This window comes from Mucilaginibacter sp., from assembly GCF_028287845.1.
Taxonomy (GTDB): domain Bacteria; phylum Bacteroidota; class Bacteroidia; order Sphingobacteriales; family Sphingobacteriaceae; genus Mucilaginibacter.
The window spans coordinates 1-57,671 of the sequence record NZ_JAQBOW010000071.1; the positions used below are offsets into that span (position 1 = coordinate 1).

Genomic DNA, 57,671 nt, shown 5'->3' on the forward strand with positions numbered 1-57,671 from the left:
TCAACTTGTTTCCAAAGCAGTTTTGCCTGCTCAAAAGTTTCGGCACCTTTTAAAGCCAAAAATGGAGATACCTCTAAACTAACATATCCGTCACCTTTAGCACTTTCATTATATAAACCTGCAAACAAATCGCATGCGTTTTGAATATCTTTTATAGCCAGACCAAAGAAAATTTCCTCATTGGTTTTATCACCTTCTGATAGTGTTGCAATATCATTATCATACATATCGCTGCTGCTTATGGCTTTTTCAAAAATGGCCGGGTTAGAGGTTACGCCTCTTATGCCATCGTCGTCTATTAAAGCTTTAAGTTTGCCATTGCTTATAAAAGCCCGATCAATAAAATCAAGCCAGATGCTTTGACCGAAACTGTGTATTTGTTTTACTTTATTGGTTTCCATTATATTAATTTTTTTTAAAAGATCTATTTTATTAATTGTGATTGTTTTGCTGTGTGCGACAATAAGTGTACCATATATGCAGCCTATTGTCATATAATAATCCTATTAACCGCTGTTTGAGGCTACTAAAACTTCTACATTATAGTTGATAAACAAACCGCTTTCAATTACACCAACTATTGCTTTTATTTTAAATTCCAGATCATTGCTTATTTCATCGAAACGGACATCTAACAGCAGGTTACCATTCTCGGTTATAACTGGTCCATCCTTACCGGTTGCTAATCTTAAAACCAGGCTATTTGCTCCCAGCTCTTTCAACTTTTCCTCTACGTGCGGTAATGCTGCCGGAAAAACCTCTATAGGTACAGGAAATTTCGTTCCTAATTTATCTACCAGTTTGGTGTCATCAATTATAATATAATTTACCGGGCTAGTGCTTATCAGTAACTTTTCTTTAAATAATGCACCGCCACGGCCCTTTATTAAACAATGATTGGGGTCAACCTCATCGGCACCATCAAACAACCAGTCGGGCCGGTTCTCATACAGCGTGGTTAGCGGTATGCCTAAATTGGTACAAGCCAGTGCAATTTCAATAGAAGTTGGTATCGCTGTAATGCTCAACTGTTCGGCTTTTATTTTATCGGCTATTGCAAATAAAGCTAAGTAAGCGGTCGAGCCCGAGCCAATCCCTATTACATCACCATCCTTTACCTTTTCGGCAATTTTATCAGCCAGCTTTTGTTTGCCGGCGCTATTGGTGATAGTGCCCGCCCAGCTTAGATTTTTGATGATGTCGCTATTCCAGTTCATTGTTTTAGATATGAGACGTGAGATATGAGATGTGAGATGTGAGACAAAACCCAAGGGTCAAATCTCACATCTCCATACTCAAATCTATTTTAAAAGCGCTTTCGCTTTCTTAACTACATTATCAACCGTAAAGCCAAAGAACTTATAAAGGTCTTCTGCCGGGGCCGATTCGCCGAAAGTTGTCATACATAAAGTATCGCCTTCGTCTGTAATATATTTATGCCAGCCAAGCGGCGAAGCCATTTCTACAGCTAAACGCTTTTTAATTGCTTTAGGGAACACTTTCTCTTTGTAAGCAGCGTCTTGTTTTTCAAATAGCTCCCATGATGGCATACTTACCACGCGGGCAGCAATACCTTCTTCTTTCAGTTTGGCTTGCGCGTCCATAATTAACGCAACTTCGCTTCCGGTAGCCATTAATATAACGTCTGGAGTGCCGTCAGAGTCTGACAAGATATAGGCGCCTTGCTCTAACTGGCTTGCTTTACCATATTTATCCTGGTCAAGGATAGGTAATCCCTGGCGGGTAAATACTAAAACAGTTGGGCCGCCGGTTTTCTCAATAGCCACGCGCCATGCATGTGCGGTTTCGTTAGCATCAGCCGGACGAATAACCGTAATGTTTGGTATAGAGCGTAATGATATCAATTGCTCAACAGGCTGGTGGGTTGTACCGTCCTCGCCTAAGCCAATACTGTCATGCGTATAAACAAATATCGGGCTTATCTTCATAATGGCCGCTAAACGGATAGGCGGGCGCATGTACTCAGAGAACATTAAAAATGTTGCACCAAAAGGTTTTAGGCCCTTGGTTAATGCTATACCATTTAAAGCAGAACCCATTGCATGCTCGCGTATACCGAAGTGGAAGTTACGTCCGTTACGGTTCTCAGAAGTAAATGAATCTGATTCTTTAAGGTTAGTTTCTGTTGATGGGGAAAGATCTGCAGCGCCGCCAATTAAATTAGGGAAACTGCCGGCAATTGCATTTAATACTTTACCCGATGCCTGGCGTGTTGCCATTTTAGGGTCAGAACCTTTAAATGAAGGTAATTTATCCAACCAGCCTTTTGGTAATTCACCGCTAACGGTTAATTCATACTCGTCAGCCAGTTCAGGGAATTTTGTTTTGTAATCTGCAAACAGCTCGTTCCATTTTTTCTCAATACCGATACCTCTTTCGCCTTTGGTTTTGTAATATTCTTCAACTTCTTTTGGTACGTAGAATGATTTATCCGGATCAAAGCCAAAAAACTCTTTAACCAGTTTAATTTCGTCGGCACCAAGCGGCGAACCGTGCGAACCTGCGGTACCAGATTTATTCGGGCTGCCATAAGCAATTAGCGAACGAACCCTTATTAAGGATGGTTTTTGTGTTTCGGCTTTAGCGTTTCTTAAAGCTAATTGTAAACCATTCACATCATTAGCATCATCAACAGACTGTACATGCCAGCCATATGCCCTGAAGCGCGCGTCTACATCTTCATTAAAGGTTATATCTGTACTGCCTTCAATTGATATTTTATTGTCATCGTATATATAGATCAGGTTACCCAGCTCCAAATGGCCCGCTAACGAAGCTGCCTCTGATGTTACCCCTTCCATCATATCGCCATCACTGCAAATAGCGTAGATATGGTAATCAAATAAATTAAAACCTGGCTTGTTATAACGGCCAGCCAAATGTTTTTGCGCGATAGCAAAACCTACACCGTTTGCAAAGCCTTGTCCAAGCGGGCCGGTTGTTACATCAATGCCGGGGCACAAGCCGTACTCTGGGTGACCGGCAGTTTTGCTGTGTAATTGCCTAAAGTTTTTTATATCATCTAATGACAGGTCATAACCTACCAAATGCAAAAAGTTGTATTGCAAAATACAGGCGTGGCCGGCAGATAAGATAAATCTGTCGCGGTTTGCCCAATCAGGGTTTTTAGGGTTATAATTTAAAAACTCCGTCCAAAGTACATGGCCAACAGGTGCCAACGCCATAGCTGTACCCGGGTGGCCCGAGTTAGCTTTTTGTACAGCATCAGCCGACAAAATTCGTACGGTATTAATTCCTAATTCCTCAACGCTTTGATTTTTTGAATCCATTTCTTTTTTTAATATAAATAGTTTAGATAATTGATTTAATGGTTGATGAGGGTACAACGGGCATGGGTTCTGCATCTGTAGCCCATAACCTTGCGCCTCCTTTTATTCCGTCCTGGTTGGTTACTATTTTTACATTAGTATCCAGTTTAAAGTTAAGCTCGCGGGCGTTGCCGCCGCCTATATATAGGTAGTCATAATTGAACAGTGTTTTCAGGACTTGTAAAACATGTTCCATCCTAGTGTTCCATTTCTTTTTGCCTTCTGCTTCATAGGCGCCATCACCTACGTAATTATCATAGGTATTATGCCGGGTAATAGGGCTTTGGCCAATTTCCATATGCGGCAATAGCTTGCCATCTAATAATAACGCCGTACCAAACCCGGTGCCCAGGGTTAGTACCAATTCAAGGCCTTTTCCACTTACTACGCCAAGTCCCTGCATATCTGCATCATTCACCACTTTTGCAGGTTTACCCAATACCTCTTCCAGTTTTTTACCCAGGTTAAAATTTACCCATGAAGCATTATCAAGATTAGGCGCGGTTTTAACAATGTTATCGCGAACATACCCGGGGAAACCTACTGATATCTTATTATAATTTGGAAATGACTTTGCCAGTTCTTCTATGGCTTTAACTATATTGTCCGGATTGGCCGGCAATGGGGTTACCACTTTGTTATAATCCACCAGTAAAGCCCCGTTACTATCTAAAACGGTTGCTTTAATATGCGAACCGCCAATATCAACAGAAAGAACTTTAAGCTGTGAAGGGATGTTTTCCATAACTATTGTGGATGGCAAAAGTAATATGTATTTTGTAATTATAACAATCTTGCGGTCGAACTATAAACGGTTTTAATAGATAGTCTGCCTGAAAAGCAGGCAAATCGGTTTCTGGAGCTAAATTAGGCACTTTTTTTAAATGCGTACTGACAAAAAAATTTAAAAAAAATACTTTAATATGATGAATGTGATCTGTAATAATACTTTAAAAAAACAGTGTTTGCAATCGATAACATATGGGTTTTAATAATTTTTTCAGGGGACTTTTTTACGAATACGTTTGCGTAAAAATCAGCGCGTAAAAGCATTGTAAATTTGTATACTAAAAATGTTACGGTTTTTGCATTCCTTTTTTTTAGTTATTCCTTTTTAATTTTTTAATTTCAACCTTTGGCTATGAACTATTGATAGCACGACTAATTAACCAATTATAAAAAATCGTTCAGGAATTAACAGTTTTAAGATCGTTATTTATCTATACAACGTATTTTAAACCTTTTTTGAACAGTATAAGCTATAAACAACAACTAATTAAAACTAATAAACATGAAAGAAAATGAAGAAAAAGGAGGGGCCACTTCACGCAGAAATTTTGTGAAGCAAGGCGCTCTTGCTGCTGCTGCGTTTACCATTGTACCCCGCTTTGTGCTTGGTAAAGGCTTTAGGGCACCAAGTGATACCCTTTATATTGCCAGTGTGGGTATTGGCGGAAAAGGAGACAGCGACATTGCCGCCTTTGTTAAAAGCGGGAAAGCTAAATCGGCATTTTTATGCGATGTGGATGCAGTTAAAGCGGCTAAGGTATTTAACCAATACCCGGATGCTAAGCGTTATATCGATTGGAGAGAGATGTTTGAGAAAGAACATAAAAACTTTGACGCCGTACACATCGCTACGCCAGATCATACCCACGCGGTAGTGGGCTCGGCAGCAATGCAGTTAAAAAAACATACCTGGATACAAAAACCAATGGCGCATGATGTATACGAGGCGCGTATGCTGGCCAACATGGGTCATAAATTTAAAGTGCAAACTCAAATGGGTAACCAGGGCTCATCAGCCGACGGTGTTAGACAAATGATGGAATGGTATGAAGCAGGCGTAATTGGTGATGTAACCGAAGTATACTGCTGGACAGACCGCCCGGTTTGGCCACAGGGAGATCACCAGGCAAATACGCCAAACGGCTTGCAATGGCCTAAACAATCGGCTACCCCGCCAAGTACTTTAAACTGGGATTTATGGCAAGGCACAGCACCAGCTAAATCATTCCCGATAGGTACAGATCAACCGGGTGGCATTAACGTATTGCCATTTAACTGGCGCGGATGGTGGGATTATGGCACTGGTGTATTAGGTGATATGGGTGCACACATTTTACATGGACCAATGAAAGTATTAGGCTTACAGTATGTATCATCCGTGCAAACAAGTGTAGGTGGTGGAGGTTCTTTTGATACAGGCCCTGCTTCAAGCTACACCATTATGACTTTCCCTAAATCCGATAAAACAAAAGGACCGGTAAAAGTGCACTGGATGGATGGCGGTATAATACCTCCACGCCCGGAAGAATTAGACCCAAGTGAATTATGGGGTGGCGGACAAATGCGCGACGGTGGAATGTTGTTTATAGGCACCAAAGGTAAAATGTTGGCAGGCTGCTATGCTGCAAGAGCTCGTTTGTTACCGGTTTCACGTATGGATGAAGTAAACGTTCCGCAAAAATATGATAGGGTAAAAGGCAGTACAGACGGTCATTATGCCCAATGGGTTGAAGCGTGCTTGGCAGGTTATGGCAATATGAAAACCAGTTCTCCGTTTGAAGAGGCTGCGTTATTGACCGAAGCTATGCTGATGTGTAATTTAGCCATACGTGGTGTTAATGTTCCTAAAGCTTCTGACCCTGCTGCACCAGCAGCTAATGATAATTTTGGACGTAAACGTGTAACTTACCCTGCGCGTTACATCAATTTAAACTATGATGCAGCAAACATGAAAGTTACTAATGTTGACGAGGTGAATCAATTTGTTAAACGCCAGTACCGCGATCCGTGGAAACTTAGCGGCGTATAATTTACCGCTCTTAATATTAAAAAGGAGGCGCTTGCTACAAGTTGCCTCCTTTTTTGTTAAATGGTTGTTTTAAATTAGCAAGATGATTACCAATAATATATGGGGTGTCACCCTGAGGCCCCTAAATTTAATATTGCTTTGTATTTTACTCCTGTTTTCCTGTGGATATGGCTTTTCGCAAACCCCATCCCGCAATGACCATATTTTTCCATCATCACCCAAAGCCAAACCTTATATTGATTATGACGCCCGGGGATTTTTAATCAACGGCAAACGAATATTTATAACATCAGCCGGAATGGAATATGCCCGCGTGCCCCGCGCGCTCTGGCATGACCGTTTATTGCGCCTTAAACGCGCAGGGTTTAACGCGATAGAAATGTACACTTTCTGGAACTTTCATGAACCCAAAGAGGGCCAATTCAATTTCACAGGCGACCATGACCTTAACGCATTTTTAAAAATGATAAAGGATATGGGCATGTATGCCATTGTTCGCGTTGGCCCCTATTATTGCGGCGAATGGAACATGGGCGGTTTCCCCATTTGGTTAAAATTTAAACCCGGTTTGCGGGTGCGCGAGGATAATCCGCAGTTTTTATCAGCAGTAGACAAGTTTTTTGACCAATTAATGCCCATAGTAACCAATAACCAAATTAACAACGGCGGCTCTGTTATTATGGTGCAGTTAGAAAATGAGCACCGCGCGGCATGGGGTACGATAACCCCCAACAATTACTTTAAGCATTTAATAGCTAAAACGGTTTCCTTAGGATTAGAAGTGCCGTATTTTTTTAGCGGGCTGCATTCGGGCAATGACCCTGCCGGGGATGTTAGTAATTTGGATGACACCAGGCGACCCAATCCATGGTTCTCTACCGAGTACTGGGGCGTTTGGTATTTAAATTATGGTCCGCAGGAACAGGACTCCTCTTTGTACGACCGCCGCACCTGGAAAATAATAGCGCATGGGGGCAATGGCTATAATGTATATATGGCGCATGGCGGTACCAATTTTGATTATAATAACGACAGGGATAACGCCGCGTCGTATGATTACGGCGCATCAGTTGGCCAGGCGGGTGATCTGCGCCCGTTGTATTATAGCTTTAAGCGGGCCAATTGGTTTGCGCGGAGTTTCGGGGATATATTGGCAAATAGCACCAATACAGATGATGGCAAACCAACCATATCAGACACCGGTATTAAAGTTACCGCACGCAAAAGCTCGTTAGGGACAATAGCTTTTTTGGATAATGCTGATTCTGTTGCCCATCAATTTAAATTGCACCCGCCTACAAATAGCGCTGTTAAAACATCCGCAGAAATTAAATTGGCAGCGGGAGAGATTATGCCGGTTGTAAAAGACTATCAATTAACGCCGGAGATTAAATTGGCTTGGGCGCCAACCAGAATTTATAGCATTATTCCGCAAGGAAATACTACTGCGTTATTGCTATACGGAGGTATCGGCTCATCGGCTCAATTATATTTTAATGTGCCAAAGGGATTGACGATCATTAAAGACGCTTTCAATTTTAAAATAGCTGATGATATAATGAGCTTTAATGCTAAAATAGGTTCATCACCTTTGGAATATAGTTTTAAAGCCGGCAGTCAATATATCAGGATAATAACGGTTAGCGATGTACTGGCATCGCATACCTGGTTGGCTGAAGCTGATGGACGAACGCATATCATTATAGGCCCTGATTATGCCGCTGATCTGATCAGCAAAAACAACAAATTAAGTTTGCTGATTGAGCACCCCTGGGTAGATAAAAGTACTTTCCCAACATGGATATTTAAACCAACCGGAGCGGTTATTAAAGTAAATCAAAAACCACAAACTGCTCAACATATAGTCAAACTAAAGTTAGGTGTATGGCAAGTTAAAGACGCCTCGTCAGCAGCGCTCCCCGGCTACGATGATAGCCGTTGGAAACAAAGCGACAACCCGCTGCAAATGGGAGCCGATGGCGATATAACTGCTGATGCCTGGTATCGTACACGATTAAAGGTTGCCGAAACAGGTAATTATATACTGAAATTTAAAAATGTCCGCGACAGGGCCGCCCTGTTTTTAGATGGCAAACGCATAGATACCGGTGCGGTGTTTAATAAAACAGTTAATCTGCATTTAAAAGAAAACACCAATTATACCCTCGCGCTTTTTACCGCGCATGATGGGCGCAATAAATTGATATTCCGCGTAGGCGAAATAGACACCATTGATGCCAAAGGATTATCCGGCCCTGTAACTCTGCAAAAGGCAGATGACAGCGGAAAGGTAATAGCAGTAAATAACTGGCGTATGAAAGGTGGCGGCGATCCAGTTGTTTTAAATGGCTGGCGGGGACTTGGACAGGTTTCTTATAATACACCGCACTATTATCGCACCACATTAAACCTTCCGGCTTTAAAAGGCTCTCAGCCTATATGGCGGGTAAATACTACCAGTTTAAGCTACGGCTCGGTTTGGGTTAACGGCCATAATTTGGGCAGATATCCCGAAAAAATAAAAATAAACGGATTGTATATACCCGGGTGCTGGTTAAAACCCGGAGCTAATAAACTGGTTATTTATGATGAAAATGGGGTGTTGCCAAACAAAGTTTCTGTTGAAGCAGAGGTGGCAGCCAGCCGTAATGAGCAAACGTTACATATTTAAAACGAAACTGTTACAGGAACTTTCGGGTTTATTTAATAATTTTGTTATCGAACTAATAAGTAATACAAACCAATTTTAAAATAATGAAAAAAATATTGTTATCAGTCGTTTTATTGCTTACCGTAGTTACGGTATGTTTAGCAGCAAGTGTAGACGGCGTTTGGAAGGGACTTGTTGAAGGACAGTACAATTTAACGTTAACTCTAAAAGTTGACGGTGATAAATTAACCGGTGTTTTTGCATTGGTTGATAATAACCCAAAATCTGAAAATCCGGATGATGCAGGCTATACCCCTTTTGTGGCAGCACAAATGGGCAAAAACCCTATTACCGATGGTAAAGTAGACGGAAATAACATTTCGTTCACTACCACCTTTAATGGCAAACCTGTTATGTATAAAGGAACCATCGCTGATGATAAATTAGTGCTGACCACAACCTTTAATAACCAGCCCGTAAAAGCGACGCTTAGATTAGCTAAATAAGAAATTAAACATCGCAAATTTTGATAGCCTCTTTTAAAGAGGCTATTTTTTTGTCTTGATTTTTGGGCAGATACTCCTGGGCCACATGGCCTTTAAAGCCCGTGGCTAATATGGCTTTCATAATAGCGGGATAATACAGTTCCTGCGTTTCATCGGGCTCATGCCTGCCAGGTACACCAGCCACATGATAATGCGCTATATATTGATGATTAGCCTGTATGGTGCCTATTATATCTCCCTCATCCATCTGCATGTGGAAAATATCATACAACAATTTAAAATTTTCGGATCCCAGGCGTTTTACCAGTTCCACGCCCCACGAGGTATGGTCGCATTGATAATCTTTGTGGGTGAGCTTGCTGTTAAGCAGTTCCATGCAAATTATAACGCCATGTTTTTCGGCAAGGGGCAGTATGTTTTTTAGACCTTCAACGCAATTGGCCCAACCTGTTTCATCGTCTTTTCCATCGCGGTTGCCGCTAAAGCATATCAGGTTTTTGTACCCGGCCGCGGCTACTTTAGGTATCATGGCGGTATATTTTTCTATTAGTAACTCATGATATTGTTTATCGTTCCACCCGCGCGGGATGCTGATTTCGGCACCATTGCACATGGACGAATAGAGCCCGTACTTTTTTAAAGTCGGCCAATCCTCAGGCCCAACCAGGTCAATGCCTTTCAGCCCCATTGCCTTGGCTTCGGCGCAGAATTGTTCTAACGGAATGTCCCTGAAGCACCATCGGCAAGCTGAATGATTGATATTGCCTTTTAGTTTATAGGGTTGTTCATCCGCAGATTGAAACGCAGATAGTGTACCGGCAGCAGCTATTGCCCCGGTGCCCGCCAGTATATTCTTTATGGCCCATCTGCGACCTGACGAAGATTTCATAGGCTAAAATTACCCTATTTCGTTTACACCGTATAATTTTTTGAGCGCATTAAACATCAATAGTTTATTTTTGTCTGAAATAGAAATGGGTATGAAGAGGAAGTGTGTATTGCTATTGTTAAGTGTTGTGCTGATTGCTACTGTATGTTACGCCAATAGCGTTAGCGGCAAGTGGACCGGCACCATCGCCCTGTTGTATGATGTTACCGTGAACATGAAGGAAGATAACGGCAAAGTTAGCGGAACAGTAACCACCGAAATTGGCGATATCCCCCTAAATAACGGCGTTATAACCGGCAACGATATTATATTTAAACCATTTACCTATAACGGCCTCGCGGTATCGTCTGTAAAAGGAAAGATAGATGGGGATAAAATGGGTGTTACCGTAGTTTTCCAGGGCATGAATTTTACCGGGATTTTGAATAGGGTGAAGTAAGCCCTCCCTTGCGGGAGGGTTGGGTGTGGCTTAATCCTCAAACTTTATCGCGCTAAATAATAATAACGCATCAATAGGTTTGGCCTTATCATTCTTAAATACAAAGTACACATCGTGCATGCCGACGCTTTCTTTAATATCGGTTTTTATCCAGTTTAGGCTTTTGGGTTTTTGGTCCAGTTGCTCAAATTGAATTTGGCCCAACAAAGTTCCGGTTGGCGAATCTAATCTAACTTCTATTGTTCCGCCGGGATTGTTTTCTAAGGCGGTTGCGGTGGCTGCCAGTTCCAGTTGTTTAATACCGGTCATATCCAGTTTTTTAAAGGCGATGTAGCCATCCTTGCGGGCTACAACATTTGTGGTGCCATCCAGTCCGTTTACTTTGGTAGCGGCATTCTTCATGATAGGCGCGGTTGCCGCCCACACCTGCGGGTTATGTAAAACAATAGTCGATACCGTAGTTTGTTTCGGGATGTTTTTATTGCCTTTATCAGTATAAGCCGCGCGGATGATGTAAGAGCCGTTGCCATTATCTTCAGCAGGTACTTTAGGTGTATATGTGCCTTTTACCGGCATGGTATTAACATTGTTATTGGTAACGTTAATAATGTAGTTCACAATGGTACGCGCGTCATTTAACGTAATAGCGGGATGGGCGGGCATGGCTATCGGCCTGTTCCAATGTCCGCTGCCACCGTTGCGGATGGTATGTGCCAAACGCTCAATCTCGGCAGGGTTATCTTTGTACTTGGCTGATATATCAGTAAAGCTTGGCGCTACATTTACGGCATTAACGCTATGGCAATTTTTACAATCGGCATGGCTCATTAAGGCAATGGCCACCGCAAACTGGGTGGAGGCATCAACACTGCTCTGTTCCTGGGCTACCTGCACATAATCAAATCCCTCAGATGTATAATTAATGCTCATAGAAACCTGCGCCGGACTAATAGTACCTGACGCTAAGCTACCATCCTCTTTATCAGTTACACTTACGGTATAATTTATCGGTTTGTTATTAAAATAGAATGAGCTGTTATTATCCAGGCCGACCTTTACCACAGGCGCCTCATTACCCGCAATTATTTTTACAGTTTTACTATTGCTTGCGCCTTTCGCGTCCGTCACGGTTAAAGTAGCCATATAAACACCGGGCTTGGTTAATGTTATAGCCGGGTTTGCAGTTGGGTATATTTTAGGCTGCGCGCCTGCTGTGGTTACTTTCCAGCTATATTTTAACGCGTCGCCGTCGGCATCGTAGGTTCCGGCAGATGACAGCGTGATATTTAACGGAACAGTACCACCTTGTTTATTGGTAGATGCCATTACCGTTGGTTTACGGTTACCCGCGTTATATTCGATCCGTACCAGCTTGGCATTATCGCTTTTGCCAAACCAAACACTACCATACTCTAATACATACAGGTCGCCATCAGGGCCAAATTTCATGTCTATCGGCTCGATAGGGTGATATGATGGCAAAAACTGCTCCATTCCCTTATAGTCGCCATTAGCTTTCATGGAGATAGACATGATCCAGCCGCGGGCCAGGTCGGTGGCCAGCCATTTGCCTTCATAATAGGCAGGCCACGGGCGTTTAGCAAGCGGACGATCAGAGCGGTGATATATGGGCCCCCCAACCGAACTGCGGCTGCCGGTACCTACCAATGGAAACTCCGGCGAAGCCGAATAAGGATAATAAATAAATGGCGGTGCTACTGCGGGCAACTCTTTTAAACCGGTATTGTTAACAGAATTGTTAATGGGTTTATTGGGATCTTTTTTAGGTCCCGCCTCGCCGTTTACATAATCAAAAATAGGGAAGGCCGCGTTAGGGCCAACAAAATATGGCCAGCCAAAAAATCCCGGTTTACGGGCCTGGTTCAGCTCGTCATAGCCTTTAGGGCCAAGGTCGCTGTCCTCCGTTGCATCCGGACCAATATCGCCCCAATATAACCAGCCGGTTTTACTGTCAATAGATGGTCGCCACGGGTTACGATGACCCATTGTATAAATCTCGGGGCGGGTTTTATCCATTCCTTTCGGGAACAGGTTGCCTGCCGGGATGGTGTAGGTGCCATTCGGCTCGGGATGTATTTTTAATATTTTACCTAACAGGCTGTTGGTATTTGCGGTGCCGCGCTGATCGTCCCAGTGCAGTTTATCCGGGCGCTCATCTGTTGATGAAGATAGCAACGCGCCGGTGTTATTACCAATGGTAAGATATAGGTCATGCCTGGCATCCCAAGTCATGCCGCCGCCGGTATGGCAGCAAACTTCGCGCTGCGATTCAAACTGTAGTAATACTTTTTCAGATCCTGCAACTAAAGCATCGTTCTCAAATTTCCAGCGGGTAAGCATCCATTTTTTTTCTGTCGGATGTGAGTAAAAGGTATATATCCAATGGTTCTTATTAAAATCAGGGTCAACAGTAAGCCCCATTAATCCTTCTTCGGCTTCGGTAACTTTACCCCTTGCGCTGGTATATTTGGTATTAACGGGCAGGGTAGCAATTACCTTTATCATTTTGGTTATAGGGTCGAATAGTTTTATGGCACCTTTGCGCTCGCTTATTAAAACACGCCCATCGCTCAATACCTCGAAAGTATTAGGTTCATCCAGGTCGCCGGGTTGGGTAAGCGTTACCGGGGTAAAGCGGCTCTCATCTGGTTTTTTAGGTTCATCGCCGGTAAATGCGAACAATAACGCGGCGGTTAAAAACAATACAATAGCAGATATTTTGATAACAGGTTTGTTGCTAAACATAATGGTTAATTGGTTATTACGGGCTGTAAATATAATAAATGCGCACCAACACTTAAACGTTGAGGTATAACAGTTATTTAATGAATGCAGTTTTGTAAGGAAAATGTTATGATAACAGCGTGCTACCAGCGTTATTGCGGCGACAACTCACCCTGTCTCGCTATGCTCGACATGAGGCTGTCTCAAAATTGATATATAAAAATCAAAACAGTATTATATTTTCCGGATTTAACTCTCTGCGTTCTTTGTGTCTTCTTTGCACACTTTGCGGTAAAGATTTAAACGCAGAGACCGCAAAGGAGACGCAAAGATCACAAAGGCCAAATATTATTTTGTTGCTATTTACTGCTAATAGCTTTTGATATAACCTCCCAGGGGGTGAGTTGAGCACAGGCCCCGTAAAATATCGATTCATTCATTGTATTATTTCTCAATAAACTATTATCTTCATTATTATCTAACCCTGTCGCAGTCAAACAATCACAAATATGAAATACAAACTACTTACCCTGCTGCTGTTTATTGTTTCGGCAGGTTTTGCGCAAACAGATGCTAAACTTACTGCCAAATTGCAGGATCTTTTAAAAGGTTTTAACGGACAGGCGGGCATATATGTGCAAAACCTGAAGACGGGCAAAACGGCAGCTATTAACGCGGATACGCTGTTCCCCACGGCCAGTATGATAAAAGTGAGCATTCAATGCGGGGTGATGGATAAAATTGAAAAGGGCCAGCTGCAATACAACCAAAAACTGGTATACCGCGACTCGTTGTTATATGCAGGCAGTGATATTTTGGGGTCGTTTAAAGATAAGGATACTATTGCCCTAAGCAAAGTAGCCATGCTGATGATAACCATGAGCGATAATACGGCCAGCCTATGGCTGCAAAAGCTTGCTGGCGGCGAGTATATTAATAATTGGCTGGACCAAAATGGTTTTACGGCAACGCGGGTAAACAGTAAGGTACCGGGTCGAGAGGCTATGCGCGGGAAATATGGCTGGGGTGTAAGTTCGCCTTACGAAATGTGCCGGTTGTTCACTATGATACGCCAGGGCAAGGCTGTTAGCGCAGCAGCCAGCGAACGGATGTACCGCAACATGGGCCGCATTTATTGGGACGAACGCGCACTGTCGCAAATACCGCCTTATGTGCATGCTATAAGTAAACAGGGGATGGTGAACGCGTCGCGGTCTGAAACGGTGCTGGTAAACGCCCCGCATGGCGACTACGTTTTTTGCATCACCACCAAAAATAATCATGACCAAAGCTGGACCCCCACTAACGAAGCGGACCAGCTGATCCGCAAGGTATCTGCCCTGCTATATCATTATTATGAGCCAAAAGATAAATGGGTGCCTGTTGATGGGATTGGGAAGTATATGTTGAATTAGCAGGATAAAAAGGTGAGCACCTGATTTAGGGTGAACCCACCTGGTCTTACCTGACCCCACCTGATCCTACTTGACCCTACCCTGCTGTCCGAAGTTTGCAGTTGCAGGATATTTAGTAGTAATATACTTTTAAAGCATCATGAGTACCAAATACAAATTCAAAAACCAGGAGTTAATGAGGCACACTGCATACTCGACGCCAGATGGGGTAATATAAATTAGAAAGAAATGATTTATTCAAATTTAGAATTTACATTTTCTTGTTTTACATTTGGATATAATGGGACACCAAACATTAAAGCTTATTGAATTATTAATACCACTAATAGCATCAACTATGGTAATTATTGATTATTCAAAACAATGCATGATGCCTATAATTGAACACTTTAACAATAAAAAAAATCTTTTTTTTAAGAATTCTTAAATTTTTGTAGACGTTTTCTATATTTTCGAAATAATTCAAGACATATTCTAATTGTAGTCTTTATAATTGTAGACGAAAGTAATTCTATTGACTTTCCGCTGTCCGAAGTCTCCCTTGCTGTCCGAAGGTTGCAACTTCGGACTACTATGCCTGTAGTCTGTGACTACAGTACGCAATGATCTTTTTAACACAATAGTCTAAAGACTATTTGCATAGTCGTTCGAAGTCGGAGACATTCGAACAGCGAGAGAAGTACAAGTTGAATTAGTAGGGTAAAGAATGAACACCTGATTTAGGGTGACTCTACCTGGTCCTACCTGAACCCAATGTCATTAAGTTAAGAGAACCCCATCGGGGTTCAAGGTCGGTAGAAGAATAAATACCAACGAAATGCCGTGCCGTCAGGTACGGAACTTCGCCGATTGTTGCGTACCTGACGGCACGCCAAATGATTTTCTATGACGTTTTTCTACCGACGTTTTGCACCTACGGCGCATTTTTTTAAATAATCTTCCTTAACTTAATGACATTGTACCTGGTCCTACCCGAAGTTTGTAACTTTGGACTACTATAAATTATATTAACAGATGTTAATCTTGATCCGCAGAGGGCTAATTAATTGCCAATATTTAATATTCTGAATTAAAAGCTTATATAATCCGGAAGTCTCTTATTAAATTAGGCCAAAGAATTTTTATGAAATCACTTAAAGATCAGGTTATATGGATAACGGGCGCATCTTCGGGTATTGGCGAAGCGCTGGCCTGCGAGCTGTCGGCCCAAGGCGCTAAACTTATCCTGTCAAGCCGACGAATACCTGAATTGGAACGGGTAAAGAATAACTGCGCCCATTCTGACAATGTATATATCCTTCCACTCGACCTGACCGACAGCACAAATCTTGAAGCGAAAGTACCCACCGCCATAGCGTTATTTGGGCATATCGACATTATGGTGCATAATGGTGGTATTTCACAACGTGCGCCCGTTGCCGAAACCGATATTGCCGTTCATCGGCAAGTGATGGAGCTTAACTATTTCAGTTATATTATATTAACCAAAGCGCTTTTGAATCATTTTATCGAGCGACGTTCGGGTTATTTTGTGGTAACCAGCAGCGTAATGGGCAAAATAGGAACGCCAATGCGCGCGGCTTACGCGGCTGCCAAACATGCATTGCATGGCTATTTCGATTGTCTACGCGCCGAGGTGGACAAGTACGGCATCAAGGTAACCATACTTACACCCGGCTATGTTCATACGCCGATAGCTGTAATATCCGGCGACGGAAGTTTTATCAGCGGTAAATCTGAACAGATCAATAGCGGGTTTTCAGCCGATAAAGCTGCCGGACAAATTATAAAGGCAATCCAAAATGAAATATTCGAGCCTTATATCGGCAAATTCATTGGTGAAGAAAGACTGGCGCTTTTTGTTAAACGCTATCTGCCGGGATTGTTTGCCCGGTTGATTCCACGGTTAGGCACACCCAAATAGTTACTTCGTTTTGCTATGCAAAGCGGGCAGAATGCCGTTTTCGTTCAAGTCGGAAATCGAACAGCGGGAGATAGCCGCTTTTCGAATTGCATAATAGTCTAGCACCACTATTCACTATTTGTTTAATAATGTATCAATTATAGTAGTAGTTTTCGCTTCAAAATCATCAGAATATCCTATAAACGTATTTGCTATTTTTCCCTCTTTGTCGATCAAATAAAAAGTTGGAAAGCTATCTACGTGATATGATTTTACCACGCCTGCGGCATCAACATAACCGGGGTATTTTATACCATATTGTTTTTCAAATGCCAAAACCGTTTTTTTGCTGTCTCTGTCTGTTACGCTTGCTATTACAATATCTTTACTCTTATATTTTTCATAAAGTTTATTTAATGGTTTTATGGCATCCATACAGGGAAGACAGCCAATAAAATAAAAATCCAACAATACAACTTTTCCTTTCAGTTGTGTCAATGACACCTTTTTGCCATCTGCCGAATACATGGTCCAATCGGGAGCAACTGTCCCGGATGTTAACAAAGCAAGAGGTGGAGTAGTTTGCGGTTTAGGCAGGTGGAAACCTTTAGGTACTGTAAAAGTAGCTATACCAATGTCGGCCTGATCTAACTTATAATCAGAATAGCTATTTTCTGTATAGGAATTTGTTATTCCGTTTCCAACAAAGTTATTTCTTGATTGGCTAATTATACTTTTAGGTAAGCCGGTTTGTTTATTAACAAATAAATGCACACGTGTATAATAATGTTCTTTACTAATTACAGTGTCATAAATAGTGGTAATTATATGAGTGCAGGTAAGTGCGTTAATAATTGTGTCACCTCCATTTATAACTGGTCTCTTTTCATTAGTTTTAGATTTCATTAGTTTCAGATAAAAAAACAATGAACCTCCAATAGCCCCCGACAGCGTCTTTTTAATCTGATAAGTACTGTCCTGAGGAGTTAAATTGATAAGGTTTTGCCCATTGTATAAATTTATATCATAATTTTTACCTTCGGTATCTGATGTTTCCCTTCTGAACAGATAACCAATAAACTTGTCTTCTGGAGTTTTTAAAAAAATATCTTTACCTTTTTTTATTAATGTATCGCTTGTAAAGTCCTTTTGCTTATAAATGTATTGATAGCTAAAGTTTTTATAACTTTCAAGTTTATCAATCACATTTTGCACTAAAGAAGTTTGCGCTTTTACATCGGTGTTATACAGGAAAAATGCAATACAAATAGCCGCTTTAATAAGCATTCTGATTGTGTAAGTCATATCTGTTAATATTAGGTTAGATAATTGCGATTTGGCACTTTTTGTTTAAATGTACAGGTATTATCAAATTAGTTAATGGATGTGGATGGATTTAACATTTTTTAACCCGCTGTTCGTAGTATTTCCCTTGCTGTCCGAAGTTTGTAACTTAGGACTACTACGCCTGTAGTCTGCGACTACATTACGCAATGATCTTTCTTAAGTCTAAAGACTATTTACAAAATCGTCCGAAGTCGGAAATCGAACAGCGGCAGATGAAACAGCGCGACTGTTTCATCTGCCATATTTTTTGTTACACCAGTCAAAAATTACCCATTTCACAATAATTTGATTACCAACAAATTAACAAACATTTAAGCTTAAAAATTCTGACGTAAAAGTTGTTACATTTTGTTACATCACTTTTTGGTAATATGGTTGTTTCCAATGATTTAAGTCAAAATCTTGTTACACCTGTTACATTTTGTTACACATTTGCGTGTAACAAAACAATGCCGCCGGGGTAACTATATTGTTCGCTCTTTCCCATCTACCAGTTACTTTTCCCTTGATGGAAAAGTAACCAAAAGATCAAGTCAGCAGAGAGGCTTCTTTGCCGCACGAGGCTTTTGCGCTGCAAAGCAGATAAAACCACGGGCTGTAATATTTTGCCCATGTTGTCGCGCAGACCGGCGCTTCAGCAAAATTTACTATGCCCCTCCCGCCGCACAGTCCAGCTTGTTTTACCTCCTTTCATCCGAAGCTTATCTGCTGACGCTTTGCTCAACAGGACCCGCAATTTTCATATTAATGAGCAATGAAAAGTGGGCAAAGGCCTGCCGGAAAACGCGGGCCGGGTGTCTGGCCTTGAGCGGCGAAGGATTTTTCCGGCTTGATCTTTTGGTTACTTTTGGATCAAGCCAAAAGTAACAGCCCCCGCGGCAATTGAGCGGGCGGATGCTCAATTTGTGTAACAAAGGAAGTTAGCACCCAAACACGCCACTTTTACTTATGCGTCGCCGCCATATAGAAAGTTATCTCGCCACCTTTCATAATATCAGCATGTTTTAAAAACAGTGTGTTTAATGGTTTGCCGTTTAGCACTATCTTTTGCACATACACGTTCCGGGCGCTTTGGTTATTTACGTGGATAGTAAATGTTTTACCACCAGCCAATTGTATAACCGCTCCATCAACCGCCGGACTGCCAATTGCATATTGGTCCGATCCCGGCGCAACAGGGTAAAACCCTAACGAGCTGAAGATGTACCAGGCGCTCATCTGGCCGGTATCGTCATTTCCACCCAAACCATCCGGGGTTGGCTTGTACATCTTTGGCAGTATCATGCGCACGCGCTCCTGTGTTTTCCAGGGCTTATCGGTCCAGTTATATAAATATGCTACATGGTGCGATGGCTCGTTGCCATGCACATAATTGCCTATGATGCCGTCGCGGGTAATGTCCTCGGTTTCGGCAAAATACTTATCCGGCAGGTTAAAGCTGAACAGGCTGTCCGCATAAGCTACAAAGCGTTTGTTGCCGCCCATTAATTTAATCAGCCCCACAGGGTCATGCGGTACATATAAGGTATAGTTCCATGCGTTGCCTTCAATAAATCCCTGACCAATGGTAGTAAGCGGATCAAACTTTTTACGGAAGGTACCATCTGCCAATTTAGGGTGCATAAAACCTGTTGCAGGGTCGTACACATTTTTATAATTCTGTGCCCGTTTGCTAAACTCGTTATAAATAGCCGTGTTGCCCAGCTTCTTAGCCATTTGCGCGATGCACCAATCGTCATAAGCATACTCCAAAGTTGATGATACCGCGTTGCCATCCTTTTCGTCGGGGATATATCCCATGTCCATATAGTAACCTATGCCCTGGTAATCGCGATGGCGGGCCGTGTTTACACAAGCTGCTAACGCATGATGGACGTTAAACGGCGCATTCCCTTTTATCACCGCGTCTGCAATTACCGAAACACTGTGGTAACCACTCATGCACCAGTTCTCATTAGCCGAGTTGCTCCATACCGGCAGCATGTTTTCCGGGCTTTGGTCGTAATGCGCCAGCATGGATTTTACCATGTCGGCATTACGCTGCGGTTCAATAATATTAAACAGGGGGTGCAGCGCGCGGTGGGTATCCCATAAACTAAAAGTGGTGTAATTGGTAAAACCGGTTGCTTTATGAATATTCTGATCCAAACCTTTATACCGGCCATCTACATCCATATAAACAGTTGGGTTTATCATGGTATGGTACATGGACGTGTAGAAGTTTTCCTTAGTTTCTTTATCTCCGGCGATTACAATTTTATGCAGCTCTTTTTCCCATTGCAGTTGGCCCGTATGTTTAATTTTATTGAAATCCCAGGTTTGGGCTTCGGCTTTCATATTGGCTAAAGCGCCTTCCATGCTAACCGGCGATAACGCGAATTTGATCTTTATCTTTTCACCTTCATTTGTTTTAAAATCAAAGTAGGCCCTTATTTGCTTTCCGGCTATTTCGGGGAAGTTTTTGGTTTGATTGAATTTCCCCCAGAAACCGCCATACACCTCGCGTTTAGAATAATTTTTGTAGCCGTGGGCGATGAATGGCTTAGAGAACGTCATGGCGAAATACTGCGTGCGGGTGCGTGCCCAGCCATTAGTTTGGCGGAAACCCATTACCAAAGTATCATTAACCACCCGCAAATAGGTCCACACGTTTTTATCAGGGTAATTGTATATGCCCGCCATCAGGTCCAGAATAATATGCGCGTTATCAGATTTTGGGAAAGTGTATTGATGAAAGCCGACACGTGTTGTGGTGGTCATTTCGGCAATAATATTGTGCTCGTCTAATTTTACTTTGTAGTAATTGGCCTCGCTTACCTCATTCTGATGCGAGTATGGCGAGCGGTAGCCGCTATGCGGTTTATCTGCTGTACCGGGATTTAGCTTTAGCGTACCAACAGTAGGCATAATTAAAAAATCGCCCAGATCTGAATGGCCCGTACCGCTAAAATGGGTATGGCTAAAACCTACTATCGTTTTATCATCATATTGATAACCCGCGCAATATTTATAAACATCGGGGTTATACTTGCCGTCCATTTCATAGCCAATGGTATCTGTTTCAGGGCTTAGCTGCACCATCCCAAAGGGCACAGTGGCGCCGGGGAAGGTATGACCCATGCGTTGGGTACCTACAATTGGCTTAACATATTGTATTAAATTTTCGGGTGATTTTTGCGCGTTGGCTATAAAGCCTGTACAAATAAGCAGGGCAGTAAATATTTTCTTCATGAAGAGCAGTTAATCTTAAAGTTCAAATATAAGCAAAGCTTACTTATACTTTCCAACCCAACTCTGCGTCACTTACCGTAAAGAAGGTTAGTGATCTCAATCTTTTAATTATATTTACAAACATCTTTGCCAATATGGCATGCAAAATATAAATTGTAACAACGGTATATGTTTTGTGCTCTAATTATCAAAAAAACAAAAACTAAAAAAATGAAAAAGCTATTCTCGGCAATATTGGTTATCGTGGCAGCAATGTCATTAAGCTCATGCAGCTATAACAGCATGGTACAAATGGATGAAAACGTTAAGGCCAAATGGGGTGTGGTACAAGCACAGTATCAACGCCGGTCTGATTTGATACCTAACCTGGTTGCAGCTGTAAAAGGTGCGGCTAATTTTGAAAAAAGCACTTTAACAGATGTTATTAATGCCCGTGCAAAAGCAACATCTGTACAGGTTGATCCATCTAAATTAACACCCGAGTCTATTAAGGCTTTCCAGGCTGCACAAGGACAATTAAGCTCTGCTTTGGGCAGGTTGATGGTGGTTACAGAAAATTATCCGCAGTTAAAAACCAACGAAAACTTTTTGGGGCTGCAAGCACAGATAGAAGGCACAGAGAACCGTATTACGGTTGCACGGAACGATTTTAACGGCGCTGTGCAGGATTATAACACCAAGATCCGTTCATTCCCGGCAAACATTACTGCTAAGATGTTCAGCTTTAACCCTAAGGGATACTTCGAGGCTGAAGCAAGTGCAGATAAAGCGCCGAAAGTGCAATTTTAATTAATGAGTGAATGAGTGAGTTTTGAATGAGTGAATGTTTCACTATCGCTTATTCAAACCCCGCTTAATTATTCACTCAATCACTCATTCCATCATTCACTAATTAAAAACTCATGGCAGTATTTAACGACGAGGAGCAACAACGCATACGCGAGGCGATAGCTGATGCCGAAAAATGTACTTCGGGCGAATTGCGGGTTTGTATTGAAAAAACCTGTAGTGAGGATGTGCTTGACCGCTCGGCTAAATATTTTTACCAATTGGATATGCATAAAACTAAACTGCGTAACGGCGTATTAATATATGTTGCTGTTGTAGATCGCAAGTTTGCCATTATTGGCGATGCAGGGATAAACCAGGTAGTGAGCGAAGACTTTTGGGACAGCACCAAGGAAGATATGCTGGAACACTTTAAAAATGGCAACATAGTTGAAGGCATTGTTACCGGTATTAAAATAGCCGGTGAGCAACTGAGTAAATACTTTCCGTATGACCGGGATAAAAATGAACTATCAGACGATATTGCCTTTATGGATGGCGATTAAACTTAAAACCATGTTCAAAAAAATTATATTATTTGTTAGTTTATTGCTTTGTACCTGGAGCGTTTTCGCGCAGCAGCTTCCACCCAAATCAAACACAATAGTTACAGATTATACCAATACCCTATCGGCCGAGGAAAAACAGCGGCTTGAAAGTAAATTAGTTGCTTTTAATGATTCATCCTCAACCCAAATTGCGGTTGTGATCATGAAATCTATTGGCGACTACGATGTTAACGAATATGCCCAAAAACTTGGCCGCGCATGGGGCGTAGGGCAAAAAGGCAAAAACAACGGTATCATGGTGTTGGTGGCGTTGGATAACCGTAAATTATCTATCCAAACGGGTTATGGTGTTGAAGGTGCATTACCTGATATTATTACCCAGCAAATACGTGTTAATGATATGAACCCACGCTTTAAGCAGGGCGATTATTATGGTGGTTTAGACGCGGGTACTGATGACATTATTAAATATACAAAAGGCGAATATAAGGCCGAGAAGAAAGCCCGTCAAAGCAAAGGCGATGGCGGCAGTCCGGTTGGTTTTATAGTTATTATAATTGTAGTTATACTGATAGCTGTATTTCGTAACCGTGGCGGCGGCGGTGGCCAGGTTATTGGCAGCCGTGGCGGCGCCAGTCCGTTCTGGTGGTTTCTTGCCGGCTCAATGCTGGGTGGCGGTAATCGTGGTGGCGGCGGCGGTTGGGGAGGTTTCTCTGGTGGCGATGGCGGTGACAGTGGTGGCGGTGGTTTCGGCGGATTTGGCGGCGGCGATTTTGGTGGCGGCGGATCTGGCGGAAGCTGGTAGGACCGTTGATTTATTTTGATTAAGAGATTACGTTGATGCTTGTTTTAATCCAAAGGCGTATTTCGATCAAACAAAATTCATATTCATACATTAATCAATCAACGAAATCATACAATCATTAAAATCAGCGGTTCAGAGATGGATAAACTTAACTGGAAAATTTGCCATTCAGAATATATACATAAGGGCCCATGGGCAACCCTGCGTACCGATAAATGCGAAATGCCCGATGGCCGCGTTGTTGATGAATATTTTGTTTTAGAATATCCTAACTGGGTAAACGGAGTAGCTTTAACTGCTGATAATAAAATTATAATGGTTCGCCAATATCGCCATGCGGCAAATATTGTTTCCTTAGAAATTCCGGGTGGTGTTATTGATGGCGACGAAGAACCGGAGGCAGCCATGCGCCGCGAGTTGCTGGAAGAAACAGGTTATCAGTTTGATGAAATAGAACTGTTATGTACAGTTTATGCTAATCCATCAACCTCAAACAATCATACCTATTGCTATTTAGCTAAAGGCGGCATTAAAGTGCAGGAACAAACTTTAGACGATCATGAAGAGTTAATAGTGGAAGAATATTCCATAGACGAAGTAAAGCAACTTTTAGCCGATAATAAAATTGCCCAGTCCCTGCATTGTACCGGGTTGTTTTATGCTTTTATGAAGTTGGGAGAATTGTAATGCTTTTTTGGTGATATGCTCTGTTATAGCTCAGTGCTATTTGTCTGATAAGTAAACTCTTATCTGGTGTTTTATCCGGCATCCTCAATAGTGCCTGCTTTTGTAAGGCCCTTTTTCTATCCCATCTTTTTATTCTATAGATAGATGTTTGAATTGTCAAAAACAAACGCTACCTTTGCGCCCGATTTGGCGATGAAGCCAGATACGTTATTTTTAATCATGAACCCATTTATTGAACTGGGAATCCGTCATGATATTGTTAATGCCATCTCTGAGTTAGGATTTGAAAATCCTACACCAATCCAGGAACAATCAATCCCGGTATTGTTAACAGGCAGCAACGATTTTGTCGGATTAGCCCAAACCGGGACCGGTAAGACTGCTGCCTTTGGCCTACCACTGTTGGAATTGTTGGATTTTGAAGAAAACCATCCGCAGGCGCTTATTTTATGCCCAACACGCGAACTTTGTTTGCAAATTACTAACGACATTAAAAACTACTCCAAAAAAATGGGCAACGTTAACGTTGTTGCCGTTTATGGCGGAGCCAGTATTTCTGATCAGTTACGCCAGATAAGACGCGGCGTGCAAATTGTAGTAGCCACACCTGGCCGTATGCTTGATATCATCAACCGTAAGGCTATTGATTTTACAAAGGTGAAATTTGTAGTATTGGATGAAGCCGATGAAATGCTCAATATGGGCTTTCAGGAAGATATTGACAGTATCCTATCTACCACACCCGAAGAAAAGAAAACCTGGTTGTTTTCTGCAACTATGCCGGCCGAAGTGCGCCGCATAGCTAAAAAGTACATGAATGAGCCGTTTGAGCTTACCATGGGCACCAAAAACACTGGCAACGCTAACATTGAGCATGAGTACTATATAGTACGTGCCCGTGATAAGTATGCTGCTTTTAAACGTATTGTTGATTTTAACCCCGATATTTTTGGTATTGTATTTTGCCGTACCAAGATCGAGACACAGGATATTGCCGAAGCTTTAATGAAGGATGGCTACAATGCCGATTCATTACACGGCGATCTGTCACAACAACAACGCGATAAAGTTATGAAACGCTACCGCGAGCGTAACCTGCAATTATTAATTGCTACTGATGTTGCCGCGCGTGGTATTGATGTTAACGATGTAACACACGTTATTAACTATTCATTGCCTGATGAAGTTGAGAATTATACCCACCGTAGCGGCCGTACAGCCCGTGCCGGTAAAACAGGGGTATCTATTTCTATCATCAATGCTAAAGAATTAGGTAAAATACGCCAGATTGAAAGAGGCTTAGGCAAAAAATTTGTTAAGGTAGAAATACCTACAGGTTTTGATGTTTGCGAAAAACAATTATTCTCTATCGTTCATAAAATACATGACGTTGAGGTTAACGACCAGCAAATTGAACAATATCTTCCGCGTATTATGGAAGAATTTAAGGACCTTACTAAAGAAGATTTCATTAAACGTTTTGCATCTATAGAGTTTAACCGCTTTTTAGATTACTATAAAAACGCGCCTGATTTGAACGCGCCAATTGAAGAAGGACGCTTTGATCGCGACCGTGATCGTGGAGAACGTGGTGAGCGCTCAAGCCGTGGAGGCGAGTCTGGCGGTAAATCAGAATACACGCGTTTATTTATAAACTTAGGTTCTGTTGATGAGTTTAACCGTGGCGATCTGTTAGGCTATATCTGCACCAATGGCAAAATAAGCGGCCGCACAGTTGGCAAAATAGATGTTAAAGGTGTTTACTCTTTCTTTGAAGTACCAAATGCCGAGTCGGAAGCTGTTATCAACAACTTTAAAGGCGTTGAATTTAAGGGCCGTGAAGTTAGGATAGAAGTATCAGGCGAAGGCACCAGCACTACCCGTAGTGGCGGTGGCGAACGCAGAGAAGGCGGTTACCGTGGCGGCGAACGCCGTGAAGGTGGCGGTGGCTATAACCGTAGTGGTGGTGGCGAACGCAGAGAAGGCGGACATCGTGGTAGCAGTAATCCAGCGGCAGGTGGTGGTTTCCGTGATTTTTCCGGCAAACGCCGTGAAGATCGCCCGGAGCGCAAACGCAGGTTTTAATATTAAGGTGAATGGTTGATTAAGTTGATAAGGTGAATGGTTAACCACTCACGTATTCAACTACTCACTGCTCTCCAAATGATAGTTTTTAGTTTAGTTAGTTTAGTTTACAAAGCCTCCCCGATTAATCGGAGAGGCTTTTGTTTTTTAAAGCAAATTGAAAATATTTACTAATCCAATCACTATTACCGCGTAAATTCTATCAATTGCAAATCAGGGTCCTGTATGGTAAGCCTGTTAGGCTCCAGCTTTTGTATCACAAACTTGGTATAGGGCTGATTACCTTCAAATGAAGTATAAATAGTATCGCCTTTTAAAAAATACTGTTCGGGCACTTCGGCATTATTATCCATGGCAAAGCCTTTGTCCGTCACTTTTAGTTTTGTTTTACCATCTTTTGATGTCCAGCTACCCTGTAGTTTATCTTTTACAGGATTGGTGCATGACATACTAAATAATAGAATTGCAAATACTATGTGTACGGTTATTAAGGCATATGTTTTCATGATATAAGAATTGTGATACGCCTGTAAGACTTATTAATGTTTGTAAGGTTTATTTCTTAACTGCCATTTTTTAAGATATTTATAATGGCCGCCTTTGTCTACATAAAAATAACGCGAGTGTTTATCAATATAAACGTTCTCACCGGTTGGAGCCCAATGGCCTTCATATCTTTTATCGGCAACGGCTACGGCGCCTTTTACGGCAACCTCTGATGTTTTATGACCAACATCCTGAGCGGCATGGCCAATTTTTTTGGTTACAGGTTCGTGGTGTTCCTGGGCATAGCTTTGGCTGGCGGCAAAAATACCTGCTGATAGCAGAGCAATTTTAAGTGAGTTTTTCATGGGTCTAAATAAGTTATTTTAGGATGTTAACACAGTTTCTCTGCCAATTGTTTCATTTCAAGAGCAGGGGAACGCTTTTGATATAAAATAGCGTAAACAGCTTCGCATATAGGCATGTTCACTTTGTATTGTTTATTGATCTGGTGCAGGCAATTTACGGCGTAATAGCCTTCGGCTATCATGTTCATTTCCAGTTGGGCCGATGTTACGGTATAGCCTTTGCCTATCATATTACCAAAGGTGCGGTTACGGCTAAACTGCGAGTAAGCGGTAACCAGCAGATCGCCCAGGTAGGCAGATTCTTTTATATCGCGGGTTATGGGGTGTACCACATCAACAAAACGCTTTAGTTCGCGTATGGCGTTTGATATTAATACCGATTGAAAATTATCGCCATACCCTACTCCATGACAAATGCCGCTGGCAATAGCATATATATTCTTTAATACGGCGGCGTATTCGGTGCCATAGATGTCATCAGATACAATTGTTTTAATGTAACGGGTATTGATCATCCCCGCAAATTCGGCAGCAAGAGCGGGATCGCCAGAGGCTATGGTTAAATAGGATAGTTTTTCTAATGCAACCTCTTCGGCATGGCAGGGGCCGCTGATAACGGCAAAATCGTTGAATGACATATCATATTTCTTATTCAGAAACTCACCAATAATAAGGTTCTCATCAGGAACGATACCCTTTATGGCAGATACTATCTTTTTGCCGGCGAAATCTTCGGCACTAATATCAACTAAAGCTTCTTTTAAAAACGCGGCAGGTACATTAAGCAGCACCACATCTGCAAGCTTAATTAATGCCTTAAGGTCTGTCGAGATATTTTGCGCAGGCACCTTTATTTCAACCGAGCTTAAATAGTTTGGATTATGGCCGAATTTATGCACATGTTTTACCGACTGCGGGTTGCGCATCCACCAAAAAATTTCTTTTTCGGTAACGTTATCAGTTAACATTTTAATATTGGCTGTAGCCCAGCTACCCCCGCCAACTACTAATATTTTGTTATTTTTATTTTGCATTAAAAACTTTGTCTCGCAACAGGTTTAATTGACGGGGCAAAGTTAATGAAAATGTGTAGATGTTGTCTGAACCGTGATTTTTAGGATTTACAGATTAGCTTGATTAAAATGCAGGAAAATCCAATAATCCCTAAATCCTAAAAATCATGGTTCAGAAGACAAACAAAAAAGGCCAACCACACGGTCAGCCTTAAATTACATCATTTGCACATCTGCATATTTACTTATTATCGTTAGTAAACAATTTAGATTTATCTACTTTTTCAACCAGGGCGCCATCTTTTAATGTTTTGGATATGGCAGGGTATGGGGCAGATACTACCTCGTCGCCGGCTTTTAAGCCTGAAGTTATTTGTACATACATATCATCCTGTATACCGGTTGTTACCATTACCTGTTTAACCTTGCCTGCGTTATACACAAAAACATATTCTTTTGCAGGCGCTGTGCTTGCTGTTTTAACCGGGGTAGTAGTTGTGCTTTTTTTAGCGCCACTCATATCCATCTTTTTATCTTCGCGGGTAGTTACCGCTTGTATAGGTACTGCCAGTGCCTGGGTATGGTTTGTTTTAATATCAACGGTGGCTGTTAATCCCGGGCGAAAAGGTGATGGATTATCGCCTTTTTTGTTTAGCAGATCATTATATGATTTTGCGTCTATCCTAACTTTAACGGTAAAGTTGGTAACCTGGTCTGCATTGGTGCCTACCACGTTTGCCGAGCTGCCAATCTCTGTAACCACACCATTGAATTTTTTACCTAAAAAGGCATCCACTTCAATTTTTGATGAGTCGCCAATTACTATGCGGTTAATATCATTTTCATTCACATCAACATTTACATCCATTTGGCTAAGGTCTGATATGGTCATGATCTCTGTCCCTGCAAATTGCGCGGTACCCAAAACGCGCTCGCCTTTTTGTACAGATAGTTTAGAAACCACCCCGTCAACAGGCGAATAAATGGTTGTTTTATACAAGTTATCCTGCGCTTCTTTAACTGATGCTGATGATTGTGCCAGGCCATAGGTTGAGCCTATTACATTTTGCTTGGCAGCTTCAAGGCCCGCTTTTGCACCTTCATAACTGGCTTTTGCGGCGTCAAATTCTGCCGCGGTTAATACTTTATTATCATATAGCTCTTTACTGCGTTTATAAATTGCTGCCTGGTTATTATAGGTAGCTTCGGCTTGTTTTAGCATCTGACTTGAATTGCCAACACTGGCTTTTTGCGAATTATAAGATGCAACCGCGCGCTCATAACCCGATTTTAAAATATCAGGGCGTATTTTACAAAGCAATTGGCCCTTTTTTACAACATCGCCTTCTTTAATGGGCAATTCAACCACCTCGCCGGATACTTCCGGGCTAATTTTTACTTCAACATGCGGTTTGATTTTACCGCTTGCAGAAACCGTTTCATTAATTTCACGCACAGCAGATTTTTCTGTAGCAACCTGTGTTTTATCAGATTTGCCTATCATGCCGGTTGCTTTACCGATTATCAGCAGCGCAATTAGTACGCCAAGTATTATCAAAATATATTTTGTAGTCTTTCCCATGATTGTTCAGGATTTTTTATTTTAAAGTGTTATGGTGTTACCCAGGTAATAATCAATTATTTTACTTCTGAAAACGACGCTGTATTTTGCTTCGATCATGTCATTTTGCGATTTACTAAAATTGGTAACCGCTGTATTATAATCCAGAGAGTTTATCAAACCAACATCATACCGCTGCTTGGTAACATTCAATGCATCTTTATTAGCTTCGAAAGTTTGCAATGCTGATTGGTATTGTTTTTCGGCAGCCTGCAAGTCAAGCACGGCTTGTATAATAGTTTTACTTAAGTTATTCTTAGCAATTTGTGTACTTAGCTGCGCGTTTTGATAGTTGAGCCGGGCTTTACGCATCGTGGTACGGTTGGCAAACTTATTAAATATAGGTATTTGCACACTTAAGCCAATCGACTGGTTAAAGTTATCATTGATCTGTCTGAATGCAGAATAGGGGCCGTAAATAGGTTGCTGATATGAGGTTACAACAGCCTGATTAGTAGCCTGTACTATACCTATTTGCTGCGTAATAGCTGTTTGCCCAATAATTTGTTGATTTAAACGATCTGAGTAGCTGGAAGCCAACCCGCCAAATAAACTAACCGTTGGGTAAAAATTTCCGTTTGCTATTTTAATTGCCTGGGCATAAGTTTTTTGCTGTGTTTCGGCCAGGCGAATATCCGGGTTAACGGTTAATGCCGTTTTTATAACCTCGTTAGCATCATATATTGTTTTTATATCGGTAAGCTTGCTTATGTCCGGTCGTTCAACAGCAATCTCTGCATACGGGTTCATCTCCATATATTGCTTTAATATCAGCACAGACAGATCCAGTTGATTTTGAGCAGTAGTTAAATTAAGGGTAGCTGTTGATACCAGTGCTTTTGCCTGCGAAAGATCAGCCAGAGTTTGGTTACCTACTTTAAAGCTTATCTGTGATTTATTTAATGTTTGGTTAGCAATATCAATTTGTTGTTTAGCGGCGGCTACCAGATCCTGGTTAGTTAATATCTGCAGGTAGTCGGTTACTACATTTAGTGTAAGGTCGTTTTTTATTTTGGCAGTAGTGCTTTTATCAACATCAAGTAATAGTTTGTTTTGCACTATCTGATTACGCAACTGCCCGCCCTGGAACAGCGTTAACTGTAACTGAGCGTTGCCATTTATATTTAAAGAGGTTGATGAAGTATAAGTAAAGGACCCGGCAACCTGGCTGCGGCCAAAGTTATAGCCCCCTTGTGTGTTTGCGTTAATGCTTGGCAGCAAATTATTTTTAGCCTGGTCCAGATCTGCGGTACCAATAGACTCGGTAACCTGTGCTTGTTTGATGGTTAAATTGTTAGCCAAAGTGCGATCGACCGCCATTTGCAGGGTTATTTTTTCTTGCGCCTTTGCTGTAAAGCCTATCATGACTGTAAACAACAAACCAAGAATGCTTACCCTTTTAAATATAAATTGTGTCATAAGGTTATTCCGTACAATTATTAGATATGAGTATTAGCTACTATATTTGAGAACCGCATCAATTGCACAATTTACTCAAATATAATAACTGTAAATGTACCTGGTTAAAACTCCCTGGTTGCTTAAAAAGCTATATCCCCAATTAATATGGGATGTGAACAAGGCGGGCCGTTGCATTTATCTGACGTTTGACGATGGACCTATACCTATTGTTACACCCTTTGTATTAAATATTTTACGACAATATAATGCTAAAGCTACGTTTTTTTGCATTGGCGATAATGTACGTAAACATCCGGAGATATTTGAACAGGTAAAAGCAGATGGCCATGCCATAGGCAATCATACCTACAACCACCTTAAAGGTTGGAAAACCGAAGATAAAATTTACCTGGATAATTTTTTGTTAGCTGATGAATTGATCGGCTCCAATCTGTTTCGTCCGCCGTATGGGCGCATAAAAAGCTCGCAGGTAAAATTGCTTAAAGATGCCAAACCCGGTTTGCAAATTATGATGTGGAACATATTAAGCGGCGATTTTGACATCAACCTAAAACCTGAAAAGTGTCTTGATAATGTTTTAAAAAATACGACCGATGGCGATATTGTATTATTTCATGATAGCCTCAAAGCGTTAGACCGATTGGAGTATGCTTTGCCTAAAGCAATGGAAATTTGGAGTAAGGAAGGGTATGCGTTTAATGCGCTGCCCGTTTAATTAGGTATTTGTCCCAGGGACACGTGAATACACCTGGGACAGTTGGGACAGTCATTTTGATAATTACAAAAATAAGTTGTAAATTTATATTTTAATGGACACCCGCTCCTATTTCACCGGCTGCTGCGTTTGCGTAGTTGCGGAATCTTGCTTCCCATCATTTTTTATGACCGTATAGACAATGGCCCCAATAACGGTAATAGCCAAAACTATCAACCCTATCCAGCCCGAGCGTTTGTCCTGGCGTATCAGCCATATTAAAAATGCAACAAGCGGCAGTACAAAAATTATCCAGAAGATTAACGAGGGAGCGGTCATTTTAATGAGTGAATTAGTGATTGAGTGAATGTGATTAATAAAGTATTTAATAATTGAATTCGTTGGCAACCATTCACTCAATCGCTAATTCACTCAATCATTCATTATCTACATCGGCATTCTTGCCAGGGGTGCAATGTTTTGCCCGGCGAAATCACCTTTTAAAAATTTATGGTAGCCGGCTATGGCTATCATTCCGGCATTGTCGGTACAGTATTGCATTTCGGGGATAAAACAGTTCCCGCCGTTTTTATCGCCCATTTGTTGCAGGCCCTGCCTTAAACCTGTATTTGCCGATACGCCCCCTGCCAAAGCTATGTCCTTTATACCATAAAGATCTGCCGCTTTTTTTAGTTTGTTCAATAATATGGTAACTATTCGTTTTTCAACCGATGCGCAAATATCATTTAAATTTTCGGTTATAAAATTAGGGTTAAGCGCTACGTTATCTCTAATAAAATAAAGTATAGATGTTTTCAATCCGCTAAAACTAAAATCAAATCCGGGTATTTGCGGCTCCGGAAATTTGTAGGCATCAGGGTTACCCAAACGGGCATGTTTATCAATTAATGGGCCGCCGGGATAAGGCAATCCTAAAATTTTACTTGTTTTATCCATTGCTTCGCCGGCGGCATCATCCAATGTTTGGCCCACTACTTCCATATCAAAATAATCTTTCACCAAAACTATTTGGGTATGCCCGCCTGATACTGTAAGGCATAAAAACGGGAAGGTTGGCTTGCGCTCGGCAATAAAATGCGCCAGTACGTGCGCCTGCATATGGTTAACCTCAATAATCGGGATGTTTTTTGCCAATGCAAAAGCCTTGGCAAATGATACACCTACAAGCAGGGAACCTAAAAGTCCGGGGCCGCGTGTAAAAGCTACTGCATCAATGGCATTTTTGCTTACTTTTGCATTTGATAGTGCTTGTTGTACAGCGGGAACAATATTTTGCTGATGAACCCTTGAGGCAAGCTCAGGGACAACGCCTCCGTAAGCTTCGTGTATGGCCTGTGTAGCAATAACATTGCTCAGGATAACCCCATCAACACATATAGCTGCAGAGGTGTCATCACAAGAAGATTCTATTGCTAAAATTACCGGCATTTTACAAAATCAAAATTTATATGTCAAACTTCGGCACACTTAATTCGTTAGAAGTTTAATTAATATACAAAGTTATTAAAAAAGCACTAAAAATAGCCCTAAGTATAGTATTGCTCCTGTTACTAATGGCGAGTGTATTACTATTGGTTTTTCAGTACAAACCTGTACAAACATGGGCCGCTAAAAAAGCTGCTGCTTACTTATCAACCAAGTTGGGCACCGAGGTTAGTGTACAGGGCTTGTATATTAAACCATTCTCATCGATTGTGCTTGAAGATTTTTATGTGCTTGATAAGCAAAGGGACACTTTGGTACGTACCCCCAAATTAACCATAGAGCTTAATGGCTTTTCTGTTTTTAGCAGTATTAGGGATAGAATTATTGATTTTAAACAGATACAGCTGGATAATGGCTCTTTCTATTTAAAAAATCTGGAAGGTAACGTTACTAACTTGAAATTTATTTTAGATAGTTTAAAATCTAAGGATACAATCCAAACAGTGCCGGGTAAGCCGTGGACCACTATATTTGAAAAAACAATTGTAAACAACTTTCATTTCCGCTATAAAAATCAGTTAAGGCATGAGGTAGTTAAGGGGATAAATTTTGATGATATAGATGTACGTAACTTTAGCACTGTAGTAAACCATATGGACCTTATGAACCATTTGTTTAAGGGCGAGGTGCAATACTTAACACTGAAAGAAAAGGGCGGTTTTTACTTAAAAAACTTTAGAGGGAATACCACAGTTGATACCGACCATATACTGGTACAGCACATGCTGATACAAACGCCAAGATCTGTTATCAAAGATTATTTTAGCATGAAGTACAGAAAGCTTGATGATTTTAATGATTTTGTAAATAAGGTGCGTATGGAGGGTGATTTTAAACAATCGCACATATCATCAACAGATATAGCCTACTTTACAACCTCGCTGGAAAAAGTGAATTTTGAGCTGGGTGTTGATGGGCGGATACAGGGAGCGGTAAATAACCTAAAGACAAGGCACCTTACCGTTACAGCGGGACAGGCCACATTTATTAAAGGCGATTTTAATTTAAAGGGATTGCCGGATTGGGATAAAACTTTGCTTGACCTTAAATTTGAACAGTTAGCCACCAATAAAAGGGACCTTGACTTTTTATACAGTCATTTTACCGGAACACCCGGGGCTAAAATGCCCGATATAGTTGGCAAATTTGGCAATGTTAATTTTTCGGGAAAGTTTAAAGGATTACCAAATAATTTTGCGGCATCCGGCACATTTAAAACCCAACTGGGGCGGTTTGATCCGGATATTAACCTGGAAATAAATAAAACCGGTACGCCAAGCTATACCGGTAAAATAGCTGCTTATAACTTTGACCTCGGCACGCTGGTTGGTACCACCACCTTGGGGCGTACTTCATTTAATGCCAATGTTAAAGGCAGCGGCGACGCGCTTAAAAATCTGAACGAAAATATAATTGCGAAGATAAATTATATTGATTTGAATGGTTACCAATACCAAAATGTAACAGCAAACGCGACCTTTATAAACAAAAAAATTAACGGCAGTCTGTCAATTAAAGATAAAAACATTCTGTTTGATGGCAACGGAACTGTGGATCTTAACCCACAACTACCGGTTTATGATTTTACCGCTGCCATACACGATGCGCATTTAAATAAATTAAAGTTTATTACAGATACTATTACAGTAAGCGCGCAGCTTAAAACCAAATTTTCTGGCAATGACCTTAAAAATTTTGAGGGCCGTATTATGTTTTCGCCTATCCGGATAATCGATCCGCGTAATAATTATTTACTGGATTCAGTTTACTTTTCTGCCAGTGGCAAAGGCAATGAAAGGCTGATAGCGCTTAAATCTGATGCGCTTGACGGCAGCATTAAGGGCAGCTATGATTTGGCTACTTTACCCTCGTATTTTAAAACCATTGTTAAAAAATATATCCCATCATTACAATTAGATGCCACTACACCAAAACCTCAGAATTTTGATCTGAATTTAAAGATCAAAAACCTTGATCCGCTTACAGCCATCTTTTTTCCGGATCTGCAAATACCAGAGCAGGGAACTTTTATAGGTAAGTTTAATTCGAATAGTAAAACAGCCACAATTAACGGCTTTATAAAAACCATAAAATACAAGAAGATAGTCTTTCACAACTTTATTTTAGACGAAAGCACATCCGACGCTAATTTAGGGATCAATATTTCATTGGATCGTATAGATCTTACAAACGACTTGTTTATTAAAAACATTGACATTACTAATTTTGTAAGTAATGATAGTTTAAAATTCAACGTAAAGCTGGCCGATAAAGATGCTACCAACCAGCTTGACTTGTACGGCCTGGTTAAGTTTGGGCAGGATACTACCGCAAAACTAATATTACTACCATCAGACATTATACTGGAGCACCAGGATTGGAGGCTAACAGACCAGGTAAGAGTAAGGCTGTTAGACGGTAAAACGCAGGTATCGGGCTTCGAGCTTTCAAACGGACAGCAAAAAGTAAGGATAGATGGTTTTATATCTGATAACCCGGAAGATCAATTAAAGGTAACCTTTGACAAATTTAGAATGAGCACCCTTAACCAGCTCACAAAATCATCTGATATTGTGTTGAGCGGCAAGCTTAATGGTGACGTACTGCTTTCGTCTATTTTAAAATCGCCGGGAATTGATGCACACATGAATATTGATTCATTAAAAATGAATAAAACGCTGGTGGGCAATGTTAAACTTGTATCCAGTCTTGATAATGAACGGAAGCAGGCCAATGTAAATTTAAACATTCTTAACAAGGGTTTAGAAACGCTTAATATTGGCGGCACTTACTCTTTAGGAAAAGAAGAGACCGATAAGCTTGACTTTACAGTTAAAATGAACGAGACAGAGGCCGTAATTTTTGGGCCTTTTGTTAAAGATCTGGTGTCTGAGCTAAAAGGAACCATTTCTACCGACCTGAAATTAACAGGATCATTGGCAAAGCCGCAATTAAATGGCAGCGTTACCTTAGCTAATACCGGTATTACCGTAAATTATTTAAAAACGGCTTATATAGCCAATGATAAATTAATTGTAACTAACAGTGTTATAAATATTGATAACCTGAGCTTAAAAGATATGCATGGCGGTGAGGGAACTGTTAAGGGAAGTGTTGATTTGAACAACCTATCTAACCCTACTATTAACGCTGTGCTTACAGCCAGAAACCTGATGGCTTTAAACACTACTTTTAAAGACAATCACCTTTATTTTGGTACAGCTTACAGCTCGGGCAGGTTTAGCTTTGTGGGGCCCATTGATAATATAAGCATAGATATTAGAGCACGCACAGAAGCTGGTACGGTATTTAATATTCCGCTAAATACATCTACAACGGTTAGTGATTATGATTTTATAAAATTTGTGAGCCATAAGGATACTACCGGGCTTAATATTCCCAAAGTAAAAGCATTTAATGGTGTAACACTAAATTTTGATTTAACGGTTGATGAAAAAACCACCGTAAAAATAACAACCGATCTTGGCGTATTAACCGGGACGGGCCAAACAACAAACTTAAACATGCACATAAATAGCCTGGGCGATTTTGATATGGTTGGCAGTTTTTTAATTACATCCGGAAAATTTGAATTTACGGCTAAAAACTTTATCAGTAAAAACTTTGCTGTAAACCAGGGTGGCACTATACGCTGGACGGGTAACCCTTCCAATGCGGAAATTAACCTGAATGCTATTTATGAGGTACGTACAGACATTTCGCCCCTTTATACTGCCGCTGGTTTGCAATCACCAAAAGGTAATGAGCAGGTGTTGGTACAGGCAGAAATGCTTATTACCAAATCCCTGCTACATCCGGATATTGGTTTCGATTTTAATTTTCCTACTGATCCTTCGATAAAAGACGACCTGGGAACTTACCTGGCCGATAATAATAACCGTAACCAACAAGCATTAAGCATTATTGTAAGACGCAGCTTTGCATCAGGAACCGGCAATAATAATTTAACCAATCAGGTATTTAGTACAGCGGGCAGCGCCGTAAGCGAATTGTTTTTTAATAGGGTGAACAGCTTTATATCACAATCAAACATCCCTAATTTTGATTTGAACATACGCTCATTTAATGATGCCAGCGCATCATTAAAATTTTTAAAGGACAGGCTGCTAATAAACGGAAGCTTGTATAGTACCAGCGCTAATGGCAATAGCTTATTTAATAACAGTACTAATTTGCTTAATTCAAACTTTAGCAACCTTACCAAAGATTTTGAAACATCATATCTTATACGGGCAGGCGGTACAAACGGCGCGCTAACTGCACGTTATTCTTACCGTGTTTTAAATACCACTACTTTAAATACAATTGACCAATTGACCGTGCAATATGTTAATGGATTAGGGTTGGTTTATCAACGGGACTTTGATACCCCGGGAGAGTTTATAAGAAATATGTTTTCGAGAGGGAAACGTGCAGCTAAGCCTGTTGTAAACCCAACGCCAATTGTACCGCCTTCAGGCATACCCGCTACTACAATAACCACACCCCCTGCATCTGTAAAAAATGATGAAGAGGAGGAAGAAGCTCAATGATCACGCATTATGGTGTGATCCATCTTATCTCTTTTTGTTTTAAGATAAGCCTCATTGTGGGGGTTTGAGGCAATTTCAATAGGTACATTTTCTACCACTTCTAATCCGTATCCTATAAGTCCGGCCCTTTTTTTAGGGTTATTGCTCATTAAACGCATTTTTGATATTCCCAGGCTGCGTATTATCTGTGCGCCAATACCATAGTCACGCTGGTCCATAGCGAAACCTAATTGTATATTAGCCTCAACGGTATCAAAACCATTCTCCTGCAAATTATAGGCCTTTAATTTATTTACCAGCCCTATTCCACGGCCTTCCTGGTTCATATAAATAATGGCGCCCTTGCCCTCTTTGTTTATCATCTCCATAGATTTATGTAACTGAGGGCCGCAATCGCACCGGCATGAGCCAAAGATGTCGCCGGTAATGCATGAGCTGTGTACACGTACCAATATGGGCTCATCCGGTTCCCAGGTTCCTTTTACTAAAGCCATGTGGTTTTCGCCGGTGTTAAGCTGCGTGTAGGCTATCATTTCAAAATCGCCCCATTCGGTAGGCAATTTTACAGATACTTCTTTTTTTATTAAGGTTTCTACATCTAACCGGTAAGCTATCAGGTCTTTTATAGATATAATTTTCAGATCAAATTCTTTGGCCATTTGCTCAAGTTCGGGCAAACGGGCCATATCGCCATTTTCGGTCATTATCTCACAGATAACCCCGGCAGGTTCAAACCCGGCCAATACGGCCAAATCAATAGTTGCCTCTGTATGGCCGGCCCTGCGTAATACACCGCCATTTTTAGCTATCAGCGGGAATATATGCCCCGGCCTGCCTAATGCTTCAGGCGTAGTTTCGGGATCAATTAATGACATTATCGTTTTTGAACGGTCCGTAGCCGAAATGCCTGTAGTACAGCCTTCCAGCAAATCAACAGAAACCGTAAAATTAGTTTCGTATGATGTGGTGTTATGGCTTACCATTAGCTCCAGCTCCAATTCGGTAGCGCGTTGCTGGGTAATTGGCGCGCAAACCAGGCCACGGCCATGCCGTATCATAAAATTTATAGCTTCGGGCGTAGCATTACGTGCAGCGGTTAAAAAATCGCCTTCGTTTTCTCTATCCTCGTCATCAACAACAATTATAATTTTACCGGCTTTTAAAGCTTCAATGGCTTCTGGTATGGTATTTAGCATTTTATTGGATTTGGTAACTTTTTATAGATACGTGCCTAATAGTAACAAAGTTACTGATAATGTAAAAATTATGGGTCGGTTAACTGTAAAGATTGTTTGTTAGCTATTAAAGATTGGAGGTTGAAGATTAGTAATGGCAGGTTTTATAATTTAGTTAACTAATCTTCAATCTTTAATAGCTAATCTTTAATCTCTTTAACAACCACTCTCTTAATGCTGCCAAATAAGTTATTAAAGAAACGCTTGTACATTTCGGCATCAAATATTACAGAATCGGTAGCGGCTTTATAAGAAAGGAATAAACCAATAGGTGTTAAAATAATAATAGCTATCCACATACCAATAAACGGAGAAGCATCGCCGGCTTTAACCGCTTTTTCGCCAATTGTTGATATGATATAATAGATTAAAAAGAATATAACCGAAACTACAACAGGCAAACCCAAGCCACCTTTACGTATGATGGCCCCAAGCGGCGCGCCAATTAAAAACAAAGCAAGGCACGCTGCCGATAGTGTGTATTTTTTTTGATATTCTACCGATGCGCTATGCACACTGCCCGAAGCATCTTTATACCGCTCGTCGCGGGTTTTTATAAGGTCCTGTACAGAGCGCACTTCGCTTTGCGCGTTTGTAATATAGCTAAGCCTATCTGTATTGTTAGCTGTTTTTAAAACCCCTTGTTTGTATTTTATATAATTGCTTTTAGCATGTTTTGCCGGCATAAAAAAATACTTAATATAGGGCGTCACTAACGTATAATTAACCCGCCGTCCGCTATCAATTAAATGGTTGATGTGCCCCATGGTATCCCTAAGCTGTTTTATATTCATCATCTGGAAAGCGGTTTTAAACTCGCTTTCGTTAGTGCGGTGAAGTTTAAAACCAGACATATCTAATTTGTTTTCTGTTGATTTAAAACGAAATCGTGTAAGTTTCTGGCGGGGGTTGGGGCTATAGGTTGGCCCGCCAGGATCCTCCTGGTATTTTATACCGTCTTGCAGTTGCATAACTAGATACTGATCATCAGATGAACGAAACATTTTGCCTTTTTTTGCAAATAAAAGATAGCTTTCATTGGTGCTCAGGTCTTTATGATAAATGGTTATATCATAAAGGGTTTGGCCATCCGGATCTTTATGCATTACGCGGATAGTATAACCCGGAAAGCTATTGCTGAACACACCCTCGGGTAAAAAATTAGCCGATTTCTGTTCGCGGGCATCATATAGTAAAGAAAAGTATTTAAGATTGGCTACCGGCAGCATATAGTCGGAAAAAATGAACGCGCTTATACTGAGTACAAGAACTACCACAAACATGGGGTACATGGCCCGGTTTAATGATATCCCGGCAGATTTGATGGCAACAAGCTCATAATTTTCGCCAAGGCTGCCGTAAGTCATGATAGAGGATAGCAGTACAGAAAGCGGCAGCGCCATCTGCACATTGGTGGCCGAGGCATACACCATCAATTCAACTATAATGTACCACTCAAACCCTTTGCCTATCAGGTCGTCAATGTATTTCCATAGAAATAGCATCAGCAGCACAAACATTACTATCAAAAAGGTCACCAAAAAGGGCCTTATAAATGATTTAAGTAATAAAAGATGTATCTTTTTCACAGGTACAAAATTAGGGAAAAATCCCCGTTATGCGCCTAATACGCTTACAAGGTATCGTATTTGGTTATCCCAGATCAATCTGCGTTCGCCCATTGTATCTTCGGTGGCAAAATCAGTTATGCTAAGTGCAACATCGTTGGTTAGCTCATCCTGTATTATTTCCATCTCAAAAAAACAATGCGGATCGTCTTCCATCCATTTAAACCTAACCAGTTTATTTTCTTTAATGTTTATCAGCTTGGCTTTTTGCTGTTCATCATCCCAGGTAAAGGTATAAACCTGATCGCGCACGCTAACATCATCAGCAAACCATTGGGTAAGACCATTAGGCTCGTTTAGAAAGGTGTATAATATTCTTGGAGATGATTTTATTTCATACTCAATATTAAATCTCTTTTTCTCAGACATCGGGGAGTTTATAATTGAAGGCTAATAAGCCACAATGTTAACATTTTTTCTAAAGGAAACGAATTTCTGCTATATTTGCAAACCTTTTTTATGGGTAACCATTTTTAAGATAAAGCGGCTAAGCTAATTAGCGTGTCTTAACACTTAAAAAAAACGGCGGGGTAGCTCAGATGGTTAGAGCGTAGGATTCATAACCCTAAGGTCGGCAGTTCGATCCTGCTCCCCGCTACTGGCAGAAAGCCTTCGAGAAATCGAAGGCTTTTCTTGTTTGATAGAGTTTGCCGACTTAGCTAAATAATGGCAATGCCTGTTGTAATCCTTTAAGGCGCTATCAGTGAGCGATATAATGATAATCTTTTGTAAACATTAGGCATCTACAAGGGCAGACGCATTAAAATAACTCAAAGAGTACCGCCTATATAAGGAGGCTCCAATAGGAGCCAAAATAGGGTTTGTCTCGTCCGTCTATAAACAGGGAGCTCCTCCGGAGCCAGTATTTGCTGAAACAAAGCGGACATTTGACTCCGGGGGAGTCACCTGTTTATAGAAAAGCTATAAAGTTAGAAAAGGCTCCATGGGAGCCTCCTAATGATGTGTATTATTATTTTAATGAGTCTGCCCTGAGCCATCTACCCGTTGATAGGGTCTATTACGTAATTTAATCCTATCTTTATTTTCTAAACCTTAACGCAATGATTAAAAAAAGACCCAATCTTTTATTGCTGTTCCTGATTTTACAAAGTTGCACCTATGCTCAAACTTTCAACAAAGCCAAGTTAGATAGTTTTTTTGTTGCGCTGAACACGCGGGATGAAAACATGGGTAGCATCGCCATAGCTGCCAATGGAGTGGTGGTCTATCAAAACGCCATCGGTTATAGTCAGGTAAATAAAGGTTTAAAAACGCCAGCGACCATTGAAACTAAATATCGGATAGGCTCTATCAGTAAGATGTTTACCGCAACTATGATATTTCAGCTAATCGATGAAGGTAAGCTTAGCTTTGAAACGCGCTTGGCGAGTTATTTCCCACAACTTCCTAATGCCGGAAAGATCACCATAGGAGAAATGCTTGACCACCGTAGCGGTCTTCATAATTTTACGAATGACTCGCTTTATAGGACATATATGAGCATCCCTAAGTCAGAAGCCGAAATGACCGCCATCTTTGCCAGGCAGAAACCCGATTTTGAACCGGATGCAAAGGCTGAATATAGCAATACCAATTTCGTGCTGCTGGGTTATATCATTGAAAAATTGACTGGTAAAACCTATGCCGAAGAATTAAAAAAACGCGTCACCACAAAAATAGGCTTGGCAGACACTTATTACGGTACTAAAGCCAACCCAGCCAATAATGAAGCATACTCCTACGATTACGCAACACAGTGGACGCAAGTGCCCGAAACGGATATGAGTATTCCAGGTGGGGCTGGCGCGATTGTATCTACGCCGACTGACCTGATTAAATTTATAAATGCGCTTTTTGCAGGCAAACTCATTAGCCAAGCTAGTTTAGAGTTGATGAAAACGATGAAGGACAATTACGGTATGGCCATGTTTGCCTTTCATTTTTTTAATGATAAAAACGGTTATGGACATGCCGGAGGCATTGACGGATTTTCCAGTTTACTTATTTATTTTCCCGAGGATAAGCTGGCTGTAGCCTATATCTCCAATGGTATCAGGTATTCAACCAATGATATTGTCAAAGGTGCATTAAGTATTTATTTTAACCGCCCGTTTTCAATCCCTGAGTTTAATGAGTCTAAAACGATTACACTAAATACTACTGACCTTGATAAATATGTGGGTAAGTATACCAGTACCCAAATGCCACTAAAGATTGATATCACTAAAAACAATACCGTGCTGTTTGCGCAAGCCACTGGTCAGAGGGCATTGCCGCTGGAAGCTAAAGGAGGTGATAAATTTGTTTTTTCTGCTGCTGGCGTTACTTTGCAATTTGAGCCCCGTAAAAAAACTTTTACTTTAACCCAAGGAGGAAAGACCTATTTATTTACTAAAACCGACTAATGGGATTAAATTGTAAATTCGAGATTGACTGTCCGGTATGGGCTACAAAAGCCACTCAAAGGTGGCTTTTTTGCTTAGCTACAGCTTTGTCCTGTCATATCCCATTACAAGCCGACTAATAGCTTTTATATTAAAAACGAGGCCGAAGAAAGTAATTGATTGATAATAATTACATTTGATAAAACTCGCCCTGTATATGAAAAAAATATCCTTCATATCGCTATTTATTTCATGCTTTTTTACAGCCGGAGCGCAAACAATTAAGAATGCCAACCTCATTATTGGCAAGGTTGATAGTATACATTCTGAAATATTAAATGAAAACAGGCAGGTATGGATATATCTTCCTGCCAGTGCCGGCAATGTTATTTATGCCCGGCAACATTATCCTGTATTGTATTTATTAGATGCCGAAGATCACTTTACGTCGGTTACCGCAATGATTCAACAATTAAGCGAAATAAATGGTAACACGGTAGTCCCCGAAATGATAGTTGTAGGAATAACCAATACAGACAGGACACGCGATCTTACACCAACCAATTCGCTGATTGGTTTTAATGGTAAAACAAACCCGGGATTAAAAACTTCCGGCGGCGGCGAAAAATTTGCAGCATTTATAGAAAAAGAATTGATGCCCCACATTGACTCTTTGTATGCCCCATCACCTTATAAAGTAATAATTGGCCATTCACTTGGCGGGTTGGAGGTGATGTATATCCTGGTGCATCATCCCGGTTTGTTTAATGCTTATGTGGCTATCGACCCAAGCATGTGGTGGGATTCCAGAAAATTATTGAACGAAACAGAGGGCGTGCTGGCCCAAAAAAAATTCGAAGGCAGATCTTTATTCATGGCGATAGCCAATACGATGCCTTCGGGTATGGATACGATGGAAGCCAGAAAGGACACATCTGCAGCTACCATTCATATCAGAGCTTTATTGACGCTTAATGAGGCCATAAGAAGCAACGCCGCTAACGGCCTGACGTTTGCTTATAAATACTATTATCAGGATAATCATGGGTCTGTTCCGCTTATTGCAGCGTATGATGCCCTGCATTTTTTATTCAACGGATTTGGTTTTACCGCAGACGAAATTGCTGAGTTTTTTGATTTAACTGTTAAGGTTGATGCAGCAACATTAATTAGCGATCATTATCAACGGATTTCAAATCAAATGGGGTACAAGGTGCTTCCGCCGCAGTCATTGTTTGGCCTGATCGGTCGTTCCCTTTTGGTGAAAAATATGCCGGAGCAGGCCTACTCGGTCTTCAGTTTATATCTCCATAATTATCCAGACAGCTTTAACGCAAATGATAGTTTTGGCGATTACTATAAAAGCAAAGGGGACACACAGCATGCGATTGAATATTATTTAAAAGCGCTTGCTATTTTGGAGAACAGTGATACAAGGGCAAAACTTAAGCAACTTCAGGAAAAGAATTAGGAATTGTTGTAACCGCAGGAGTCCGCAAAGGACAAACTCAGGGCAAACGCATTAAAATAACTCAAAGCGTATCGCCTATATAAGGAGGCTCCAATAGGAGCCAAAAATAGGTTTGCATTGTCTTCTATAAACAGGGAGCTCCTCCGGAGCAATATTTGCTGAAACAAAGCGGACGTTTGACTCCGGAGGAGTCACCTGTTTATAGAAATAAGCTATAAAGTTAGAAAAGGCTCCGATAGGAGCCTCCTAATAGCGCGTATTATTTTTTAATACGTTTGCCCCGAGTACAAAGATCACAAGGCCAGGCATTATTTCCTTTTGCTTATATTTGGCTATGTTTCCTCATCCGTTTTAATATGCTTGACTTTCGCTTACAGGTTTTTTACACAGTTGCCAAAAGACTCAATTTTACTAAAGCCTCGGCCGAATTGTATATTAGCCAGCCTGCGGTAACAAAGCATATTAAAGAATTAGAAGCAAGCTACAAAACATCCCTGTTTGAACGGAGCGGCAATAAAAAGATCAGTTTAACCCCGGCCGGGGAAGTGCTTTTGCAATACACCGATAAACTATTGGATATTTATCGCGAGTTGGAATATGATATGAATACGCTTATTGACCAGCATAAAGGCATATTGCGCCTCGGTGCAAGCACTACAGTAGCGCAGTATGTTATACCGCCCATATTAGCACAGTTCCATAATAAATTCAGGGATATCAAGGTGCAACTTATCCCCGGTAATACCGAAGAAATAGAACAAGCTTTGTTAAGTAAAGAAATTGATGTGGGTATTATTGAGGGCGTTGCTCATAATCCGCAAATAAAATATGAGAAGTATTTAAAGGATGAATTAGTGCTGGTAAGTGCCGCGAATAACGCATCAATAAAAAAGGAAACCATTAAACCCGAAGAGCTTAAAAACTATCCTTTGCTAATGCGCGAGCCCGGTTCGGGAACTTTGGATGTGATAGCACATGCTTTAAAACCCCATCACATTAAATTAGCAGACCTGCAAATAGAGATGCAGTTAGGCGGTACTGAAAGTATTAAATCTTATCTGTTGCATAGTAATTGCCTGGCATTTTTATCGATACATTCTATTTTAAAAGAATTGAAGAATGGCGAATGCCGTATTATTGATATTAAAGGCCTTTCTATTGAGCGCCCATTCCATTTTATACAGCCGCATGGCCAGCCATCTTCACTTGCGGAACTATTTACGTGTTTTGCCCGAAATTATAAGCTTTAAATAAGAAATTATAAGCTTTAAATAAAATGATGCTATCAATAACTTTTGGTTATTGATAATTAGATTATGTAATAAAAAAGGTGTGGCCCAATAACGGACCTTTGAGTAGCAAAAAGAAAAAAATGCATACTCAAAATCAATTAACACCCACCAGCGGATATATCTTCGACGTTAATGATAATACCCGGAAAATTTTATTTATAGGCTGTATGGCCCTTTGTGTTACTACGTTTATAAGCCCGGCAATAGCTTTGTTAATGGGCCTTGTTATTGCCCAGCTAACGGGCCATCCCTATCTCCAACTTAATCATAAAGCAACACATTTGTTATTGCAAATATCTGTAGTAGGCTTGGGTTTTGGCATGAATGTGCACCATGTTATGCAGGCCGGAAAAGAAGGGATATTGTTCACCATTGCATCTATAACCGGAACTCTTGTTTTTGGTTATTTTATGGGTAAATGGTTAAAAATAGAACAGAAAACATCCTATCTAATTGCCGCCGGTACTGCTATTTGCGGTGGCAGCGCCATTGCAGCTATATCGCCCGTTATTAAAGCCGAAGAGAAGCAAATATCTGTCGCGCTGGGCTGTGTTTTTATTTTAAACGCTATTGCTTTGTTTGTGTTCCCCATTATTGGTCACCACCTTAATATGTCGCAAACGCAATTTGGCTTATGGTGTGCCATTGCTATTCATGACACCAGCTCTGTTGTTGGCGCTTCCAGTAAATATGGCGCTCATGCCCTGGAGGTTGCTACAACTGTAAAGCTGGCCCGCGCCTTATGGATCATACCTGTGGCTTTTATGTCGACATTTATTTTCAAAAACAAATCTAAAAAAATCAGCATACCTTATTTTATCGGTTTATTTATATTGGCCATGCTTGCTAATACCTATATACCGGCAACAAAATTGATTAGTCCCTATATGATCATTATAGCGAAAGCCGGATTAACGCTTACCTTATTTTTGATAGGCGCGGGGCTTTCCAGGAAAGTATTAGCATCCGTAGGGCTAAAACCATTATTGCAGGGAGTGGTACTTTGGATTGTTATTTCAGTTACTGCATTATATGCGGTAATGCATTTAGCATAATCCTTCCTAACTATTTAATCGACTTGATTTTCAGCACATTGTAATTTTTGGTGTGCCAAGGTGTGCCTGGTACAGTACAGTAATAATATTTAATGGAAGATAACTCATCATAGATTTGCCATTAAACGCAATCATTCCTTTTGCGATTGACCATTCATGTATATTTGCTATTGCAAGCAGCCACGTGAGTCATCCTGTTATAATTTGGTTAAGCAACTGGCTGAAAATAAAGTGAATCGATACATCATACCATAAACATAAAAAATCATGAACACAACAAAAATAGGCTGGATAGGGCTGGGCAAAATGGGTATTCCCATGTCGCAATCATTAATAAAAGCTGGCTTTCCTGTAATTGTATACAATCGCAGTAAAGAAAAAGAAGCGGGTTTAAAAGCAAGCGGTGCCGGTGTTGCATTAACCCCAGCGGCTTTGATACAGCAGGCAGAGGTAGTTATCATTATGGTTACTGATGATAAAGCTATTGGAGACATTTTTAAAGGCGGCAATGGCCTGTTAGGTGCAGGCACCAGCGGAAAGATCATCATTAACATGAGCACGGTATCGCCGGCAATAAGTAAGGAAATGGCTACTGCCTGTGAGCAGCAAGGCAATCATTATTTGGATGCACCGGTGTCTGGCAGTGTAAAGCAAGCGCAGGAAGCACAACTGGTTATTATGGCAGGTGGTGATGAAAGCACTTTCGAAAAATCTAAGCCAATACTTGAAAAAATTGGCCGCATGGCCCTGCGTGTAGGTGATACCGGCTCGGGCAACACGGCGAAACTCGTTATTAATACCTTACTTGGCATACAAGCTCAAGGATTGGCGGAGGCAGTTGTTTTTGCGCAACAGAACGGCATTAAAAATACAGACCTGATGACGCTCATCAATAACAGCGCGCTAGGCAGCCCATTTATTAAAATAAAAGGCGAAGCCATTGTAAATAATAACTTTAATGCCATGTTTTCATTAAGCAACATTGCGAAAGATCTGCGCCTTGCCAAGAACATTGGCCTTTCAACCCCGCTTGGTGAGGTTGCTTATCAAACATTTCAAGATGCAGAGCCAGCTTTGGGTGATGAGGACATTATTGCGGTTTACAAACAAATAAGTATTTAATTTTGCCGGAACCGAAATTGGAATTAAAGAATTTTAAGGGATTGTTTTAGGGCAAAACAATCCCTTAAAATTTCTCATCATAGCGTTATGCAACAGCTATAAAAGTTGTATAAATATTATTCAGACCAGGGCGAATGTAAAATGCAATCGCAAAAGTTTTTTCTATGGAAGTTCGGGATCATATACGCGCAAACATCCGCTTTAATGTTACCAAAAGTGGTTTCTGTTTTGTGTTCAAATCCACTGAAAAAAGTCGGTATTATCTTTTTCTTAAAATCATTTCTTGGAAACGCTGCTATAATGTCCATTCTATTCTGCTCGGTAAGGTTTTCATATCCCTCGCCCATTACATCAAGCCCAACGCCTGAATACATCAGGGCAACCTCGGGTTCTTTGTGTTCAGCAATTCCGATGGTTGTGTGAAGGGCTATGGTATCCCAAACAAGCTGAAGCGATTCTTTTGGAAGTCCGTGACTTTTAAGAAAATCCCGCGCGGCATTTGCGCCATCCACTTCGAATCTTTTATCAGGGCTACTGTAGTGTTTGGTTAAACCAAGATCATGAAAGACAGAGCTTACATAGAGCAATTCCGGATCATACACTATACTATTGCGCTGCCCGTTAAGGGACGAAAAAAGAAAAACTCTTAACGAATGATTATAAATAAATTCTGTGCCATGCTCGAGTAAAAGCTCAGTAGCTTGCTTAGCTATGCTGCTATCCGGAATCTTAATGCCGGCTACGGTTGATAATTGATTGACTAACATATCTTTGTTTTTTATTCAAAGATATTGAACACGGCGCTTTGATGGAATGTCAAAAACGGGCCTTTACATGCCAATATTTACGAAGATAGACCGATAACTATCAGGAGAAACTGACGCCATCCTTTTAAAGTAATGACTAAACTGTTCGGGGGTAGAAAAGTTCAGGTTATAGGCAATTTCCTTAACCGGTTTTGATGTGAATTGCAAAAAACGTTTGGCCTCTGCCAACAGTTGCCCGTCTATGATTTCCTTTGCGCCCTGACCGCCACATTTTCTACAAATATCGCTTAGCTTCCGGGCACTCAAACCAAGCATTTCTGCATAAGTCTCTACAGATCGGTTAGATGAAAATTGTTTAATAACAAGTTCCATAAATTTTCTATATAGCTGATTTTCCTGCTTATCATAAGCACCCTCCCGAAGTGCATCCTTCAGATTAGCAATCTTTATCATTATAACTTTTAAATAGGCAGCTATTGCATCAGGTTTATTTATGTATTCTTCCGAAACATATTCCTGGTGCATCATATCAAAAAGGGGCAAAAGATTGTTAAACTCCTTCTCTGAAACCGGTATATATTGGTGTGAGCTTACATTATTGAAGAGCACCGCTTTACAATTGTTGGCGCTTGCCGGAGTTCTTTCCCAAAAGCTATCTCCAAAACTTAAAGTATATCCTTTTATGAATTTAGCTGTATAGAGTGAAAAAAGTTGCCCTTTAGAAAGTAAAAATACTTCATTACCTGAAATAGGGTAAGACCTATTGTCTATCATAACCTCGCCGGTGCCATTGGTAAGCAGCAGTATCCTGTGATAGTTTAATCTCGTAACTCCAACCGGCAAACCATCTTTTAAAAAGGAAATAGAAAAGGAATCTTTAATTTCCTGCTCCTTTATTAAGTTCTGATCAATGTTGAGAGCGGCTTTCATATATACTTGCAAATTTAAGCACACGCTATTTAAAAGGTAGCTATTACTTAATTTTTTTACATTGATCCGATATCTGTAGTTTGGCTTCTAAGATTGATTTAAATAAAGAAGATAAATTAGGTAAGATCTTTAATAACTTAACTGCCTGAAATGTTATTTAATCAGGATGAAAAGAAAGCACTTGCTAAAAAACAATTTGAGGGAATCTTACAGCCATACAGTAAGACCGGCAAGTACTCTTTAGATCATTAGCATCTGACTTTATTATAATACTGCTAAATATTCCCTTGTCAAATATTATCAGAACATTTACTAACGGCCAGGTGTTGTATTATATAGTTATAAGCCACTATAAATGAGCTTTCTAATAATTGGCAATAATAAATTTTAATAAATACCATAACTATGAAAAAGTTAATCACACTATTAATGCTGCTAGGCAACATTACAGCCTTTGCCCAAAGCCAAACGGGGGCCAATCCGGATTCGGCCACTTTAATATTTGTAACCCAGGCCAACTTAAGCAATATGAAAGAGGTACATACCGGACAACTGGCCATTAGTAAGGCTAAAACCGCCGGCGTTAAAGCCTTTGGCACCAGGATGGTTGCAGATCATACTAAAGCAGATAATGAGCTGATGCAGATAATTAAATCAAAACGTTGGCAGGTATCACCACCGGCTGCTGCCGATGTGGCTCCTGATGATATGCTAACCCGTAGTTTAGGTTATAATTTTGATAGAAACTATGTAAGGATGATGGTGCAAGATCACAAAAAAGCTGTTGCTTATTTTGAAACAGCTGCCGTTAATGTACCCGATCCGGAGGTAAAAGCATTTATAAGAAAAACTTTGCCTGTGTTAAGGCAACACCTGGCCAGTATACAAACCATTGCCACTAATATGGGTATTACTTATAAATAAGCGATTATTAATATTAATGCGTTTGGTGATTAAAATCGATATAAAAAATTAATTCCCGGGTGAAGTAAGCAAATGCAACAATAAACCTATATCCGTTAAATGTTATTACTGTACCATGTACACGTTGATGCATCAATTGTGGTACGCTGAAAATTAACGGATTAATAGCAGTTGTGTGCGAATTTGTACTATTAATAAATGGACAGCCTTTGGTAAAATTATGTTAATAAGTTTTTGAGTGTACTTAAAACACTATATTGTTATTGTTCGTACAATATTATATCTTGTTTTAATTATGGAATAATAATATATTATGGAAAAAATATATATAACAAATCAGGTTAAATTAGAAATATTAAATATTGGGGGCCTAGCTTCAACACAACCTTATAATTTAAATGGATTTACACCCTTATTTACCTTAGGATACAGTAACTTTCCGCATTGTAAAATATTAGAAGACAGGCTACAATCAATAGCAATCCAATACAATACCGGGAAATTGATTTTGCCGGATAGTATATCAGAAGATCTTACTGTTAAACAGTGTATTGAATTAGTAATGATGTAATGTATAAAAAACAATTTGGGCAATGATAATGAACACGATTTCATTACATCAATACGAACAATTAAAAAAAAGAATACTTGTAACAGCCGGTATCAGCCATGTTTTACCCGCAGATTGTAAAGTACTATCACATCGTGTATCAAAAAAAACCGGTAATAGAATTAGTGAAACTACTTTTAAACGTATATATGGTTTTGCCCATAGTAAGTTTACGCCATCATTGTTTACGCTTGATATACTGGCAAAATATTGTGATCATAAAGGATGGAAGGATTTTTGCGAAAAAGAGGATAACAGTTTAATAAAAAACCAGAATGAAAATTTAAACTGGCAATTATTGCAGCAAACCGCTCACAAAATAACCGCATTTACACTACAGGCCCTAAAAAACAAATCGGGTATTCCATATAATCAAACTATTAAAAGGGATTTTATTGATTTTCATTTTGATGAATTTTTAAACTCTGGCTGTACAGGCACACTATTGACTGCGCCTGCCGGATATGGAAAAACCATAGCACTATGCCATTGGATTGAAGAAAAAATGGCTGCAGATGCAGCTAATGGGACTAATGACATTATACTATTGTTTAGCAGCAGTGCTTTAATGAGCGTTTTGCTAAGTGGCAAAGGTTTGAACGACTGGATACTTACTTTACTTGGGTACAGTATTGATAATGATATTAATGTTTTATTAGATATTAAGCAAAGGAAGGATAGTAAGTTTTACCTTATTGTTGATGGGTTTGATGAGTTTATGTTTAAAAATGAGCAATTCAAGGTTACTTTAAATCAGCTAATTGATGTTTTTTCACTTTACCAATCGCACGATTGGTTTAAACTTGTTTTAACTACGCGCTTTGCTACCTGGATAAATAATAGCCAGACTATGGAAATTGGTACCGGCACATGGTTTACGGGGCTTGAAAATGATAGTTATAGTAATGTGCCATTGTTTAATAGAGAGGAGCTTAAAAAGCTTTGCCATAAGATTAACCCCGCAGTAGAAAGCGTTATTTCTATAGAGGTAGCCGAAAGTTTTAATCATCCTTTATACCTGCAATTTTATTATAAACTTAATAAAGTAAACTTCTCATTAAACAGTGTTGATCATTTTTCTATCTATGAATTGATCTCTACATTCATTATACATAGGGTTTTTCTGGGCAATTACCCTACAGAAAAATTATTGTTTATTAAAAAGTTTGTTGAAGCGCTTGATTTTGAAAATGATGTTTACCAAATAGATAGATTACAGGTGAATGATCTTATAAAGCAATATAGCCATGCCTACCAGGAGTTATTAAGTATAGGCTTTTTAAGAGAAACGAATGAAAGCAGTAAGTACCATTATAATAACTGCATAGTATTTGGTAATGATAATTTTCTGGAGTATAGTATTGCCAGGATATTACTTTATGAAAATAGTAACTTGTTTGATGCTGATTTGATTAAAAGAATAAACACTTTACTAGCTAATAGCCCGCGGAAAGTAGAGGTATTAAAGTGGTGCATAATGCATGCTATAAACTCGGGCCAGTTAAGAAATATCGACCAATTAACAGAGGCGATCCTGGGATCAAATGAAAAATTAGAGTTGATTATATTTTTGGGCAAATTGTTGGAGAAAGAATCCTTATCAGTAAAAAACAATGAAGCTCTGGTGCAGTATTTTAAGCAGCCTTTTAGTAAAAAAATATTTGAATATTTTTTCGGATTTGAGCTTATTAATCCGGACTATAAAAAAGTGCTGAATGTTTTATTAAAATTTGAGTTTTCAACTAAAAAAAAGATATTAATTCATACTACTTTAGGAATAATAGCAGCTATTCAGCTTGATTTAAATGAGCTGGAGGCTTGCCTTTTAAATTTAAAAGCCTTCCAAAAAACAGCGTATGATTCTTTTATCATAAATCCATTAAACTGCCTTGATGCTTTATACTATCATTTAAAATATGGCATTATTAAACGGGAGGTTCTGCGCGATCTGACTAAATTATCATTTAATCCGCCCACAGACAGAACGGGGTTTAAAAAATGTGCATCAAATGACCTATTGTATTTATTGGGGTTAAATACAATGATGTTATGCTATAACTCTAAAAAAACAATCAGGTTTATTGAATTTTTAAAGAAAAATTATAAACCTGATTTGTTTGGTGATAATACAACGCAATATGGATTCTTTTTAAAAGTTATAACTGCCGATGCTTATTATGATTTGGGTAATAATACAAAGGTAGCAGAAACGTATTACGCTATTTCTAACGCTTATAAAAATAGCGGGGAACGGTTAACGCCTTATATGAAAATTTTGTTTCATAACCTAAAAGTTAAAACCTTAATAAACACACCGCGTGCAATTCATATCGTTACCGAAATGAAAAGCATTAATGCCATTGCTGATAAATCCGGCTATAAATTTCCTAAGCTGTATGTATCTGTGATATTATTAAAGAGCGCTGATTTGCAAACATCAATGCCCAAATTGTATAAACAGGTAAATTATGATTTTATAAAAATGCTACACGAAAATAAGCTAAACACCAAGATTTTTTTGCAGCAGAATGCAATAAGTAATGGAGCATAAAAAAAGGCTCCCTGGTAACCAGGGAGCCTTTTTCTGTTATAAAGTTAATGCTATTAAAGCTTGCGTTTAACCTCTACATTTTCGTAAGCTTCAACAATGTCACCTACTTCGATGTTGTTAAAGTTTTGGATATTTAAACCGCACTCGTAGTTTGCCGATACTTCTTTAACATCGTCTTTAAAGCGTTTTAATGAAGCCAGTTCGCCGGTATAAATAACCACACCTTCGCGCACTATACGTATTTTACTGTTACGGGTAATTTTACCATCTAATACCATACACCCTGCAATGGTACCAACCTTGCTAATCTTGAAGGTTTCGCGTATCTCTACGTTAGCAACAATCTTCTCTTCGAAAGTTGGTGCAAGCATGCCTTCCATAGCAGCCTTGATCTCGTTGATCGCATCGTAGATGATAGAGTAAAGCCTGATATCAATTTGCTCGGCCTCGGCCAGTTTACGTGCGCCACCTGAAGGACGTACCTGGAAACCAATAATTATCGCGTCAGAAGCGGAAGCTAATAATACATCAGATTCTGATATCTGTCCAACAGCTTTTGATATAACGTTAACCTGTATCTGCTCGGTAGATAGTTTCAACAATGAATCGGATAACGCTTCAATTGAACCATCCACGTCACCTTTAACAATAATATTAAGCTCTTTAAAGTTACCAACTGCCAAACGGCGGCCAATTTCATCAAGGGTGATATGTTTTTGTGTGCGTAAACCTTGTTCGCGTTGTAATTGTAAACGCTTATTGGCAATCTCACGTGCTTCAACTTCGGTTTCTAACACGTTAAATTTATCACCAGCTGTTGGCGCGCCCTGCATACCTAATACCTGTACCGGTGTTGATGGCCCTGCAGATTCAACACGCTGGCCGCGCTCATTGGTCAATGCTTTTACACGACCGCTGTAACAACCCGCTAAAATAGGATCGCCTACCTTTAATGTGCCTGCCTGTACTAATATAGTAGTAACAATACCACGGCCCTTGTCTAAAGCTGCCTCAATAACAGTACCAACGGCACGTTTCTTAGGATTAGCTTTAAGTTCTAACAATTCGGCTTCAAGCAACACTTTTTCTAAAAGCAGATCGATGTTTAAGCCTGTTTTTGCCGAAATTTCTTGTGTTTGATATTTACCACCCCATTCTTCAACCAAAATATTCATGGCCGATAGTTGCTCACGCACCTTGTCGGCATTAGCACCCGGGCGGTCAATTTTATTGAATGCAAATATAATTGGGGCACCTGCAGCCTGTGCGTGGTTTATAGCCTCGCGGGTTTGCGGCATCACACTATCATCAGCAGCAATTACAATAATTACAATATCTGTTACCTGTGCACCCCTTGCACGCATAGCGGTAAACGCCTCGTGACCCGGTGTATCCAGGAATGTTATTTTTCCTTTATTATCTGGCAATGTTACTTCATAGGCACCAATGTGCTGGGTAATACCACCGGCTTCGCCACCTATAACATTTGTTTTACGTATAAAATCAAGCAATGAGGTTTTACCATGATCTACGTGGCCCATTATGGTTACAATAGGTGCACGGGGGATCAGATCTTCCGGAGCATCCGGTTGATCAAGGATAAATTCTTCGTCCTGTGGTTTTACAAACTCAATCTGGTAGCCAAACTCATCAGCAACAATACTTAGTGTTTCTGCATCAAGACGTTGGTTAATGGATACAAACATACCCAGGCTCATACAGGTTGATATGATCTGCGTTACAGGCACATCCATCATTATCCCTAACTCATTAGCCGTAACAAATTCTGTAACCTTCAATACTTTTGATTGCGCATCTTGCTCTAATGCCAACTCATCCGCATTTGCAGCCACATCATCACGTTTTTGACGACGGAATTTAGCCCGCTGTGCGAACTTGCCAGATTTACCTGCGCCGCTTAAACGGGCAAGCGTTGCCTTAATTTGGTCCTGTATATCTTTTTCTGAAGGCTCTTCTTTAGGGCCGGTACTTGCCGGAGCATTACGGTTAAAGTTATTATTAGGGCGATTGCCTTGATAGCCGCCACCGGTATTATGAGGCCTGTTCCTGAAATCAGGACGATTGGCGTTATTATTGTTATTACCGCCACTTTGTGGAGCTGTGCCACCACCAGCCGGATTAGCTCCCTGCTGATTGTTAGTGCCGCCACTTTGTCCGGGAGGTGGATTATCTTTACGTTTTCTTTTACGTTTATGATCCGCATTAGTGTTTGATGATGAAGCTACCGGGTTACGTTTTGGCACAACAGGTAAAGTTATCCTGCCAACAATATTCGGCCCGCTTAAACGCTCGGCCTTAGCTCTGATAACATCATGGTCGCCGCCACCTTCTTCATTAGGTTCAACAGCAACAGGTGTTACAACCGGAGTCGCTATTTTTTTCACCTCTTCAGCCTTAGGTGGCTCTGGTGCAACTTCCTTTTTAATTTCAGCTACCGGTTCTGATAGTTTTATTTCTTCTTTTGGTTCTTCTTTTATTTCTTCTTTTAACGCAACAGGCTCTGGCTTTACAACTTCTTTTTCAATCTTCTCGATTGGTTTAGCATGTAAGTTATTCAGATCTATTTTCCCAACAACTTTTACACCCGGAAGTGAATCGGAACTTTGCTCTTCTACCTTTACAGGCTCAGGAGCAGGTACCGGCTTTGGTATTTCAGCCTGAACAGATGGGGCAGTGTAATTGCCGGCATTTTTTATCAGAATCTCTTCATTCTCAAAATCCCTTGAACGACGGTTTGTTTCAACCGGCTTATCAGGAGTAATGCCAGGCTCGTCTTTACGTATCTTGCCGATACTTATCTGCTTGGCTTCTTCCTTGATACTTTTGTCAACAGCAAACTCTTTCAACAATGCGCCGTACATGTCGTTATCCAGCTTTGCCATAGGTTGTTTTTCAACCTTGTAGCCTTTGGTAGCCAAAAAATCGACAATGGTACCCATGCCAATGTTAAGCTCTTTTACTGCTTTTATTAATTTTATTGATTTGTCTTCTGACATTTATTAATTCTTTCTCTGCTTTATTGTAATGCAAAAATACGATTTTAATTTTGCTTATTTTTTTTATTCAAATTCTGCTTGTAAAACTGATAGTACTTCTTTTACTGTTTCTTCTTCTAAATCGGTACGTTTTACCAATTCGCCTACAGTTAAAGCTAAAACCGATTTTGCTGTATCTAAACCAATACGTTTAAACTCATCAATGATCCAGCTTTCAATTTCATCTGAAAATTCTTCAATATCCACATCTTCATCATGCTCATCAGCCTCACGGTAAACATCAATTTCATAACCGGTTAATTTACCGGCCAGTTTAATATTATGCCCGCCACGGCCTATCGCTAATGATACCTGGTCGGGTTTTAAATATACTGCCGCTGTTTTTTTCTCATCATCCAGTTTAATAGATGTGATCTTAGCCGGCGATAATGCACGTTGTATATATAATTGAATATTATTAGTATAGTTTATTACATCGATATTTTCGTTCTTCAACTCGCGAACGATACCATGTATACGCGATCCCTTCATGCCCACACAAGCACCAACCGGATCAATACGATCATCGTATGATTCAACCGCTACTTTAGCTCTTTCGCCCGGCTCGCGTACAATTTTCTTGATGGTTATTAAGCCATCAAAAATTTCAGGTACTTCCAGCTCAAATAAGCGTTGTAAAAACTCAGGCGCTGTGCGCGATATAATGATCTTAGGGTTGCTGTTAAGCATATCTACCTTATAAACAATAGCTTTTACGCTATCGCCTTTTTTAAAGTAATCGGCAGGTATTTGCTCTGTTTTGGGCAATAAAAGTTCAT

General features: G+C 40.3%; 43 protein-coding genes and 1 tRNA gene (1 of these 44 running past the window's edge). 22 read left to right on the forward strand and 22 right to left on the reverse strand.

Annotation, left to right across the window (positions count from 1 at the left end; genetic code table 11):
- From JWP71_RS06415 to JWP71_RS06430, 4 genes are all read right to left on the reverse strand, one after another.
- Nucleotides 1-401 (reverse strand): transaldolase family protein (locus tag JWP71_RS06415; RefSeq protein WP_299498043.1); only part of this gene is annotated, 401 nt, incomplete at its 3' end.
- A 105-nt stretch (nucleotides 402-506) separates the two neighbouring features.
- On the reverse strand, nucleotides 507-1,217 hold the full coding sequence (rpiA, locus tag JWP71_RS06420; protein ID WP_299498044.1) for a ribose 5-phosphate isomerase A: 711 nt from the start codon (nucleotides 1,215-1,217) through the stop codon (nucleotides 507-509).
- Nucleotides 1,218-1,301: 84 nt separating this feature from the next.
- A complete protein-coding gene (tkt, locus tag JWP71_RS06425; protein WP_299498045.1) occupies nucleotides 1,302-3,311 on the reverse strand; it encodes a transketolase in 2,010 nt (669 codons plus the stop codon).
- Nucleotides 3,312-3,333: 22 nt separating this feature from the next.
- Complete coding sequence (locus tag JWP71_RS06430) at nucleotides 3,334-4,095, reverse strand: ROK family protein (protein ID WP_299498047.1); 762 nt, start codon at nucleotides 4,093-4,095, stop codon at nucleotides 3,334-3,336.
- Between the two features lie 546 nt (nucleotides 4,096-4,641).
- Between JWP71_RS06430 and JWP71_RS06435 the strand changes: the two genes are divergently transcribed.
- From JWP71_RS06435 to JWP71_RS06445, 3 genes are all read left to right on the forward strand, one after another.
- Entirely contained in the window at nucleotides 4,642-6,168 is a 1,527-nt protein-coding gene (locus JWP71_RS06435) for a Gfo/Idh/MocA family oxidoreductase (RefSeq protein ID WP_299498048.1), read from the forward strand.
- An 82-nt stretch (nucleotides 6,169-6,250) separates the two neighbouring features.
- Complete coding sequence (locus JWP71_RS06440; protein WP_299498049.1) at nucleotides 6,251-8,839, forward strand: beta-galactosidase; 2,589 nt, start codon at nucleotides 6,251-6,253, stop codon at nucleotides 8,837-8,839.
- Between the two features lie 83 nt (nucleotides 8,840-8,922).
- On the forward strand, nucleotides 8,923-9,324 hold the full coding sequence (locus tag JWP71_RS06445) for a hypothetical protein (protein ID WP_299498050.1): 402 nt from the start codon (nucleotides 8,923-8,925) through the stop codon (nucleotides 9,322-9,324).
- 4 nt (nucleotides 9,325-9,328) lie between these two features.
- On the opposite strand, the gene JWP71_RS06450 is transcribed toward JWP71_RS06445, so the two are convergent.
- The gene (locus JWP71_RS06450) at nucleotides 9,329-10,213 is read right to left on the reverse strand and encodes a TIM barrel protein (RefSeq protein WP_299498051.1); all 885 of its coding nucleotides are present in this window, start codon (nucleotides 10,211-10,213) and stop codon (nucleotides 9,329-9,331) included.
- Nucleotides 10,214-10,304: 91 nt separating this feature from the next.
- On the opposite strand from JWP71_RS06450, the gene JWP71_RS06455 reads away from it, so the two are divergent.
- Entirely contained in the window at nucleotides 10,305-10,652 is a 348-nt protein-coding gene (locus tag JWP71_RS06455) for a hypothetical protein (RefSeq protein WP_299498052.1), read from the forward strand.
- A 30-nt stretch (nucleotides 10,653-10,682) separates the two neighbouring features.
- Here JWP71_RS06455 and JWP71_RS06460 read toward each other — a convergent pair whose 3' ends face one another.
- Nucleotides 10,683-13,418: a PQQ-dependent sugar dehydrogenase gene (locus tag JWP71_RS06460; protein WP_299498053.1), complete on the reverse strand. Its 2,736-nt coding sequence runs from the start codon at nucleotides 13,416-13,418 to the stop codon at nucleotides 10,683-10,685.
- A gap of 488 nt (nucleotides 13,419-13,906) precedes the next feature.
- Between JWP71_RS06460 and JWP71_RS06465 the strand changes: the two genes are divergently transcribed.
- Together JWP71_RS06465 and JWP71_RS06470 are read left to right on the forward strand one after the other, a co-directional pair.
- On the forward strand, nucleotides 13,907-14,812 hold the full coding sequence (locus tag JWP71_RS06465) for a serine hydrolase (protein ID WP_299498054.1): 906 nt from the start codon (nucleotides 13,907-13,909) through the stop codon (nucleotides 14,810-14,812).
- A 1,123-nt stretch (nucleotides 14,813-15,935) separates the two neighbouring features.
- A complete protein-coding gene (locus tag JWP71_RS06470) occupies nucleotides 15,936-16,736 on the forward strand; it encodes an SDR family NAD(P)-dependent oxidoreductase (protein ID WP_299498055.1) in 801 nt (266 codons plus the stop codon).
- A gap of 114 nt (nucleotides 16,737-16,850) precedes the next feature.
- Here JWP71_RS06470 and JWP71_RS06475 read toward each other — a convergent pair whose 3' ends face one another.
- Nucleotides 16,851-18,020, reverse strand: coding sequence for a TlpA disulfide reductase family protein (locus tag JWP71_RS06475; protein ID WP_299498057.1), 1,170 nt, complete (start codon nucleotides 18,018-18,020; stop codon nucleotides 16,851-16,853).
- A 984-nt stretch (nucleotides 18,021-19,004) separates the two neighbouring features.
- The gene (locus tag JWP71_RS06480; RefSeq protein WP_299498058.1) at nucleotides 19,005-21,293 is read right to left on the reverse strand and encodes a GH92 family glycosyl hydrolase; all 2,289 of its coding nucleotides are present in this window, start codon (nucleotides 21,291-21,293) and stop codon (nucleotides 19,005-19,007) included.
- 210 nt (nucleotides 21,294-21,503) lie between these two features.
- Here JWP71_RS06480 and JWP71_RS06485 point away from each other — a divergent pair, with 210 nt between their 5' ends.
- The 5 genes from JWP71_RS06485 (at nucleotide 21,504) to JWP71_RS06505 (ending at nucleotide 26,207) form a co-directional block, all read left to right on the forward strand.
- The gene (locus tag JWP71_RS06485) at nucleotides 21,504-22,082 is read left to right on the forward strand and encodes a LemA family protein (RefSeq protein WP_299498059.1); all 579 of its coding nucleotides are present in this window, start codon (nucleotides 21,504-21,506) and stop codon (nucleotides 22,080-22,082) included.
- Between the two features lie 113 nt (nucleotides 22,083-22,195).
- On the forward strand, nucleotides 22,196-22,627 hold the full coding sequence (locus JWP71_RS06490) for a TPM domain-containing protein (RefSeq protein ID WP_299498060.1): 432 nt from the start codon (nucleotides 22,196-22,198) through the stop codon (nucleotides 22,625-22,627).
- 10 nt (nucleotides 22,628-22,637) lie between these two features.
- A complete protein-coding gene (locus JWP71_RS06495) occupies nucleotides 22,638-23,435 on the forward strand; it encodes a YgcG family protein (RefSeq protein WP_299498061.1) in 798 nt (265 codons plus the stop codon).
- A 138-nt stretch (nucleotides 23,436-23,573) separates the two neighbouring features.
- Nucleotides 23,574-24,122 (forward strand): NUDIX hydrolase, encoded by a 549-nt coding sequence (locus JWP71_RS06500; RefSeq protein ID WP_299498062.1) that lies wholly within the window; start codon nucleotides 23,574-23,576, stop codon nucleotides 24,120-24,122.
- A 219-nt stretch (nucleotides 24,123-24,341) separates the two neighbouring features.
- A complete protein-coding gene (locus tag JWP71_RS06505; RefSeq protein ID WP_299498112.1) occupies nucleotides 24,342-26,207 on the forward strand; it encodes a DEAD/DEAH box helicase in 1,866 nt (621 codons plus the stop codon).
- Between the two features lie 185 nt (nucleotides 26,208-26,392).
- Here the strand turns inward: JWP71_RS06505 and JWP71_RS06510 are convergent, their stop codons facing one another.
- The 5 genes from JWP71_RS06510 to JWP71_RS06530 all read right to left on the reverse strand — a co-directional run bounded on the left by JWP71_RS06510 (nucleotide 26,393) and on the right by JWP71_RS06530 (nucleotide 31,111).
- Nucleotides 26,393-26,713, reverse strand: coding sequence for a hypothetical protein (locus tag JWP71_RS06510; RefSeq protein ID WP_299498063.1), 321 nt, complete (start codon nucleotides 26,711-26,713; stop codon nucleotides 26,393-26,395).
- Nucleotides 26,714-26,746: 33 nt separating this feature from the next.
- Nucleotides 26,747-27,058: a hypothetical protein gene (locus tag JWP71_RS06515; protein WP_299498064.1), complete on the reverse strand. Its 312-nt coding sequence runs from the start codon at nucleotides 27,056-27,058 to the stop codon at nucleotides 26,747-26,749.
- Between the two features lie 26 nt (nucleotides 27,059-27,084).
- Nucleotides 27,085-28,092, reverse strand: a complete 1,008-nt coding sequence (locus tag JWP71_RS06520) for an NAD(P)H-dependent glycerol-3-phosphate dehydrogenase (protein WP_299498065.1) — start codon at nucleotides 28,090-28,092, stop codon at nucleotides 27,085-27,087.
- A 220-nt stretch (nucleotides 28,093-28,312) separates the two neighbouring features.
- On the reverse strand, nucleotides 28,313-29,653 hold the full coding sequence (locus tag JWP71_RS06525; protein WP_299498066.1) for an efflux RND transporter periplasmic adaptor subunit: 1,341 nt from the start codon (nucleotides 29,651-29,653) through the stop codon (nucleotides 28,313-28,315).
- 21 nt (nucleotides 29,654-29,674) lie between these two features.
- The gene (locus JWP71_RS06530; RefSeq protein ID WP_299498067.1) at nucleotides 29,675-31,111 is read right to left on the reverse strand and encodes a TolC family protein; all 1,437 of its coding nucleotides are present in this window, start codon (nucleotides 31,109-31,111) and stop codon (nucleotides 29,675-29,677) included.
- A 94-nt stretch (nucleotides 31,112-31,205) separates the two neighbouring features.
- On the opposite strand from JWP71_RS06530, the gene JWP71_RS06535 reads away from it, so the two are divergent.
- On the forward strand, nucleotides 31,206-31,829 hold the full coding sequence (locus tag JWP71_RS06535) for a polysaccharide deacetylase family protein (protein WP_299498068.1): 624 nt from the start codon (nucleotides 31,206-31,208) through the stop codon (nucleotides 31,827-31,829).
- A 108-nt stretch (nucleotides 31,830-31,937) separates the two neighbouring features.
- Here the strand turns inward: JWP71_RS06535 and JWP71_RS06540 are convergent, their stop codons facing one another.
- Together JWP71_RS06540 and tsaD are read right to left on the reverse strand one after the other, a co-directional pair.
- Entirely contained in the window at nucleotides 31,938-32,147 is a 210-nt protein-coding gene (locus JWP71_RS06540) for a hypothetical protein (RefSeq protein WP_299498069.1), read from the reverse strand.
- Nucleotides 32,148-32,255: 108 nt separating this feature from the next.
- Entirely contained in the window at nucleotides 32,256-33,257 is a 1,002-nt protein-coding gene (gene tsaD, locus JWP71_RS06545; protein ID WP_299498071.1) for a tRNA (adenosine(37)-N6)-threonylcarbamoyltransferase complex transferase subunit TsaD, read from the reverse strand.
- A 125-nt stretch (nucleotides 33,258-33,382) separates the two neighbouring features.
- Between tsaD and JWP71_RS06550 the strand changes: the two genes are divergently transcribed.
- Nucleotides 33,383-37,867: a translocation/assembly module TamB domain-containing protein gene (locus JWP71_RS06550; protein WP_299498072.1), complete on the forward strand. Its 4,485-nt coding sequence runs from the start codon at nucleotides 33,383-33,385 to the stop codon at nucleotides 37,865-37,867.
- Here JWP71_RS06550 and JWP71_RS06555 read toward each other — a convergent pair.
- The 3 genes from JWP71_RS06555 to JWP71_RS06565 all read right to left on the reverse strand — a co-directional run bounded on the left by JWP71_RS06555 (nucleotide 37,861) and on the right by JWP71_RS06565 (nucleotide 41,099).
- On the reverse strand, nucleotides 37,861-39,063 hold the full coding sequence (locus JWP71_RS06555; RefSeq protein WP_299498073.1) for a bifunctional 3,4-dihydroxy-2-butanone-4-phosphate synthase/GTP cyclohydrolase II: 1,203 nt from the start codon (nucleotides 39,061-39,063) through the stop codon (nucleotides 37,861-37,863). The genes JWP71_RS06550 and JWP71_RS06555 overlap by 7 nt on opposite strands.
- Before the next feature lie 179 nt (nucleotides 39,064-39,242).
- A complete protein-coding gene (locus tag JWP71_RS06560) occupies nucleotides 39,243-40,691 on the reverse strand; it encodes an LptF/LptG family permease (protein ID WP_299498074.1) in 1,449 nt (482 codons plus the stop codon).
- A 27-nt stretch (nucleotides 40,692-40,718) separates the two neighbouring features.
- Nucleotides 40,719-41,099, reverse strand: coding sequence for an START-like domain-containing protein (locus tag JWP71_RS06565; RefSeq protein ID WP_299498075.1), 381 nt, complete (start codon nucleotides 41,097-41,099; stop codon nucleotides 40,719-40,721).
- A 155-nt stretch (nucleotides 41,100-41,254) separates the two neighbouring features.
- Here JWP71_RS06565 and JWP71_RS06570 point away from each other — a divergent pair.
- The 6 genes from JWP71_RS06570 to JWP71_RS06595 all read left to right on the forward strand — a co-directional run bounded on the left by JWP71_RS06570 (nucleotide 41,255) and on the right by JWP71_RS06595 (nucleotide 48,054).
- Nucleotides 41,255-41,328 (forward strand) — tRNA-Met (locus JWP71_RS06570).
- A gap of 463 nt (nucleotides 41,329-41,791) precedes the next feature.
- A complete protein-coding gene (locus JWP71_RS06575) occupies nucleotides 41,792-43,135 on the forward strand; it encodes a serine hydrolase domain-containing protein (RefSeq protein WP_299498076.1) in 1,344 nt (447 codons plus the stop codon).
- Nucleotides 43,136-43,331: 196 nt separating this feature from the next.
- The gene (locus tag JWP71_RS06580; RefSeq protein WP_299498077.1) at nucleotides 43,332-44,585 is read left to right on the forward strand and encodes an alpha/beta hydrolase-fold protein; all 1,254 of its coding nucleotides are present in this window, start codon (nucleotides 43,332-43,334) and stop codon (nucleotides 44,583-44,585) included.
- A 356-nt stretch (nucleotides 44,586-44,941) separates the two neighbouring features.
- Nucleotides 44,942-45,835, forward strand: coding sequence for a LysR family transcriptional regulator (locus tag JWP71_RS06585; protein ID WP_299498078.1), 894 nt, complete (start codon nucleotides 44,942-44,944; stop codon nucleotides 45,833-45,835).
- A gap of 122 nt (nucleotides 45,836-45,957) precedes the next feature.
- Nucleotides 45,958-46,932 carry a putative sulfate exporter family transporter gene (locus tag JWP71_RS06590; RefSeq protein ID WP_299498080.1) on the forward strand — a complete coding sequence of 325 codons (975 nt, stop codon included), beginning with the start codon at nucleotides 45,958-45,960 and terminating at the stop codon, nucleotides 46,930-46,932.
- A 267-nt stretch (nucleotides 46,933-47,199) separates the two neighbouring features.
- Nucleotides 47,200-48,054 (forward strand): NAD(P)-dependent oxidoreductase, encoded by an 855-nt coding sequence (locus tag JWP71_RS06595; RefSeq protein WP_299498081.1) that lies wholly within the window; start codon nucleotides 47,200-47,202, stop codon nucleotides 48,052-48,054.
- A gap of 116 nt (nucleotides 48,055-48,170) precedes the next feature.
- Here JWP71_RS06595 and JWP71_RS06600 read toward each other — a convergent pair whose 3' ends face one another.
- Nucleotides 48,171-48,821, reverse strand: a complete 651-nt coding sequence (locus JWP71_RS06600) for an HD domain-containing protein (RefSeq protein WP_299498082.1) — start codon at nucleotides 48,819-48,821, stop codon at nucleotides 48,171-48,173.
- A 63-nt stretch (nucleotides 48,822-48,884) separates the two neighbouring features.
- Nucleotides 48,885-49,751: a helix-turn-helix domain-containing protein gene (locus JWP71_RS06605; RefSeq protein ID WP_299498083.1), complete on the reverse strand. Its 867-nt coding sequence runs from the start codon at nucleotides 49,749-49,751 to the stop codon at nucleotides 48,885-48,887.
- 405 nt (nucleotides 49,752-50,156) lie between these two features.
- Here JWP71_RS06605 and JWP71_RS06610 point away from each other — a divergent pair, with 405 nt between their 5' ends.
- The 3 genes from JWP71_RS06610 (at nucleotide 50,157) to JWP71_RS06620 (ending at nucleotide 53,836) form a co-directional block, all read left to right on the forward strand.
- Nucleotides 50,157-50,675, forward strand: a complete 519-nt coding sequence (locus JWP71_RS06610; protein WP_299498084.1) for a DUF4142 domain-containing protein — start codon at nucleotides 50,157-50,159, stop codon at nucleotides 50,673-50,675.
- Nucleotides 50,676-50,988: 313 nt separating this feature from the next.
- Entirely contained in the window at nucleotides 50,989-51,246 is a 258-nt protein-coding gene (locus JWP71_RS06615; protein ID WP_299498085.1) for a hypothetical protein, read from the forward strand.
- A gap of 28 nt (nucleotides 51,247-51,274) precedes the next feature.
- Nucleotides 51,275-53,836, forward strand: coding sequence for a hypothetical protein (locus tag JWP71_RS06620; protein WP_299498086.1), 2,562 nt, complete (start codon nucleotides 51,275-51,277; stop codon nucleotides 53,834-53,836).
- A 53-nt stretch (nucleotides 53,837-53,889) separates the two neighbouring features.
- On the opposite strand, the gene infB is transcribed toward JWP71_RS06620, so the two are convergent.
- Nucleotides 53,890-56,853 carry a translation initiation factor IF-2 gene (gene infB, locus JWP71_RS06625; RefSeq protein WP_299498087.1) on the reverse strand — a complete coding sequence of 988 codons (2,964 nt, stop codon included), beginning with the start codon at nucleotides 56,851-56,853 and terminating at the stop codon, nucleotides 53,890-53,892.
- A 63-nt stretch (nucleotides 56,854-56,916) separates the two neighbouring features.
- Nucleotides 56,917-57,671, reverse strand: partial view of a transcription termination factor NusA gene (gene nusA / locus JWP71_RS06630; RefSeq protein WP_299498088.1) — the 3' portion only. 481 nt of this gene lie beyond the right edge of the window; the window shows 755 of its 1,236 coding nt (coding positions 482-1,236); the start codon falls outside the window, past its right edge; its stop codon occupies nucleotides 56,917-56,919.

What these genes read in the sequence shown, in the direction of transcription:
- JWP71_RS06575 (WP_299498076.1), top strand. Translation starts at nt 41,792, where the DNA reads ATGATTAAAAAAAGACCCAATCTTTTATTGCTGTTCCTGATTTTACAA.
- JWP71_RS06520 (WP_299498065.1), bottom strand. Translation starts at nt 28,092, where the DNA reads ATGCAAAATAAAAATAACAAAATATTAGTAGTTGGCGGGGGTAGCTGG.
- JWP71_RS06615 (WP_299498085.1), top strand. Translation starts at nt 50,989, where the DNA reads ATGGAAAAAATATATATAACAAATCAGGTTAAATTAGAAATATTAAAT.
- JWP71_RS06590 (WP_299498080.1), top strand. Translation starts at nt 45,958, where the DNA reads ATGCATACTCAAAATCAATTAACACCCACCAGCGGATATATCTTCGAC.
- JWP71_RS06450 (WP_299498051.1), bottom strand. Translation starts at nt 10,213, where the DNA reads ATGAAATCTTCGTCAGGTCGCAGATGGGCCATAAAGAATATACTGGCG.
- JWP71_RS06585 (WP_299498078.1), top strand. Translation starts at nt 44,942, where the DNA reads ATGCTTGACTTTCGCTTACAGGTTTTTTACACAGTTGCCAAAAGACTC.
- JWP71_RS06610 (WP_299498084.1), top strand. Translation starts at nt 50,157, where the DNA reads ATGAAAAAGTTAATCACACTATTAATGCTGCTAGGCAACATTACAGCC.
- JWP71_RS06440 (WP_299498049.1), top strand. Translation starts at nt 6,251, where the DNA reads ATGATTACCAATAATATATGGGGTGTCACCCTGAGGCCCCTAAATTTA.
- JWP71_RS06480 (WP_299498058.1), bottom strand. Translation starts at nt 21,293, where the DNA reads ATGAAGAAAATATTTACTGCCCTGCTTATTTGTACAGGCTTTATAGCC.
- JWP71_RS06485 (WP_299498059.1), top strand. Translation starts at nt 21,504, where the DNA reads ATGAAAAAGCTATTCTCGGCAATATTGGTTATCGTGGCAGCAATGTCA.
- JWP71_RS06525 (WP_299498066.1), bottom strand. Translation starts at nt 29,653, where the DNA reads ATGGGAAAGACTACAAAATATATTTTGATAATACTTGGCGTACTAATT.
- JWP71_RS06550 (WP_299498072.1), top strand. Translation starts at nt 33,383, where the DNA reads ATGGCGAGTGTATTACTATTGGTTTTTCAGTACAAACCTGTACAAACA.
- JWP71_RS06500 (WP_299498062.1), top strand. Translation starts at nt 23,574, where the DNA reads ATGGATAAACTTAACTGGAAAATTTGCCATTCAGAATATATACATAAG.
- JWP71_RS06535 (WP_299498068.1), top strand. Translation starts at nt 31,206, where the DNA reads ATGTACCTGGTTAAAACTCCCTGGTTGCTTAAAAAGCTATATCCCCAA.
- JWP71_RS06505 (WP_299498112.1), top strand. Translation starts at nt 24,342, where the DNA reads ATGAACCCATTTATTGAACTGGGAATCCGTCATGATATTGTTAATGCC.
- JWP71_RS06605 (WP_299498083.1), bottom strand. Translation starts at nt 49,751, where the DNA reads ATGAAAGCCGCTCTCAACATTGATCAGAACTTAATAAAGGAGCAGGAA.
- JWP71_RS06600 (WP_299498082.1), bottom strand. Translation starts at nt 48,821, where the DNA reads ATGTTAGTCAATCAATTATCAACCGTAGCCGGCATTAAGATTCCGGAT.
- JWP71_RS06530 (WP_299498067.1), bottom strand. Translation starts at nt 31,111, where the DNA reads ATGACACAATTTATATTTAAAAGGGTAAGCATTCTTGGTTTGTTGTTT.
- tkt (WP_299498045.1), bottom strand. Translation starts at nt 3,311, where the DNA reads ATGGATTCAAAAAATCAAAGCGTTGAGGAATTAGGAATTAATACCGTA.
- JWP71_RS06475 (WP_299498057.1), bottom strand. Translation starts at nt 18,020, where the DNA reads ATGACTTACACAATCAGAATGCTTATTAAAGCGGCTATTTGTATTGCA.
- JWP71_RS06565 (WP_299498075.1), bottom strand. Translation starts at nt 41,099, where the DNA reads ATGTCTGAGAAAAAGAGATTTAATATTGAGTATGAAATAAAATCATCT.
- JWP71_RS06495 (WP_299498061.1), top strand. Translation starts at nt 22,638, where the DNA reads ATGTTCAAAAAAATTATATTATTTGTTAGTTTATTGCTTTGTACCTGG.
- JWP71_RS06435 (WP_299498048.1), top strand. Translation starts at nt 4,642, where the DNA reads ATGAAAGAAAATGAAGAAAAAGGAGGGGCCACTTCACGCAGAAATTTT.
- JWP71_RS06510 (WP_299498063.1), bottom strand. Translation starts at nt 26,713, where the DNA reads ATGAAAACATATGCCTTAATAACCGTACACATAGTATTTGCAATTCTA.
- JWP71_RS06580 (WP_299498077.1), top strand. Translation starts at nt 43,332, where the DNA reads ATGAAAAAAATATCCTTCATATCGCTATTTATTTCATGCTTTTTTACA.
- tsaD (WP_299498071.1), bottom strand. Translation starts at nt 33,257, where the DNA reads ATGCCGGTAATTTTAGCAATAGAATCTTCTTGTGATGACACCTCTGCA.
- JWP71_RS06465 (WP_299498054.1), top strand. Translation starts at nt 13,907, where the DNA reads ATGAAATACAAACTACTTACCCTGCTGCTGTTTATTGTTTCGGCAGGT.
- infB (WP_299498087.1), bottom strand. Translation starts at nt 56,853, where the DNA reads ATGTCAGAAGACAAATCAATAAAATTAATAAAAGCAGTAAAAGAGCTT.
- JWP71_RS06595 (WP_299498081.1), top strand. Translation starts at nt 47,200, where the DNA reads ATGAACACAACAAAAATAGGCTGGATAGGGCTGGGCAAAATGGGTATT.
- JWP71_RS06555 (WP_299498073.1), bottom strand. Translation starts at nt 39,063, where the DNA reads ATGCTAAATACCATACCAGAAGCCATTGAAGCTTTAAAAGCCGGTAAA.
- JWP71_RS06470 (WP_299498055.1), top strand. Translation starts at nt 15,936, where the DNA reads ATGAAATCACTTAAAGATCAGGTTATATGGATAACGGGCGCATCTTCG.
- JWP71_RS06445 (WP_299498050.1), top strand. Translation starts at nt 8,923, where the DNA reads ATGAAAAAAATATTGTTATCAGTCGTTTTATTGCTTACCGTAGTTACG.
- JWP71_RS06515 (WP_299498064.1), bottom strand. Translation starts at nt 27,058, where the DNA reads ATGAAAAACTCACTTAAAATTGCTCTGCTATCAGCAGGTATTTTTGCC.
- JWP71_RS06460 (WP_299498053.1), bottom strand. Translation starts at nt 13,418, where the DNA reads ATGTTTAGCAACAAACCTGTTATCAAAATATCTGCTATTGTATTGTTT.
- rpiA (WP_299498044.1), bottom strand. Translation starts at nt 1,217, where the DNA reads ATGAACTGGAATAGCGACATCATCAAAAATCTAAGCTGGGCGGGCACT.
- JWP71_RS06620 (WP_299498086.1), top strand. Translation starts at nt 51,275, where the DNA reads ATGAACACGATTTCATTACATCAATACGAACAATTAAAAAAAAGAATA.
- JWP71_RS06490 (WP_299498060.1), top strand. Translation starts at nt 22,196, where the DNA reads ATGGCAGTATTTAACGACGAGGAGCAACAACGCATACGCGAGGCGATA.
- JWP71_RS06540 (WP_299498069.1), bottom strand. Translation starts at nt 32,147, where the DNA reads ATGACCGCTCCCTCGTTAATCTTCTGGATAATTTTTGTACTGCCGCTT.
- JWP71_RS06430 (WP_299498047.1), bottom strand. Translation starts at nt 4,095, where the DNA reads ATGGAAAACATCCCTTCACAGCTTAAAGTTCTTTCTGTTGATATTGGC.
- JWP71_RS06455 (WP_299498052.1), top strand. Translation starts at nt 10,305, where the DNA reads ATGAAGAGGAAGTGTGTATTGCTATTGTTAAGTGTTGTGCTGATTGCT.